Genomic DNA, 44347 nt, shown 5'->3' on the forward strand with positions numbered 1-44347 from the left:
GTGTACGGCCCGATGGTCGTCAAGTTGTCGGCGCTCGCGACGGGGCTGGCGAGAAGCGCGATGAGCCCAGACGCCAGCAGTGCGCCCAAGGCGACACCGGCGGTGTGGCGGCGGTTGCTTCTCATTCGCATACCCTTAACTCTGCTGTGAACGACCTAAGACTAGGCTGAGATTGTTTCAGTGCGGCTGCGGACGCGTCAATCGCACGTTGCGTGATGTCACTCAACGGCCACCTGGTGTTAGTGCCGGAAATCTATTGCGCGGGCGCATCCGACGAGGTTGCATCGGCGTAGTGGGCGAAGAGGTCAAGCGGACTACCTACCAACGCGTCGACCGGCAGGAGTACCGGCGCAAGGTGCAACTGTGCCTGGACGTCTTCGAGACCATGCTTGCCCGATACAGCTTCGAGAGCGACCGCCCGCTGACCGGGATGGAAATCGAATGCAACCTGGTGGACGACGCTTACCAACCGGCGATGATCAACCAGCACGTGCTCGCCGCCATCGCCGACCCGGCATACCAGACCGAATTAGGCGCTTACAACATCGAATTCAATGTGCCGCCCCGGGCGCTGGGCGGCCACACCAGCGTGCAGTTGGAAGACGAAGTGCGGGCAAGTCTTAATGCCGCCGAGACCAAGGCCAATGCCGACGGCGCCCACATCGTGATGATCGGGATCCTGCCGACGCTGATGCCCGAACACCTGGCCAGCGACTGGATGAGCCAGTCGGCCCGATACGCCGCGCTCAACGAATCCATCTCCAATGCGCGCGGCGAGGACATTCACATCGACATCGACGGACCGGAGCCGCTGGCCCTGACTTCGGCAGACATCGCGCCCGAATCCGCCTGCACCAGTATGCAGTTGCACCTGCAGGTTTCGCCGGACAATTTCGCCGCGAACTGGAACGCCGCGCAGGTGCTGGCCGGTCCGCAGTTGGCGCTCGGCGCCAACTCACCGTTCTTCTTCGGCCATCAGCTGTGGGCCGAAACCCGCATCGAGTTGTTCGCGCAGTCCACCGACACCCGGCCCGACAAGTTGATCACCCGGGGCGTGCGGCCCCGGGTGTGGTTCGGCGAGCGGTGGGTCACGTCGATCATCGATCTCTTCGAGGAGAACGTGCGTTACTTCCCGTCGTTGTTGCCGGAGGTGTCCGATGAGGATCCCGCCGCCGAACTCGCTGCAGGCCGCACCCCTCATCTGGCCGAGCTGCGCCTGCACAACGGCACGGTTTACCGGTGGAACCGGCCGGTGTACGACGTCGTCGCCGGCAAGCCGCATCTGCGGGTGGAGAACCGCGTGCTGCCGGCCGGTCCGACGGTGATCGACATGCTGGCCAACGCGGCGTTCTACTACGGCATGCTACGCACGTTGTCGGAACAGGACCGCCCGGTCTGGACGAAGATGGAATTTGCTGCTGCACAACGCAATTTCGTCGAGTCGGCTCGCCACGGCATGCAAGCGCAGTTGGCTTGGCCCGGACTCGGCACGGTCAGCACCGAGGAGCTGGTGGTCGACGAATTGCTGCCGATGGCGTTCGAAGGACTGGACCGATGGGGTGTCGCCGCCGAGGTGCGTGACCGGTTGCTCGGCGTGATCGAAGGCCGCGCCCGCACCGGCCGCAACGGCGCGACGTGGCAGGTGTCCACGGTGCGAGCACTGGAAAACCGCGGTCTGACCCGGCCCGCGGCGCTGGCCGAGATGCTGCGCCGGTACTGCGCCCACATGCACAGCAACGAGCCCGTCCACAGCTGGGCCAATCCATAACTAACAGGGCCCGGAGTAGGTTGGAACACATGGCAAATGAGGTAATGGACTGGGACAGCGCATACCGCCAGGAGACCGGCTTCGACGGCCCACCACCCTGGAACATCGGTGAGCCACAGCCGGAGCTGGCCGCGCTGGCGGCAGCCGGGAAATTCCGCAGCGATGTGCTCGACGCGGGATGCGGCTACGCGGAGCTGTCGCTTGCCCTGGCCGCCGACGGCTACACCGTGCACGGGGTCGACCTCACGCCCACCGCGGTCGCCGCCGCCACCAAGGCCGCCGAGCAGCGCGGGCTGGTCAGCGCCACCTTCGAGCAGGCCGACATCACCACGTTGGGCGGCCACGACGGCCGCTTCCACACCGTCGTCGACAGCACGCTGTTCCATTCGCTGCCGGTCCAGGGCCGCGACGACTACCTGCGGGCCGTTCACCGGGCGGCGGCCGACGGCGCCGGCTACTTCGTGCTGGTGTTCGCCAAGGGCGCGTTCCCCACCGAATGGGAGCAGAAGCCGAACGAGGTCGACGAGGCCGAACTACGCGACGCGGTCGGCAAGCACTGGCAGATCGATGAGATCCGCCCGGCGTACATTCACGCCAATACTCCACCGGCGCCGCAGGATTCCAATGTTCCGATGCCCGAGCACGAGCGCGACGAGAAGGGCCGGATGAAACTGCCGGCGTATCTGCTCAGCGCGCACAAAGTCTGAGCGTCACCGGAGGGCCGCGGTCGCGTCGGCGAGTGCCGCAGCGAACGTCGTCAGATCGTCGGTGGTGGTGTCGACGTGCGGGGAGATCCGCAGCACCGGGGCGGTCAACTCCAGCGGCGCACGGTCAACCGCGACGGCCGTCGTCACGATGCGGCATTCGGTGATCAGCCACTCGCGGATTTCCTGCGGGTCAGCGCCGTCGAGCGGGGCCAGCGTCGTAATCGCACTGGGCTCGTCTACCGTCTCGACCACTCGCCATCCCGGCACCTCGGCCAGCGCAGTCCTGCTGGCTCGGCCGACCTCGGCCAGCCGGGCCCGCACGGCGACTGGATCCGCTGCCATGTGTTCGCCGACCGCAACCGAAAACCCCACTCGGGCAGCCACATTGGCTTCGCCGAGCTCGAGTCGGTCGGCGACCGACAACGACCCCACCCACTCCTTCGGCTGCAGCCGCTGGGCCAGCGTCGGCCGCATCGCCAACGCGCCGACACCGCGCGGGCCGGCCAGCCATTTGCGCGACGACGCGTACACGGCGTCGGCGCCCACCGCGCAGTCGACCTGCCCGAGCGCCTGAGCGGCGTCGACGATCAGCGGCACACTCAACTCGCGGCATAGTTGTGTCACCTCGCGCAGCGGCTGCACCACGCCGCGATGGCTGGCGACGGCGGTCAGGTGGACCAGGTCCGGCGGATCGGCGGCCAGGTTGATCGCCGCCTCGCGCACCGCGACCCGCCCCTCGTCGTCCGTCGGCAACGTCGTGCGGTCGAAGCCGTGCACGGCCATCAACGCCAGGTTCGGCCCGTACTCGCCGGGCAGGCAGGCCAGCGTCCGGCCGCCGGGCGGCCAACTGGACAGCAGCAGACCCAGCGCGTGCTGCGACCCGGTGGTGAACACCACCTGCGCGTCGGGCATGCCGGTCAGCGCGGCGACCGCGGCCCGCCCCGCCTCGAGTACCGGGCGGGCCGCCTCGGCCGCGACGTACCCGCCCACCTCGGCTTCATGCCGGGCGTGCCGGGCGGCCGTGTCCAGTGCCGCGAAACTCTGCCGCGAGCAGGCGGCGCTGTCCAGATGCAGCCCGGCCACCGGTGGCCGGGCGGCCCGCCAGGCCTCGGCCAGGCTGGTGCTCACTTGACCGACAACGACAACCCGAAATCACCGTCGCCGTCGGTCCACCACTGGGTGAGCCGCAGGCCCGCCTGAGCCAGTTCGTCGGGTACGACGTCGGCCCGGAATTTGCACGACACCTCGGTGAGTACCTGTTCGCCGGCCTCGAACTCGACCGTCAGACTCAGCGCGCCGATGCCCACCCGCTGCGCCCGCTCGGACCGCAGCCACATCTCCATCCGCTCCTCGGCCGGATTCCAGCTGGCGACGTGCCGAAACGCGTCCACGTCAAAGTCCGCGTTGAGTTCCCGGTTGATCACCGCCAGCACGTTGCGGTTGAACTGGGCCGTCACTCCGGCGGCATCGTCGTAGGCGGCCACCAGCCTGCTGGGGTCCTTGACCAGGTCGGTTCCCAGCAGCAAGCTGTCACCGGGTTGCAGCGTGTCAGCCAGCCCGGCCAGCAATTCCGCACGCGCGCCGGGCTCCAGGTTGCCGATCGTCGACCCCAGGAACACGAACAGTCGCCGGCCGCCGCCCGGGATCTTGGCCAGGTGCTCCTCGAAATCGCCGCAGACAGCGGCAATTTCGATACCGGGGTACTCGTGCTGGATGGCTTTCGCAGCCAGCGTCAGCATGCTGGCGTCGACGTCGAACGGGATGAAGCGGCGAAGGGCACCGCGTTGGCGCAGCGCGTCGAGCAGCACCCGGGTCTTCTCCGACGTCCCGCTGCCCAACTCGACCAGCGTGTCGGCACCGGTGACCGATGCGATCTGCGCGGCCCGGGCGCGCAGGATCTCCGCCTCGGCGCGGGTGGGATAGTACTCCGGCAGCCGGGTGATCTGGTCGAACAGGTCGCTGCCTACTGAGTCGTAGAACCACTTGGGCGGCAGGGATTTCGGCACACTCTGCAATCCCGCCCGGACATCACGGCACAGCGCCTCGGAGGCCGAGTCGGCGGCCAGGTGGTTGGACAACGTCAGCGTCATCACTATCCCTTCGTTGGGTTCAGCGCGGTCATGGTCACCTGCTCCGCAGTGACCTCGATGAGGTGGCGATCGGGGACGTCCTCCCAGCCTGGCTGGTCGTCATAGGGCTCGCTGGCCAGCACCACGCCGTCGCCTCGACGCAGAATCGACAGAGTGTCCCCCCAGGTGGTGGCAAGCAGTCGAGAACCGTTGGCCGCCATAATGTTCAGTCGTGCACTCGGGTCGGCGGCGCCCACCTCAGCGATCGTCTGGGCCAACGCATCGAGTCCGCGCTTGAATATCGTAGCAGCGAGAACCGCGCTATCACAGGTGGATTCGGCTGCCGCGATGAGCGGCAGCACATCGCGATCGACGACCCCGTTGTGCGACAGCAGCCACTGACCGTCGGTGAACGGCGCCGTCGCACTGGCTTCGATCGGCATCCCGACAGTAGCGCAACGCACCGCGGCAACCACGCAGTGACTGCGCAGCGCCGGTGCGATGGAATCGAACGAGACATCTCCCCACAGCGGGGCGGCGCTGCGCCAGCGCCGCGGCGTCGCGCCGTCGAAAAAGCCCACGCCCCAACCGTCGGCATTCATCAACCCGTGCTTTTGCCGGCGTGGCGCGTACGACTGCACCCGAAGGCCCTGCGCGGGGTCGAGCACCAGCGAGGAGATCGCGGTTTCGCGTCCCAGCCAGCCGAGATGACGGCACATCAGGGGCGGCCCCCCGCAGTGTCGGCGGACCACGCGAGCCGGACGCCGGCGAAGATCTGCCGGCGGTACGGGTGATCCCAGTTGCGAAAGCTGGGCCGCACGATGCCCGACTCTACCGCCCACGACCCGCCGCGCAGCACCCGGTAGTCCCCGCCGAAGAACGGCGTTGAATAGCGTTGGTAGATCATCGGTGTGAAGCCCGGCCAGGGCTCGAGCGCGCAGCTGGTCCACTCCCAGACGTCGCCGAGCATCTGCTCGACTCCGTATGCTGACGCTCCGCCGGGATACGCGCCGACGGGCGCCGGGCGCAGTGCCTCGCCCCCGAGGTTGGCGTGCGTCGACGACGGCTCATCGGCTCCCCACGGGTAGCGCCGGCGCGCGTTCAGCCGGGGGTGCCACGCGCAGGCCTTCTCCCACTCACGCTCGGTGGGCAGCCGGGCGCCGGCCCAGGCCGCGTAGGCCTCGGCTTCGAAATAGCTGACGTGCTGGACGGGTTCGTCGGCGGGGATGTCCTCGACATGGCCGAACCGGGTGCGGGTCTGCCCGTCGGCGCTCCAGAACTGCGGCGCGGTCAGGCCCGCGGTTTCGCGGTGCTGCCAACCGCGCGCCGACCACCACCGCCGTTGCGCGTACCCGCCGTCGTCGATGAACTGCCGCCACTCGCCGTTGGTGACCGGAACCCGGCCGATGCGGAACGTCGGCACGTCGACAACGTGCGCGGGCCGCTCGTTGTCCAGCGAGAACGGCTCGTCGACCCCGTCGACGCCGAGAACGAACGGTCCGCCGGGTATCTCGACCGACGTTCCGGCAAGCCCGGCCCGGCCGGCCGGCAGCGCGCGTGCCGCCTGCAACAGCGCCGGACCGGCCCGCAGGTTCAGCGCCTGCAGCATGGTCTCGTCGTGCTGGTTTTCGTGGCTGACCACCAGGCCGTAGACGAAGTTCTGCTCGGGTTCGTCGGGGAGCCGGTCCAGCGCGTCGAGTGCAGCCGTGCGCACCGTCCGGCAGTAGCTGCGGGCCTGATCCGGGGACAGCAACGGCAGGTCGACGCGGCTGGCGCGGGAGTGCGCGAACGCGTCGTACAGGCTCTGCACGGCACCGGACAGAATCCCCGGCCGGTCCGGGTGGCCGCCGCGCAGCAGCCACAGTTCTTCCTGCTGCCCGATATGCGCCAAATCCCACACCAACGGGCTCATCAACGGGTGGTACTGGCGCCGCAGCTCCGCATCGTCGAAATCGACCAGCCGCAGGGTTCGCCTCCGCGCCCGCTGCATATCGCGGACCAGCGTTTCGCGTGACGTCACTGCTCACCTGACGCGAGCGCGGTGACGGTGGCCGCGATGCCGCTGTCGATCACCCGGTCGGCAAAGTCGTCGGCCGGGCAGCGGCCCTGCGCTACCGCATCGGCAACGCGCCGCATTCCCTCGCCGAGCGCGGCGGGCGCGCGTTCCGCCGCGATGGTCACGCAACGGTTGGCGGCGCTGAAGATTCGCTGGTCGCCCAGACCGATCCGGGCGGCGGTGTCCCAGGCGGCGGCGACGGGCGCGACGGCTTCGGCGGCCAGGTCGGCGGCGACCGGGTCGTCGAGCAGGGTGGCGATCGTGAACACCACCGCCGGCCAGATATCGGCGGGGACGCTGTCCAGGTAGCGGATTTCGAGCCACTGCCGGGGCCGCACCGGCGGAAACAGTGTGGTCAGGTGGTATGCCAGGTCGTGGCGGGTGGGCCGGCGTCCGCCGAGCAGCTCGCGGCCGTCGGCCCAGTCGGCGAACGGCAGGTAACGGGTGACCGGTACCGGCTCGGGGCTGTGCACCAGCATCACCGGCGCCTTGAGCGCGTAGCGCGCCCAGTCGGTACCCGGGTCTTCGCCGCTGGCGGTCAGGATGGGTCCGCAGCGGGCCGAATCGAGCTGACTCCACACCCGCTGCCGGGTCGAGCGCCAGCCGGAGAACTTTCCGCCGAGCAGCGGCGAGTTGGCCGAGATCGCCACCATCACCGGCCCGAGCGCATGGGCCAACCGAACTCGGTCGGCCCAGCCGGCTTGCGGCCCGGCGTCGAGGTTGACCTGAACGGATGCGGTCGACGTCATCATCGCGGCACCCGCTGCACCGGTGTGGCTGGCCGTGAAGAACTGTTCCATCGCGCGATAGCGCGCTCCCGGGTTGACCCGCTTGGCCAGCCGCAGCGGATCGGCGCCCAACGCGACCAGGCCGAGGCCGGCGGCATCGAAAGCCGTGCGCAGCACGGCCTGGTCGCCGGCCATCGCAGCGATCGCGGCCGTCACCTCACGCGCCGGCGGGCCGGAGAGTTCCACGGCACCCCCGGGCTCGACAGTGACCACGCTGTCGCCCGGCATGGACGGCAGCGACTCCAGGACCGCGGTGATTTCATCCCAGGTCGGTCGGCGGTGCGGGTCGACCTGGTCGTAGCAGTGGGCCTCGATCTCCAGACCGACCCGACCCACCGGACCGTCGGCAAGACAGCCATCCGCGATGAGCTGCGCCGCGGCGGCGGCACTGGCAAATTCGCCGTCCGCCAGGCGTGCAGAATCCAGCTGCGACGCGACGGCAAACGCCATGATCGGAATCCCCTTCAGCCCTACACCAACGGTTCCAAGGGAACCCGAGTCCGCTGGCTGCGCGCGGCTACCCAACAATAGTCGCAAGTTTCATCGTCCAGGTGGCACCGACCTATTCCCGGGCGGCTACTGACCCAGCGCGTTCTGCATAGCGCCGGCCAGCACATTCACCGCCGGACCACCGTTGCCGGACTGACAGACTTTGGCTTGCAGCAGGACGTTTTCCCGCAACCGGGTCTGGGTGAAACATCGCCGGTCGGTCCCAACCTCCTGCTTGCTCCACGCCTCGTCGGCGGCGCCCGGCGGACCGCCGTCGAACGACCACACCTGGGTCGTGCCGTTGTCCAGGTGCATGGGCGTGGTCTGCCCGGAACAGCCGACGGTGCGGTCCACCACGCGATGGAACGCCGCACCGGCCGCGGCGCCGGTCGCGAACACCCCGACCGCCTGCTTGACGAAATGCGTCTGGTCGGTCGGCGACGTCTGCGTGCTGGCGCCGTTGAAAGACGCCAGATCCGGGTCGTCGTAGACCTCCGGCAACCCGATATCGGCCCAGTTGTTGCACACCGGGTTGTCGACAAAGTAGCCCTGGAACGGCTGGCTGAACAGCGACTCATCCCGCATCGGCCCGCCGACGATGTTGCCCACCGAACCCTTGCCCAAGACCGCGTAACTCACCACGCCGGGATCCGATGGCCGCGCCGATGCGACCGGCGTGCTCAATGCGACCGCGAGACAACCGAATGCCGATACGGCCGCAGCGACGCACCTGGTCACAGTTGCAGCTACGGCGTGTAGGTCGGCGCTGGTGGCGGGGGCTCTTCGGGCCCGCCGGGCCCTCCGTGACCACCCGGCCCACCCGGTCCACCCGGTCCCATGCCCGGTCCCCACGGACCCCACGGGCCTGGACCGGGGGGGAAAGGCCCGCCCGGGAAGATGACATACGGCGGCGGGCCGTCCAGGCCACCCGGCGCGTTCGGCCCGAACACCCCGTGATGATGCGGGCGATACTGCGGGCCGTGCCCGGTGAGCTCGGCACCGGCGAAAAAGACGACCGCCAGAACGAACACGGTGCCCGCCACAATCACCACCCACGCCGCGGCCTGGTAAAGCCGGGCGTGCCGGGCGGCGGGCGGGAACGCGGCGGGGTATGCGGCCGGCGGCGGGCCCGCAGGCGGCTGAATCGGGGGTTCGGGTGGTTGGGTCATCTGTCGATCATGCCCAGGCATGGTCGGACCATCAACCAGCGGCGCGCGCGAGTCGCCGAGATCAACTCGTGTGCCACCTCGCCGGGCGCTCTAATAACCGAGCATCCAGGCGAATTTCAGGATGACGACGGCAATCAGCGTGACGCCGGCGACGATCGCCACCCACGCCGCTGCCTGGTAGAGCCTTTCGGAGTGCGGCGCCGGCGCGACGGGCGGCGGCGGGGTCGACGGCCCGGAAATCTCACTCATATCCGCATAATGCCTCAGCTCAGTGCTGTGCGCGACCAGTCCGTTACGGAGTCGGATACCCGCAATAGAGAGCCCGGCGCCCCATCGGGGACGCCGGGCTGGTGGAAATCGGCGGCTACGGTTGCGCCGGAGCCAACGACGGAGTGACCGATTCAGGCATGTGCGACGGTCCCGGACCACCGAACCCGGGGTGGAATCCGGCGCCCCGGTGGTGTTCTTGCGGGCCCTCCTGCATCATCGGATTCTGGTGCCATCCGTGGTGGTGGCATTTGTGATGACCCAGGTGGGCGACCTTGAAGCCGGCAAAGAAGACGCTCAAGACGATGAACACAATGCCTGCGACGATTCCGACCCAGGCCGCGAATCGATAGAGCCAATAGGGTTTGACGGCCGCTGGCGCCGGCTCCGTGGCGACTGTGGTCGGTGTTGTCGGGGTGTCCGGTGTTTCGCTCATACCTGAAAGGATGCGGTAGGTACCGATAGGCCACGCTGGGTAGAACTTATGGAACCGCTATGAGACGCGGCCCGGGCGCGTATCAGTGCTCTTCCGACCAGGGTTTGAACGGGTTGACGGCGAACTGAATCACCCGGTATGGCGAGCGGGCCCGGGCGTCGGAGTTGTGCCACTGGCTGACGAACACCCGCACCTCGTCCAACGTCGACCCGGGCGAGATGTAGCCGCCGTACGGCTGCGCCAAGCGGTTGTCGTGCGGCGGCGGAAGGCTTTCGGCGGGCTCGGGCCAATCGTCGTGTTGGACAACGGTGGTGACCGGCGCACTGCCCAGCGACATCGGATCGTCGGCCACTCGCACTTCCATATTCCCGGTGCTGGAGTTGAAATACGACAACACCGACTTACCGTCGATCTGAGTCATGCTGATTTCGCCGGCCATGTCCCCCCACAGCGGGGCCGGCGGTTTGCCCCAGCCGCCGTCCGGACCGGGCGCCCAGCCCTGCCAGCGGGATCGGTCGCCGAAGTTCTCCGGCGCGACGCGGTACAGCACCATCGGCCGGCTACGGTCGAAGTTGTCGGCGACGATGTACACCCAGCCGGTCTGCGACGCGTCCGTCGGTATCGGGTCGTAGTAGCCGCTGATTTGTGACTGCTCACCGTCGGCATAGTCCGCATCGCGGACCGACCCCGGAACGGTCTGCCAAAGCCCTTGCGCCGGTTCGGCTTTCACCAGTCGCGAGCTCTGCGGGACCAAGTCCTCGGTGGTGGTGATCAAGACGTAGTTCTGCCGGTTGATCTGCACGACACCGGCCGGAAGTTGCGCTGCACCGGACGGAGTGGGGTCGGCCAGCAGCGGTTCGGCGATGCCGGTGACCCCGGTGTATTTCACCCCGTCCGGATCGTCCACCGACGACGTGTCGACCCGCAGCGCGACCGGTGAGTAGTAGCCGCCGAATCCCACGCCCTGGCCGGCGAAGCTGTCGCCGCACACCTGCACGACATCGGTCGGAAATTCCAGGAACACGCACAGGTCGGTGGCGCCGATGCCATAGTCGCGGGTCGGCGTACCGGTGCCCGCGGCCGGGCCGATCCGGATCACCTCGCCAGGCGCCAGCGGCGGTAGCACGGGCTGCGGCATCGGGGCCGGCGGGTCGGCGTGTGCGGGCCAAAATCCTTGGCAAGCAAGCACACCTGCGGCTATGAGTGAGCGACGGACCAGGCTCACCCGCGGGTCACAGCTCGGCGGCGAGTAACTCGGCGATCTGAATAGTGTTCAAAGCCGCGCCTTTACGCAGGTTGTCGCCCGAGACGAACAGAGCCAGCCCGCGGCCGTCGGGTACACCTGGGTCCCGACGGATCCGGCCGACCAGCGACTCGTCGACACCGGCGGCAGCCAGCGGCGTAGGCACGTCGACCAGCTTCACCCCCGGCGCGCCGGCAAGGATCTCGCGGGCACGCTCGGGCGAAAGCGGTTGGGCGAACTCGGCATTGATCGCCAGCGAGTGACCGGTGAACACCGGCACCCGCACGCAGGTGCCGCTGACCAGCAGGTCCGGAATGCCCAGGATCTTGCGGCTCTCGTAGCGCAGTTTCTGGTCTTCGTCGGTCTCGCCGGAGCCGTCGTCGACCAGCTTGCCGGCCAGCGGAACCACGTTGAACGCGATCGGCGCGACGTAGGCCTTCGGCTCGGGAAATTGCAGGGCGCTGCCGGGGAAGACACCGTGCACCAACTGCTCGGCATCGTCGATGACGGCGCGGGCCTGCTCGGCCAACTCGGCCACCCCGGCCAGGCCGGTGCCGGACACGGCCTGATAGCTCGACACCACCAAGCGGACCAGCTGAGCCTCGTCATGCAGAACCTTGAGCACCGGCATCGCGGCCATCGTGGTGCAGTTCGGGTTGGCGATGATGCCTTTCGGCCGGTTCTTCGCGTCGGCGAAGTTGACCTCGGAGACCACCAGCGGCACCTGGTCGTCCCTGCGCCAGGCCGACGAGTTGTCGATCACGGTCACCCCGGCCGCCGCGAACCGCGGCGCCTGCACCCGCGACATCGTCGCGCCCGCGGAGAACAACGCGATATCCAGACCGGTCGGGTCGGCGGTCTCGGCGTCCTCGACCTCGATCTCCTGGCCGCGGAATTCCAGCTTGCGGCCCTGCGATCGGGCCGAGGCGAAAAACCGCACGTCGGAGGCCGGGAAATCCCGCTCGTCGAGCAGCCTACGCATCACCTGGCCGACCTGGCCGGTAGCGCCCACGACCCCGATAGCAACCATCTAACGTCCCGTCCCCGCGTACACCGTGGCCTCGTCGGCACCGCCGAGGCCGAATGCTTCGTGCAACGCGACCACGGCCTTGTCGAGTTCGGTGTCCCGGCACAGCACCGAGATCCGGATTTCCGAGGTGGAGATCAGGTCGATGTTGACGCCGACCTGGGCCAGCGCCTCGCAGAACGTGGCGGTGACCCCGGGGTGGCTGCGCATCCCCGCGCCGATCAGCGACACCTTGCCGATGTGGTCGTCGTACAGCACTTGGCTGAACCCGATTTCGGTCTTCATCGCGTCCAGCTTGGCCACCGCGGCCGGGCCGGCGTCGCGGGGGCAGGTGAAGGTGATGTCGGTCTTGCCGTTCTCGACCTTGGAGACGTTCTGCAACACCATGTCGATGTTGACGTCGGCGTCGGCGACGGCGCGGAAGATCTTCGCGGCATAGCCCGGGTGGTCGGGGATGCCGACGACGGTCACCTTGGCCTCGCTGCGGTCGTGGGCGACGCCGGTCAGGATGGGCTCTTCCATGGGTATGTCCTCGATCGATCCGGTGACGACGGTGCCGGGCTTGTCCGAGTACGACGATCGGACGTGCACCGGGATGTTGTAGCGGCGGGCGTATTCCACGCAGCGAAGCATCAGCACTTTCGCTCCGCAGGCGGCCATTTCGAGCATCTCCTCGAAGGTGACCGTGTCCAGCCGCCGGGCATTGGGCACGATCCGCGGGTCGGCGCTGAAGATGCCGTCCACGTCGGTGTAGATCTCGCAGACGTCGGCGCCCAATGCGGCGGCCAGCGCGACCGCGGTGGTGTCGGAGCCGCCGCGGCCCAGCGTGGTGACGTCCCGGGTGTCCTGGCTGACCCCTTGGAACCCGGCCACCAGCACGATCCGGCCCTCGTCCAGGGCGGCCCGCAGCCGGGTCGGGGTGACGTCGATGATCTTGGCCTTGCCGTGCGCGCCGGTGGTGATGACGCCGGCCTGCGATCCGGTGAACGAGCGGGCCTGCGCGCCCAGCGACTCGATGGCCATCGCGACCAGCGCGTTCGAGATGCGCTCACCGGCGGTCAGCAGCATGTCCAGTTCGCGGGCCGGCGGGGCCGGGCACACCTGTTGGGCCAGATCCAGCAGGTGGTCGGTGGTGTCGCCCATCGCGGAGACCACCACGACGACGTCGTTGCCCTGCTTTTTGGCCTCGACGATGCGTTCGGCGACGCGACGGATCCGGTCGGCGTCGGCCACCGACGATCCGCCGTATTTCTGCACGACGAGCGCCACTGTTGCTCTCTCGGGTTCACGGGCTGGCATCTGATAGGTCGACAGACAGAATACGTGTGACGGCGTCGTCTTTTTACCGCCGACCGACTCGGCAACGCCGGCGCCGGCGTCGCGTCGGACACGCAGCGGAACCGGCCTACGCGGAAAGAGGGGTTTTGGACAACCACGCCGGCGCGGTAAAGTAGGCGGCGTGCAGCGGGTGCTCCTTCTCGGACGCCGCGACGGGGCCTGATCCAGACCGGCTTCCTGTCGCGGGACTTTGCGATTCGCCGGTCTAAGAATCTTTGAGGCAAGTCAGCCTCTCCTCATTCCCCGGAGCAATCACCGTGACTGAAAATTCCAGCTTCCCGCAATCCTATTCGGCCGAATCCCCCGACGCATTCACCTCCAGTCGAACCATCGTCAAACCGGCGGGCCCCCCCAATCCCGGTCAGCCCGCCTGGAACACCCAGCGCGGATCCTCGATGCCGGTCAACCGGTACCGACCATTCGCCGACGAGGTCGAGCCGATCCGGCTGGCCGACCGCACCTGGCCCGACCGGGTCATCGACCGAGCCCCGCAGTGGTGCGCGGTCGACCTGCGGGACGGCAACCAGGCACTGATCGATCCGATGAGCCCGGCGCGCAAGCGCCGGATGTTCGACCTGTTGGTCCGCATGGGCTACAAGGAGATCGAGGTCGGCTTCCCGTCAGCCAGCCAGACCGACTTCGACTTCGTTCGCGAGATCATCACCGAGGGCGCGATTCCCGACGACGTGACGATCCAGGTGCTGACCCAGTGTCGGCCCGAACTGATCGAGCGGACCTTCCTGGCCTGCGAGGGCGTGCATCGTGCGATCGTGCACTTCTACAATTCGACATCAATCCTGCAGCGCCGGGTGGTGTTTCGGGCCGACCGTCCCGCGGTGCAGGCGATCGCCACCGACGGCGCCCGCAAGTGCGTCGAGCAGACCGCCAAATACCCCGGCACGCAATGGCGTTTCCAGTACTCGCCGGAGTCCTACACCGGCACCGAACTCGAATACGCCAAGCAGGTGTGCGACGCGGTCGGCGACATCATCGCGCCGACACCGGACAACCCGATGATCGTCAACCTGCCGGCCACCGTCGAGATGGCGACGCCGAACGTCTACGCCGACTCGATCGAGTGGATGAGCCGCAACCTGGCCAACCGGGAGTCCGTCATCCTGAGCCTGCACCCGCACAACGACCGCGGAACGGGCGTCGCCGCAGCCGAATTGGGATATCAGGCCGGGGCCGACCGGATCGAGGGCTGCCTGTTCGGTAACGGCGAGCGGACCGGCAACGTCTGCCTGGTGACGCTGGGGCTGAACCAGTTCTCCCGCGGCGTCGACCCGCAGATCGACTTCTCCAACATCGACGAGATCCGTCGCACGGTCGAGTACTGCAACCAGCTGCCGGTACCCGAACGTCACCCCTACGGCGGCGATCTCGTGTACACGGCGTTCTCCGGCAGCCACCAAGACGCGATCAACAAGGGCCTGGACGCGATGAAGGTTGCCGCGGACGCCGCCGACTCCGACGTCGACGACATGCTGTGGCAGGTGCCGTATCTGCCGATCGACCCGCGCGATGTCGGGCGCACCTACGAGGCGGTCATCCGGGTCAACTCGCAGTCCGGCAAGGGCGGGGTGGCCTACATCATGAAGGCCGACCACGGCCTGGCGCTGCCGCGGCGGCTGCAGATCGAGTTCAGCCAGGCGATCCAAAAGATCACCGACGGTGAGGGCGGGGAGGTCACGCCCAAGGAGATGTGGGACGCCTTCAACGACGAGTACATCGCGCCGATTCGGCCGCTGGAGCGGATGAAGCAGCGCGTCGACGCATCCGAAGAGGACCACGGCGTCACCCGGATTGCCGCGACGGTGAAGGTCGACGGCATCGAGACCGAGATCACCGGGTCGGGCAACGGCCCGCTTGCCGCGTTCGTCGACGCGCTGTCCACCATCGACGTCGACGTCGCCGTGCTGGACTACTCCGAGCACGCGATGAGCGGCGGCGAGGACGCCCAGGCCGCGGCCTACGTGGAAACCTCCATTGCCGGCAAGACGGTGTGGGGTGTCGGTATCGCGCCGTCGATCACCACCGCGTCGCTGCGTGCCGTGGTGTCGGCGGTCAACCGGGCCGCGCGCAACTGACGCAGGCCTTCAGCACGGTCAGAACAGCGCGAACTGCTCTCCGGCACAGGATGTCCCGACAGCGTCCTCGACACCGGTGCCGTCGACGACCGCCCCGACGTAGTCCATGAACGTCGCGTCGGACACCAGCGGCACCCCGAGCTCGTGAGCCAGGTAGCCCTTGCCCTGCACTGGGCGGACCTCGTTGCAGATCACCAGCGAGGTGTCCCGATCGACGTCGGCCGCATACGCCAGCCCGGCGTGCAGGATCCGCTCGACCAACTCCTCATGCGTCCGGGCGACTTCGGCCGCCAGTGCCACCCGCATGCCCTGCACCAGTGGGCCACCGCGGACGTAGGGCCCCGGGTTGCGGTACGGGCAGGCCATCCGGGAGGCCAGCACCTTCAACGGCCGAAGCTCCTCGTGGGTGACCTTCCCGCCGGGCCAGCGCCGCCGGGTGACCGGCCGCACCGGCAGCCAGACGTCGCGTTCCCGGGCCCGCCGCAGCGAGGCGGCCAGCACGTCGGTCAGCACGACCGCGTCGTCGAACGCGTCATGCGCCCGCCGCTGCGTCACACCCCAGTGCGCGGCCAGGGTTTCCAGACGCAGGTTGTCGGTGCCTAATTCCAGCCGACGGGCCAACTCGACCGTGCACATCACGCTGTCGATCGGCAGCTCGACGCCGACCAGTTCGGCTTCCGCGGTCAGGAACCCGTAGTCGAAGGCGGCATTGTGTGCGACCAGTGTCCGCCCGCGGACAAGCTCGACCACGTCAGCGACGATCTCGCTGAACTGAGGCTGGTCCTCCAGCATCTCGGCGGTCAGCCCGTGGATGTGGGTCGGGCCCGGGTCGACTCCCGGGTTGAGCAGGCTGACCACGGACTGCTCGACGGTGCCTTCGGCGTCCAGAGCCAGCACCGCCAGGCTGATGACGCGGGCGCTGCCCGGCTTGAAGCCTGAGGTCTCGACGTCGACCACCGCCCAGCCTGCACCCGCCTCGGTGACCGGCCGACCCCAGGGCGTTGCCGTTACCGCCCCCACACTGTCCCGCATGTACCCGAGGATTTCACGCCGAGCCGGCATCGCCGGGGCGCTGCGCCCCGTGTCGCGCGGCGGATCTGACCCGGATGACCCGCTGCGCTCGGGAAAGCACCGAGCTTGCGATCACCCTCGGCTGACCCGGATGACCCGCTGCGCTCGGGAAAGCACCGAGCTTGCGATCACCCTTAAACTCTCCGGGTGATCACCGCCCGCGGACGACTCGCCCTGGCCGCCGGCTCCGGCGCACGCTGGGCGTCCCGGGTGAGCGGCCGCGGGGCCGGCGCGATGATCGGCGGCCTGGTCGCGATGACCCTGGACCGGTCGATCCTGCGACAGCTCGGGACCGGCCGGCGCACGGTGGTCGTCACCGGCACCAACGGCAAGTCGACGACCACCCGGATGACCGCGGCAGCGCTGAGCACGCTCGGTGCCGTGGCCACCAACGCTGAAGGCGCGAACATGGACGCCGGTCTGGTGGCGGCGCTGGCCGCCGACCGGGAGGCCCCGCTGGCGGTGCTCGAGGTCGACGAGATGCATGTGCCGCACGTCTCCGACGCCGTCGAGCCCGGCGTGCTGATCCTGCTGAACCTGTCCCGCGATCAGCTGGACCGCGTCGGCGAGATCAACGTGATCGAGCGCAAGCTGCGGGCCGGGCTGGCCGCGCATCCGCAGGCGGTCGTGATCGCGAACTGTGACGACGTGCTGATGACCTCGGCCGCCTACGACCACGCTTACGTGGTCTGGGTCGCGGCGGGCGGCAGTTGGTCGGCCGACTCGGTGAGCTGCCCGCGCAGCGGCGAGGTGATCATCCGCGATCCGGGCCATTGGTATTCCACCGGCGCCGACTTCAAGCGGCCCAGCCCGCAGTGGTGGTTCGACGACGAAAAGCTCTACGGCCCAAATGGATTGGTGCTACCGATGCGACTCGCGCTGCCCGGCGCGGTAAATCGGGGCAACGCCGCGCAGGCAGTGGCCGCGGCGGTGGCGCTGGGCGCCGATCCGTCGGCCGCGGTGGCCGCGGTCGCCGGCGTCGACGAGGTCGCCGGGCGATACCGGACCATCCAGGTCGGCGCGCACACCGTGCGAATGTTGTTGGCCAAGAACCCCGCCGGTTGGCAGGAGGCGCTGTCGATGGTGAACAAGGACGCGGCCGGGGTGGTGATCGCGGTCAACGGGCAGGTGCCCGACGGCGAAGACCTGTCCTGGCTGTGGGACGTTCGCTTCGAGCGATTCCAGGAGCACGTCGAAAAGACTCCAGTCGTGGCTGCCGGCGAGCGCGGCACCGACCTGGCCGTGCGGTTGGGCTACGCCGACGTCAAGCACACCCTGGTGCACGACACCCTGGCGGCGATCTCGACGTGCCCGCCCGGCCCCGTCGAGGTGGTGGCCAACTACACGGCGTTCCTGCAGTTGCAGCGCAGACTGGCCCGTCATGGCTAGCGACGCTTCGACTTCAGCGGTCCGAATCGGCTTGGTGCTGCCCGACGTGATGGGCACCTACGGCGACGGCGGAAACGCCGCGGTGTTGCGACAGCGGCTGCGATTGCGGGGCATCGCCGCGCAGATCGTCGAGATCACGCTGGCCGACGCGGTGCCCGACAGCCTCGACCTGTACACCCTCGGCGGCGCCGAGGACTACGCGCAGCGGCTGGCCACCAAGCACCTGATCCGCTACCCGGGTCTGCAGCGCGCCGCGGGCCGCGGCGCGCCGGTGCTGGCGATCTGCGCGGCCATCCAGGTACTCGGGCACTGGTATGAAACGTCGGCGGGCGAGCGGGTCGACGGCGTCGGGCTGCTTGACCTGACCACGTCGCCGCAGCCGGCACGCACGATCGGCGAGCTGGTCACCTCGCCGCTGCTAACCGGCTTGACCGCGCCGCTAACCGGCTTTGAAAACCACCGCGGCGGAACAGTTCTCGGCGATGAAGCGGCTCCGCTGGGTGCGGTGAAGAAGGGTGCGGGCAACCGCTCGGGCGACGGCGTCGACGGCGCGGTGCAGGGCAGCGTGTTCACGACCTACATGCACGGGCCATGTTTGGCCCGCAATCCGGAGTTCGCCGATCTCCTGCTCGGCAAGGTGGTGGGCGAGTTGGCGCCGCTGGATCTGCCCGAGGTGGAGTTGCTGCGACGAGAACGCCTGCGGGCGTAGCTAGTTAGCGCTCGTCCCGCGGGGCTCTCCGCGGGTGCACTCTTTTTTTGTTTTGTCACCACATGCGGTATCACCAAGCCATTCGCCGGGCCGGGTGATATCGCATGTGAACACGTTTTGAAAATCGGAGAGGGGGCCGGACCCAGGTGTCAGAGTTACCGATGTGACTATCCGAACCTTGAACGACGGTACGTTTCGCGGGCTCAGGGCGTAGCGCTCTCAGGCCATCGCGCGGCGGCCGGTCAGCGCGCGGCCCAGGGTGAGCTCGTCGGCGAACTCTAGGTCGCCGCCCATCGGCAGCCCCGATGCGATCCGGCTCACGGTCAGACCGGGGATGTCGCGCAGCATGCGGACCAGGTAGGTGGCGGTCGCCTCGCCCTCGGTGTTCGGGTCGGTCGCGATGATCACCTCGGTGATGTCGACCCCGTCGACCTGCTCGCCGATCCGGTTCAGCAACTCGCGGATCCGCAGCTGGTCCGGCCCGACGCCGGACAGCGGATCCAGCGCCCCGCCCAGCACGTGGTAGCGCCCGCGGAATTCGCGGGTGCGCTCTACGGCCTGGATGTCCTTGGGCTCTTCGACGACGCAGACCTGGGTGCCGTCGCGGCGTGGGTCCGCGCAGATCCGGCAACGCTCGTCGTCGGAGACGTTGCCGCAGACGGCGCAGAACCGCACACCGTTGCGAACCTTGGCCAGCACCGCGGTGAGCCGGTCGATGTCCGGTGGCTCAACCGACAGCAGGTGAAATGCGATGCGCTGGGCGCTCTTCGGCCCGATACCCGGTAGCTTGCCGAGCTCGTCGATCAGATCCTGGACCGGTCCTTCAAACACCCAGTGCGCCGCCCATGCCACCGGCCAGCGGACCCAGCTGCTCCTGCGCCAGGTCGGCGACCTGTTGGGCGGCGTTGGCGAGTGCGCCGACGATCAGATCCTGCAGGGTCTCGACGTCGTCGGGGTCGACGACTTTGGGATCGATGTTCACCGCGACGACCTCGCCACTGCCCTTGACGGTGACCTTCACCAGGCCGCCGCCGGCTTCACCGTGCACCTGGGTGTCGATGAGTCGCTGCTGCGCAGCCATCAGTTGTGCCTGCATCTGCTGAGCCTGGGCTAGCAACGCCGACATGTCGGGCTGGCCTCCGGGTTGCATGACAATCCCCTTGCGTATCGGTATCGACTTGGTTTCGCCTGCGGCGTGCGGGCGGTCAGAGCTCCAAGCGTAGCCGCCGCCGGGCTACCGTAGCGCCGTGCACACATCTCGTCGCCTGCGTGTCGGAGCCGCTGCCGCGTTGGCCGCGGTCGCCGTCGTCGCACCGGCTCCGCCGAGCGCGATCGCCGCACCCGGCAGCATCGCCGGCATGATCGTGTTCCTCGATCCCGGACACAACGGCGCCAACGACGCATCCATCAGCCGCCAGGTGCCCACCGGTCGCGGTGGCACCAAGAACTGTCAGGCCAGCGGTACCACGACCAACGACGGCTACCCGGAGCACACTTTCAGCTGGGACACCACCTTGCGTGTCCGCGCCGCGCTCAACGCGCTGGGCGCACGGACCGCCATGTCACGCGGCGACGACTCCACGGTCGGCCCCTGCGTCGACCAACGCGCTGCGATGGCCAACGCGCTGCACCCGAACGCGATCGTCAGCATCCACGCCGACGGCGGTCCGTCGGGCGGACGAGGGTTCCACGTCAATTACTCCGCGCCGCCACTCAACCAGGCCCAGGCCGGGCCCTCGGTGCAGTTGGCCCGCGTCATGCGCGACCAGATGCAGGCCTCAGGCATCCCGCCGGCCAGCTATATCGGCCAGGACGGCCTGTACGGGCGGTCGGACCTGGCCGGGCTGAACCTGGCGCAGTACCCGTCGGTCCTGGTCGAGTGCGGCAACATGAAGAACCCGGTCGATTCGGCGCTGATGGAGAGCCCCGAGGGACGGCAGAAGTACGCCGACGCGATCGCGAGGGGTGTCGCAGCGTTCCTGGGCGGCCAGGCCGCCGCCCGCTAGCCTTCGATTTCCCGCTTCAGGTTGGCCAGCACCTCGCCCTGGATCTTCTTCAACCCGAGCGGCGCGAACGTCTTCTCGAAGAAGCCCTTCACCCCTGCGGCACCGGTCCACGTGGTGGTGACGGTGACGCTCGAACCGGGGCCCGCAGGAGCCACCGTCCAATTGGTGACCAGCGTCGAGTTGGCGTCCTTTTCGATGACGGCGTGACCGGCGACGTCGACGCTGGCCTTGATGTCACGGACTCGCGACTTGGTGGCCTGCAGCTTCCAGCTGGCGACGGTTCCCTGACCCTGCCCGCCCTCGAGTACCCGGTAGTCGTGGTAGTGCGACGACAGGATTTTGGGTCGGACGTCGCGGTAGTCGGCAACGGCCGACAGCACGGTGGCGGGCTCAGCGTTGATCAGGATCGTGCTGGCTGCACTGACGTGTCCCATTAGACGTAACTCCTCTGTGCGGGCGTGATCCTCGCCGATCAGCGTATAGGTGGTCGCTCGAGCCCCAGGCGCTCAGCCCTTGTCGATGCGGCGCGCTCCCAGTTCGTTCTGCAGCAGCTCGAGAGCGGCTTCTTCGGGGTCGCGGCGGGGTGTCAGCTCGTCGTCCTGGTTGGCCTCGGCGAGCATGCTCTCCTCTTCGGCCCGCTGATGCGATTCGTCCTCGACGGCCGGCTCGGTCGGCGGCGGCGGAACCACCCGACGCGGACGCTCGATCGGGGGCGGCGGCGCGGGCGGGGCTTCTGGTGCCGCCGCCACGGCCGATCCGCCGGCTTCGCAGCGCACCCGCCAGTTCACGCCCAGGGCATCCTTGAGTGCCTCGGCGATGACATCGGCGTTGCGTTGTTCGCTGAGCCGCTTGGCCAGCGGCGCCGACTCGTGGCTCAGCACCAGTGTGTTGTCCTCGACCGCGCGGACCGTGGCACCGGCCAGCATCACCTCGGTGGTCCTGCTGCGCTGACGGACCTTGTCGCGCACCGTCGGCCATAGGGTACGCACCGCGGCGGCGTTCGGTTCGGCCGAACCCACGGCGGCGGGGGCCTCTTCGACAGCGGGCTCACTCGTGGGCGGCGCAGGCTCGGGAGTCGGCTCGGCTGCGACGACCGGCGGGGGTGCGGGTGTCGACGGTTTGGCGGCCGACGGCCGTACGAAGGTGGGCTGCTGCGCCGGCTGCTCCCCGGCCGGGATGGACATGTCCAGCCTGGTCTCGATCCGCTCGACCCGTTGCAGCAGAGCCGATTCGGCGTCGCTGGCCGACGGCAGTAACAGCCGCGCGCAGATCACCTCGAGTAGCAGGCGGGGTGCCGTCGCCCCGCGCATCTCGGTCAGCCCGGCGTGCACCACCTCGGCATAGCGGGTCAGCGTCGCCGGTCCCAGCCGGGCCGCCTGCTCACGCATCCGGTCCAGTACGTCTTCCGGGGCATCGACCACGCCGCGGGAGATGGCATCCGGAACTGCTTGCAGAACAAGCAAATCGCGGCACCGCTCCAACAGATCGGTGGCGAATCGCCGCGGATCGTGGCCGGCGTCGATCACCGACTCCACCGCCCCGAACAGCGCCGCGGCATCCACGGCGGCCAGCGCGTCGACGGCCTCGTCGATCAGCGCCACGTCGGTCGCGCCCAACAGCCCCAGCGCCCGCTGATAGCTGACCCGGTTACCTTCGGCGCCGGCCAGCAACTGGTCGAGCACCGACAGGGTGTCGCGAGGCGAACCGCCGCCGGCCCGGATCACCAACGGATAGACGGCGTCGTCGACGACCACGTCCTCCTGCGCGCAGATCCGCTCGACCAGCCCTCGCATGGTCCGCGGGGCCAGCAGCCGGAACGGATAGTGGTGGGTCCGCGAGCGGATCGTCGGCAATACCTTCTCCGGCTCGGTGGTGGCGAAGACGAAGATCAGGTGGTCGGGCGGCTCCTCGACGATCTTGAGCAGTGCGTTGAATCCGGCCGTGGTCACCATGTGCGCCTCGTCGACGATGAACACCCGATAGCGCGACTGGGCCGGCGCGTAGAACGCCCGGTCGCGCAGTTCGCGGGTGTCGTCGACACCACCGTGGCTGGCCGCGTCGAGTTCGACGACGTCGATGCTGCCGGACCCGTTGGGCGCCAGCCCGATGCACGAGTCGCAGACCCCACAGGGTGTGGCTGTCGGCCCCTGCTCGCAGTTCAGCGAGCGGGCCAGGATGCGCGCCGAGGAGGTCTTGCCGCAACCGCGCGGACCGGAGAACAGGTAGGCGTGATTGATGCGGCCGGCGGTCAGCGCGGTCGACAGTGGCTCGGTGACATGTTCTTGTCCCACCACTTCGGCGAAGGTCGCGGGGCGGTACTTGCGGTAGAGAGCCATTGGTCAGAGGCTACCCAGCCCGTCCGACGATGCGAACCCCGAAGGGTTCGCTGAGAAGGCGGGCCATCGAGTGTGCGCCCACGGCGTCGAGAGTGCGCGCAGGGCGGGATCTGGTCGGATTTTCCGCCCTGGAGTCACTCTCGAAGCCGTCAGTGCACACTCGACGCGGACAGACGCCTACCCATACACCGCTGTCGAGCTATTGCGACGAGGTGAATGTCGTGTGAGCTGACGACCCGCCCGGTTCGAACGTCGTCGCCGAAGGACGCAGGGTCAGCGCGCGCCATTCAGCAGCGCCTCAGACGCCGACAGCAGGGCGCAGGTGGCCAGGCCGTCGATCGCGTCCCGCAGATCCGACTCGGGCGGGAACGTCGGCGCAATCCGGATGTTCTTGTCGTCCGGGTCTTTCCGGTACGGGAACGACGCACCTGCCTCCGTGACCGCGATACCGGCGTCCTTGGCCAGCGCGACGGTGCGCTTGGCTGTGCCGGGCAGCACGTCGAGGCTGATGAAGTAGCCACCCTCGGGCTTGGTCCACGATGCGATCTTCGAGTCGCTCAGTCGCTGGTCCAAAATCTCCAGTGCCAGCGCAAATTTCGGCGCCAACACGTGCTGATGACGCAGCATCTGCAACCGGACACCATCGGCGTCGCTGAAGAAGCGCAGGTGCCGCAACTGGTTGACCTTGTCGGGGCCTATCGACTTCTTCCCCGCATACTGCAGGTACCAGGCGATGTTGCCCAGAGATCCGCCGAAGAAGCTGACGCCTGCACCAGCGAAGGTGATCTTCGACGTCGACGCGAAGACGTAGGGCCGGTTGGGGTTGCCCGCAGCCGCGGCCAGGCCCAGCACGTCGATAGGGCGGGGGAAGTCCGTCGTCAGCGTGTGCACCGCGTAGGCGTTATCCCAGAACAACCGGAAATCATCGGCGGCCGTGCGCATTTGGACGAGCCGCCGGACCGTCTCCCACGAATAGCTCAGGCCAGTCGGGTTGGCGAACACCGGGACCGCCCACAGACCTTTGATGGCCGGGTCGACCGCGACCAGCTCTTCGATCACGTCGACGTCGGGTCCGTCCTCGCGCATCGGGATCGGGATCATCTCGATGCCGAGCGTCTCGGTGATGGCGAAGTGCCGGTCGTAGCCGGGCACCGGGCACAGGAACTTGACCTGGGGCTCGTCTTTCCAAGGGCGCGGGGAATCGGCCCCACCGTAGAGCATCGAGAACACGATCACGTCGTGCATGAGCTCGAGGCTGGCGTTGTTGCCGGCGATCAGATTCTGCACCGGAATGCCGAGCAACTCTCCGAAGATCGCCCGCAGTTCGGGGAGGCCGTGCTGCCCGCCGTAGTTGCGGACGTCGGTGCCGTCGCCGTCGCGGTAGTCAGGGCCGGGCAGGCTCAGCAGGGCGTTGGACAGATCGAGTTGCGCGCTACAGGGCTTTCCCCGGGTCAGATCCAGTGCCAGCTTCTTGGACTGCAGGTCGGCGTAGTCCTGTTGGTGCCGGGCATGCACTGCCTCGAGGTCGTCGCGACCAAGGGAGCTGAACGAGCCGTACGACACGATCCGCCTTCCGACGTTGCACTGCGGGTTTCTTGGGTAGGGGACCCCGCGCACCCGCCAGAGCCCATTGACCCTTGCTGCCTTCCGGCCCTGGGGGAGTTCACAGGATAGACGCCGCGCGGGGTCCAACCAGAGTCTAGTACCCGGGCGGGAAGCCGTAGCCCGCCTCCTCCGGTCCCCTGGCTGGACGACCCCTGACCTCGGTTTGACTGCCCGGCTACCATTGCCGACGGAGGATTCGCCTAGTGGCCTATGGCGCTCGCCTGGAACGCGGGTTGGGTTAATAGCCCTCGCGGGTTCAAATCCCGCATCCTCCGCGCCGAGTCCAGAGGACGACCAGGCCCGATTGATATAGGGTCTGGTCGCTTCTGGATTATCAGCTCGAGGAGGAGCATGGGACGCAGGGCCACCATTTTCTGGCACGCGGCGCTCTCGGTCGCCGCCGGCGTCCTCTACTTCTTCTTCGTGCTACCGCGTTGGCCCGAGTTGATGGGCGACACATCACACGGTCTGGGCACGGTGGCCCGGATTGCCGCCGGCATCTTGATTGCGCTGGCTGCGCTTCCGGTCGTGTTCACGCTGTTGGAGTCGCGCAAGCCCGAGTTCGGCACGCCCGCCCTGGCACTGACGCTGCGGACCTGCTCGATCGTGGCGCATGTGCTGGCCGGAGTGCTGATTGTCGGCACCGCGATCAGCGAGATCTGGTTGAACCTGGACCGCGTGGGTCAGTGGCTGTTCGGCGTCTACGGCGCCGCGGCAGCGGTCGCGCTGCTCGGTATCGCCGGGTTCTACCTGTCGTTTGTCGCCGAGTTGCCGCCGCCACCGCCGAAACCGCTGAAGCCCAAGAAAGAGAAGAGGCCACGCCGGCGTCGCCGCAAGAAGGACGACGAGACCGACGACATCGTGAACGACGACGCTGACGACACCCAGGACGACGACGCCGACGACGACGCTGACTCTGAAATGGACGACGAGGCCGACGAGAGTGCCGAAGCCGAGGCAACGGCAGAACAACCCGAGTCGACGGCCGACGAGGACACCGTCGCAGCCGAGTCCAGCGGACTCCGCAACCGGCGCCCGTCCGGCAAGGTGTCACAACGTCGTCGGCGTTCGCGCCGCGGTGTCGCCGTCGACGAATAAGCCTGTCCGGTCGGCCCCCGGTTCCCTATGCTGAGCGAGTGCCAGACACCTATCGCGTAGTTCAGTGGAACACCGGAAATGTCGGCAAGAGCTCCCTCGCATCGATCGCGGACAACCCGTTGCTCGAACTGGTCGGCTGCTACGCCTGGTCACCGGAGAAGGCGGGCCGTGACGCCGGCGAGCTGGTCGGCATCGCGCCGCTGGGGATCGCCGCCACCAACGACGTCGACGCGGTGCTCGCGTGCAAGCCGGATTGCGTTGTCTACAACCCGATGTGGATCAACGTCGACGAGCTGGTCCGCATCCTGTCCGCCGGCATCAACGTCGTGACCACGGCGTCCTTCATCACCGGGCGCAACCTCGGCGACGGCCGCGACCGGATCGTCGAAGCGTGCGAGAAGGGCGGCTCGACGATCTTCGGCTCCGGCGTGAGCCCGGGCTTCGCCGAGTTGCTGGCCATCGTCTCGGCGATGGTGTGCAACCGGGTCGACAAGGTGACCGTCAACGAAGCCGCCGACACCACCTTCTACGACTCACCGGAGACCGAGAAGCCGGTTGGGTTCGGTCAGCCGATCGACCACCCGGACCTGCAGGCCATGGCGGCCAAGGGCACCGCGATCTTCGGCGAGGCCGTCGCGCTGGTCGGCGACGCGCTCGGCATCGAGCTGGACGACATTCGCTGTGAGGCCGAATTCGCCCAGACCACAGCGGATTTGGAGATGCAATCGTGGACCATCCCGGCGGGACACGTGGCCGGCGTCTACATCAGCTGGCAGGGAATCCTGGACGGCAAGACCGTCATCGACCTGAACGTGCGGTGGCGCAAAGGCCAGACCCTGGAGCCGGATTGGAAGATCGACGGCGACGGCTGGGTGATCCAGGTCGACGGGCAGCCCACGGTGACCACCAAGGTCGGCTTCCTGCCGCCACCGTATTTCGAGGCGACCACGATCGAGGAATTCATGGACCTCGGCCACATCATGACGGCACTGCCGGCGATCAATGCGATTCCCGCCGTGGTTGCCGCAGCGCCGGGGATCGCGACCTACGCGGACCTGCCGCTGACCCTGCCGCGAGGCTTCTTGACGGTCAAAACCTAACGCGCGGGAATGTTCTGCAACTTGCCCTGGAGGTCGGGGCAGTACTGGGCGACGGCGCTACCCAGGAACTCGTACGTCTGGACCTGCGTGGTGCCCCGGGGCAGGTTGTTGGAGAGGAAGTGCGCCGAGGCTGCCGCGTCGGGATCGACGCCCACAGCCAGCCGGTGGCAGGCGATCTTGGCGATGTAGGGGTTGTAGTCGTGTGGCCCGTAGATGCCGTACCGGCCGATTTGGTTGTCGAAATCGGTGTCCGGGTCGGCCCATGCCGGCGCGGACATCGAGATTGCCGCGGCGACCGCGGCGACCGCAACACCCGTGAGCTTCATGGGCTGTATCCTACCTTTCTGGATTCCACCTTTGTTGAGTCTGCGTTCGCTCACCGTCATTGCTCTCTTTCGACCCGCCGAGCCACCAGCCCGGGCTCGCGTTGCGGTCTTCTGATGACCGCCTGCCCAGTTTTCTTTCTGGTCGCCTATTCAGATTAGAGTAGCTAAGGTTACCTACAGGCTAATTAGTTGAGCACCCTTCGCCGCTGGTTAAGGAATTGAAGCGCCCATGACGACAACCGAACCCAGAACCGAGCCGCTGGCGACCCAGCCTTCGGGTGCCGGCGACGGCAAGCAGCCCACCCGCCGCCCGGCCAAACGGCGCGGTCTGTCCGGTCTGCTCACCCGGTTCTGGCTCGTTCTCACCCTCGCGGTTGTGGTAGCGCTCTCCGGATTCGTGGTCTCCCGACTGCACGGCATCTTCGGCGTTCACAGCGGTTCGTTCGGCGGCGGCACGTCGAATGAGGTCCTTGACCAATTCAACGCCAAGACCATCACCCTCGAGGTCTGGGGCTCACCGGGCAGCACGGCAACCATCAACTACCTCGACGAAAACACCCATCCGCAGCAGGCGCTCAACGTGCCTTTGCCCTGGAGCAAAGTTTTGAGTTCTACGAAGCCCGGCATCCCGGCCAACCTGGTGGCGCAAGGAGACGGTAGTTGGATCGCGTGCCGATTCGTCGTGAACAACCACGACGGGCGCGGTGACGTCATCAAGGCTCCGAATCACTCGCCTCCCAACGAAACAGTGAATGCCTTCGTCTACTGCCTGGACAAGACAGCATGAGCCAGACCAGCGAGGCTGCGCCGCGCGTCGAGCAGCCGCTGATCCCGCCGTTCCTGCCACGGATGATCCATCGGCTGGCGGTGCCGATCGTCCTAGTGTGGTTGGGCATTGTCTTCGTCACCAACACCGTGTCGCCTCAGCTGGAGGTGGTCTCCAAAAACCACTCGGTCTCGCAGAGCTCGAAAGACTCGCCGGCCTTCCAGTCGATGATGCACGTCGGAAAGACGTTCAAAGAGTTCGATTCCGACAGCTCCGCCATGATCCTGCTGGAGGGCGACAAGCCGCTGGGGGCGGAAGCGCACCGCTATTACGACGAGATCGTCAAGCGACTCGAGCAAGACAAGAAACACGTTCAGCACGTCCAGGATTTCTGGAGTGATCCGCTGACCGCCGCGGGCTCCCAGAGCCACGACCAAAAGGCCGCGTACGTCCAAGTCTATCTCGCGGGCAACATGGGCAGCGGCCTGGCCACCGAGTCCACCGAGGCCGTTCGCAAGATCGTCGACTCGGTGCCCGCGCCGCCGGGAATCAATGCCTACGTCACCGGCGCGGGTCCGCTGATCGCCGACCAGTCCCACGCGGGTGAGAAAGGCGTCGAGAAGGTCACTCTTGTCACCATCCTGGTGATCCTGGTGATGCTGCTGTTCGTCTACCGGTCGGTAAGCACCGTTTTGATCATGCTGACCATGGTCTTCATCGAGCTGGCAGCGGCTCGCGGTGTCGTCGCGACGCTGGGTAACTACGGCATCATGGGGCTTTCGACCTTCGCCAACAACATGCTGGTGCTGTTGGCGATCGCTGCCGGAACGGATTACGCGATCTTCATAGTCGGCCGCTACCACGAGGCCCGCGGTATGGGCGAGACCCGCGAAGAAGCGTTCTACACCATGTTCCACAGCACCGCACATGTTGTGCTGGGGTCGGGCCTGACCATCGCCGGCGCAATGTACTGCCTGAGCTTCTGCCGGTTGCCGTATTTCGAGTCACTGGGCGTGCCCTGTGCTGTCGGCATGCTGGTCGCGGTCTTCGCGGCGTTGACTCTGGGCCCGGCGGTGCTGGTGGTGGCGTCGTTCTTCAAGCTGATGGACCCGAAGCGACGGCTGCAGACCCAGGGCTGGCGTCGCATCGGCACCGCGATCGTCCGCTGGCCCGCACCGATTCTCGCGGTCACGATCGCGATCGCACTGGTCGGTCTGCTGGCCCTGCCGGGCTACGAAACGGACTACGACACCCGTCACTTCCTGCCGCCGGACACCCCGGCCAATGTCGGTTATACCGCCGCCGACCGGCATTTCGACCAGGCTCGGCTGAATCCCGAGCTGTTGATGATCGAGACGGATCACGACTTGCGTGATCCGGCCGACTTCCTCGTGCTGGACAAGGTCGCCAAAGCGATATTCCACATCCCCGGGATCGGTCGCGTGCAGACGATTACCAGGCCGCTGGGCACCCCACTGGATCACAGCACCCTCGGCTTCCAGATGGGCGCGCAGGCCGCGGGCCGGATCCAGACGCAGCACTACCAGGAAGAGCAGGCGAAAAACCTGCTGAAACAGGCAGGCGAGCTCCGCAAGACGATGGCTACTCTGCATGAGCAGATGCAGGTCACCCAGGACCTCAGCAACACCACGCACGAAACCACCAAGCTCACCAAAGAAACCGTGAAGATCACCGAGGAATTGCGCGACAACATCGCCAACTTCGACGACTTCTTCCGGCCGATCCGCAGCTACTTCTACTGGGAAAAGCACTGCTACGACATTCCGGCCTGCTGGACGCTGCGGTCCATCTTCAACGCGCTGGACGGCATCGACCAGGTGGCCGAGAACATCCAGAATCTCAGTGCGAATCTGGACAAGCTGGACCAGATTCAGCCGAAGCTGGTGGCGCTGATCCCGCCGCAGATCGCCAGCCAGCAAGCGAACCTCGACACCATCATGTCGAACTACGCGACCACCAAGGGTCTCAACGACCAGGCAAAAGCGCAGTCGGACAACGCAACTGCTCAAGGCGACGCGTTCGACAAAGCGAAGAACGACGACACGTTCTACCTGCCGCCGGAGGCGTTCAAGAGCCCCGATTTCGCGCGGGGCCTCAAACAGTTCATCTCCCCCGACGGGCATTCTGTTCGGTTGATCATCTCGCATGAGGGCGACCCGGCGACTCCTGAAGGCGTCAGCCACATCGCGCCGATCAAGCAAGCCGTGCACGAGGCGATCAAGGGCACCCCCTGGGAGGGCGCCAAGGTCTACCTGGGCGGTACCGCAGCGACCTACAAGGACATGCACGACGGCTCGAACATCGACCTGATGATCGCCGGAATTGCCGCGGCCACACTGATTTTCGTTATCATGCTGGTCATCACCCGAAGCGTTGTGGCGGCCGTCGTGATCGTCGGGACCGTGCTGCTGTCGCTGGGCGCATCTTTCGGCCTCTCCGTACTGCTCTGGCAATACATCCTGGGTGTCAAGTTGCACTGGATGGTGCTGGCGATGGCGATCATTCTGCTGCTGGCGGTCGGCTCGGACTACAACCTGCTGCTGATATCCCGGTTCAAGGAAGAAATCCACGCCGGGCTTAAGACCGGCACCATTCGCGCCGTGGCGGGCTCGGGGTCGGTGGTGACGTCGGCCGGTCTGGTGTTCGCCGCGACCATGGCCACGTTCATGTTCAGCCCGTTGCGGGTGATGGCCCAAGTGGGCACCACGATTGCGCTGGGTCTGTTGTTCGACACGCTGATCGTGCGATCGTTCATGACGCCGTCGCTGGCGACGTTGCTCGGACGGTGGTTCTGGTGGCCGCAGCACGTGCGTCCGCGCCCGGCCAGCACAATGCTGCGGCCGTATGGGTCGCGTCCCGCCGTGCGCGAGCTGATCCACCGTGATGTTGAAGACGAGACCGAAGCCGGAGTGGTGGAGAAGGTCTAATTACCCTTGCCGCTCACGCATTTGCGCGGGCTCATGGTCTGGAGGTAGCGCGACCCGTCGCTTCGAGTCGTTCACCCGATATCGCCGAACCGCTTGTCAGGCAGTCGTTTTCGGTAACGGCCCGGTGAGCGCTTGTTCGGGTTCGCCGAAACTGGTACCGAGCAGCGTCCGCACCGCCGGACGAGGCCCGCTGGGCCGCAACATGGTGCTGGCCGGCCGCGGCCGCACCTTGATCGGCCACCAGAACCAACGACCCAGTAACGCGGCGATGGACGGCGTCATGAACGATCGCACCACCAACGTGTCGAACAGCAGGCCGAGGCCGATGGTGGTACCCACCTGGCCGATGATGCGCAAGTCGCTGACGGCCATCGAGGCCATCGTGAACGCGAACACCAGGCCGGCATTGGTGACGACCTTGCCGGTGCTGCCCATCGCGCGGATGATCCCGGTCTTCAGACCCGCCGGGATCTCCTCTTTCAACCGGGAAATCAGCAACAGGTTGTAGTCGGATCCGACGGCGAGCAGCACGATCACCGACATCGCCAGCACCATCCAGTGCAGTTTGACGCCCAAGAGGTATTGCCAGACCAACACGGAGAGCCCGAACGAGGCGCCCAACGAGAGCGCCACCGTGCCCACGATCACCATGGCCGCGATCAGGCTTCGGGTGATGATCAGCATGATAATGAAAATCAGGCAGAGCGAACCGATTCCGGCGATCATCAGATCGTATTTAGAACCGTCCTTCCAGTCCTTGAAGGTGGCGGCGGTGCCGGCGAGATAGATCTTGGCGTCCTCCAGCGGAGTGCCCTTGAGCGCCTCCTCCGCGGCTTCTCTGATCTTGTCGATGCGCGCGATGCCCTCGGGCGACGCCGGATCGCCCCGGTGCGAGACGATCAACCGGGTCGCCTTGCCGTCGGGCGAGAAGAAGTTGTTCAACGCGCGCTTGAAGTCCTTGTTGCCGAACACTTCCGGCGGCAGATAGAACGAGTCGTCGTTTTTCGCCTGATCGAACGCATGACCCATCGCGTTCGCGTTGGCGGTCATGTCGTCCATCTGGTTGAAGATGCCGGACATGGTGCTGTGCATGGTCAACATCATGGTTCGCATGTTTTCCATGCTGTCGACCATCGGCGGGAACTCGGCGATCAGCTGCGGCATCAGCGCGTCCAGTTGACTGAAGTCGTTGGTCAATATCTGGAACTTCTCATCGATCTCGTCGATGCCGTCGACAGCGTCGAAGATCGAGCGCAGCGACGAGCAGATCGGGATGTCGTAGCAGTGCTTCTCCCAGTAGAAGTAACTGCGGATCGGCCGGAAGGTGTCCTCGAAGTTCGCGACGTCGTCACGCAGTTCTTCGGTGACGGCCTGCATTTCCCGTGTCTCGCCGATCATTTTGTGGGTGATGTTGTTGAGTTCGACCATGTGGCCGTACATCCGCCGCATTCGGTTCATGGTGTCTTCGAGTTCGTCGGCCTGCTTGAGCATGTCGTCCATCCGGGCCTTTTGGAACTTCATCGTCTGCACCTGGCCGGCATTTTGCATGCTCATCTGGAACGGGATCGACGTGTGTTCCATCGCGGTGCCCTCGGGACGCGTAATCGCCTGCACGCGTGAGACTCCCGGGACGCGGAAGATGCCCTTGGCCAGTTTGTCCAAGACCAGGAAGTCGGCCGGATCCCGCAGATCGTGGTCGGCCTCGATCATCATGACTTCCGGCATCAACCGGGCCTGGGAGAAGTGCCGTTCGGCCGCGTCGTATCCCTTGTTGGCGGCAATGTTGTGCGGGATGTACAGCCGGTCGTTGTAGCTGGTCTTGTAGCCGGGCAGGGCCAGCAGACCGATCAGCGCGATGCCGAGCGACGCGGCGAGAATCGGCAACGGCCAACGGACGATCGCGGTACCGATCCGCCGCCAGCCACGCGTCGAGATCCGACGTTGCGGATCGAACAACCCGAATCGACCGCCGACCACGATGACGGCCGGCACTAGAGTCAGCGCAACAGCGACCGCCACGACCATGCCCACCGCGCACGGGACACCGATGGTTTGAAAGTATGGCATCCGGCAGAAGCTCAGGCAGAACGTGGCACCGGCGATCGTCAGGCCGGACGCCAGCACCACATGGGCCACGCCGTGGTACGTCGTATAGAACGCCTCTTCACGAGTTTCGCCGTGTTGACGCGCTTCTTGATAGCGGCCGAAGAAAAAGATCGCGTAGTCGGTACCCGCCGCAATTCCCAGCGACACCAGCAGGTTGACGGCGAACGTCGAGAGACCGATGAGCTGGTGGTAACCGAGAAACGCGACAATGCCTCTGGCCGCGGTCAATTCGATGAAGACCGTGATCAGCAGCAGCACCACTGTCCACACCGAGCGGTACACCAGCAGCAGCATGGTGAAAATCACCAGCATCGTCACCATGGTGATTTTCACCAGCGTGTTGTCACCACTGTGGTGCATGTCCGACACCAGCGCCGAGGGGCCGGTCACATACGTCGTCACGCCCTTGGGTGCAGGTGTGTGGTCCACGATGTCGCGGACGGCCTTGACCGACTGTTCCGCCAGGGTGGTGCCCTGGTTGCCGGCCAGGTTGAGTTGGACGTATACCGCTTTGCCGTCCGGACTTTGGGCACCCGGCGCGGTAAGCGGATCGCCCCAGAAGTCCTGCACGTGCTGGATGTGCGACGGGTCGGCCCGCAGCTTTTTGATGATGCTGTCGTAGTAACGGTGGGCATCGTCGCCGAGCTTGCTGTCGCTTTCCAGGACAAGCATCGCGAAGTTGTCGGAGTCGGACTCCTTGAACTTCTTACCCGTGACCTCCATCGCCTGCACCGACGGAGCGTCCTTGGGGCTCAAGGAAACCTGGCGTTCTTCGGCGACCTTCTCCAGCGATGGCACGGCCACCGCCATCAGCACGATGAGGCCGATCCAGACGAAGATGATGGGTACCGCGAACCGGCGGATCAATTGTGGAATTCGTGGCGGTGCGGGGCCGGCGGCGCTGGTCCGATGGCTGGTCATGCGCCCTTGAGAACGCAGTAGGTAAACGCATTCACCTCATGGGAGACCCGCTCGGCCTTGACCACGTCGTCGATGATGATGCGGCAGCCCAGCATGTTGCTGTTGCCTTGCGCCACAATGTTTCCCACGACGGACGCCGCCTTCGTCGTCATGTTGAGGGTCCAGGGCAGCTTGGCGTTGTCCACATGCTGCGGATCGGCGTTGGTGTCGAAGTAGCCGATGTCCGCCGTGGTCCCGGGCGGGCCGTACACCTCGTAGGTGATCCGCTTGGGATTGAAAGGCTTGCTGTCGTCGGTCGCGCTGTCGGAATAGGAGGGGCGCTTCTCGGAGCCGAAGATGCCGTGGATGCGGGCCACGGTGAAACCCCCGAGCCCGACCACGATCACGATCACAAGCGGAATCCACGCCCGCTCCAGCACCCTGAGAATCGAAAACCCCTTCATTCCTGGTCGGCCACGACGAGTAAACTACGCCCACCCGCCGGATTGTCGACTCCTCAACCCTGCGGAACAGCGATTCCGAAATAACGCATGTTACGTGCGTAAACGGACGGTACCGGGTTCTGCAGCGGCCCGCAATGCGTCCGGGTGCGCTATCCTCGCGCGGTGCCGCAGCTCTCGTTCCAGCGCGCCCGCACCGCAGACAACAAGCGCCAGCGGGCAGCAGCGCTTGTCGAAGCCGCCCGCTCACTGGCGCTGGAATCCGGCGTCGCGGCGGTGACCCTGACCGCTGTCGCCAATCGGGCCGGCGTGCACTACTCCGCGGTGCGCCGGTACTTCACCTCCCACAAAGAGGTGCTGCTGAACCTTGCCGCCGAGGGGTGGGCCCGCTTCTCGGACACCGTCTGCGAGAGACTGCAAGAGCCGGGCCCGATGTCACCGGCTCGGGTCGCCGAAGCGCTGGCGTGCGGCCTGGCTGCCGACCCGCTGTTCTGCGACCTGATCGCCAATTTGCATGTGCACCTCGAGCACGAGGTCGAGCTTGAGCGGGTGCTGGAGTTCAAGGATGTCAGCAACGCCGCGGTGATCGCGCTGACGGACGCGATCGAGGACGCGCTGCCGGGGCTGGGCCGCTCGGGCGCATTCGACATCCTGCTCGCCGCGTATGCACTGGCTGCACCGATGTGGCAGATGGCGAACCCGCCGAAACGTCTCGCCGAGGAGTACGCGAAGCGCTCGGACGTCCCGCCCGACTGGAAGATCGACTTCAGCACCGCGTTGACGCGGCTGATCACCGCGACGTGCGTCGGCCTACTGGCCGAATCCGATCAGCGTTGACGGTTACGACCAGTTCCACACCGACATGTCGCCGCGCGGGTAGTTCTGGCAGTTCTCGGTTTCCTTGGCGACGACGCCCTTGTTGTTGAAGAAGATCTTCATGTGGTTGGGCCAGGCCAAATTCAGCGGATCGATCTGGGGAGCATAGAAGTTGGCGGAATACGCCCTGCGGTCCGCTGGCGACAACGAGTAAAACCAGTGCACCTTGTCCTGGGCGGCCTGGTTGACGTTCGGGTGATTGTTGTAGTCGATCATGTAGCGCTGGTAGTAGACCGGCGAATAATCGCGTGCGGCGGCGAGAAGTTGCTCGGCGTCGCAGGTCGTCGAGATCATCCGCCGAGGGATCGGGAAATCGTCGGTGGAGTCGTTAGACGAACAGCCATTGCACGGCGTGAACCCCGGATCGGCGGAGGCAACCCGCGGGAACGCGGTCGGCAGAGCGAGCACGGCGGCACTGAGAGCAAGCGCTACAAGTCCGGCGCGAACGGCCAGGCTCAGTCGGTGAAGACGCATTCGGCTACTATAACGCTCCGATCACGGCTGCGCCCAGGACCGCTTGCCGGCTGTCCGCTGAATGCGTGACGTCCGGGCAGGCGCGGCTTACTGTATGGGCATAGCTACCGAGGACGAGTCCGACACAACCCTGGAAGACCTGCGCGGTGATCTAGCGCTGCGCTACAAATGGGCGCCCAGCGGCGGCTCTGCGGTGGACCCGGCAGTCGTCGCAGCCGACGCGGCGGCGCTGGACCGCGACGGCTACGTCATCTGGGAAAACCTGCTCACCCCCGAGCAGTGCAGCCGGATCCGCGACGAGGTGACGCCCTGGCTCGGGCACACCGGACGCAACTCGTTCGAGGGACGGCGCACCCAGCGCATCTACAGCGTGCTGAGCCGGACCCGGGTGTGCGACCGGATCGCCGCCTTCCCGCGGGTGCTGGCCGCGCTGGATCGACTGCTGATGCCCAACTATCTGCTGTCGGCGCTGCAGGCGATCAACATTCAGCCCGGCGAGGCCGCCCAGTTGGCCCACCACGACGACGGCTTCTACCCGATCCCCCGTCCGCGGGAGCCGTTGGCCGCCGCGACGATCTGGGCGATCGACGACTTCACCGCCGACAACGGCGCGACGGTGCTCTACCCGGGCAGCCACCGCTGGGGCAAGCGGCGGCCCGGCCCGGCCGACGCGGCGATGCCCGTCGTGATGCCCGCCGGCTCGTGCGTGTTCTTCGTCGGCACGCTCTGGCACGGCGGCGGCGCCAACACCACCGCCGAGGACCGGCTGGCCGTCACCGCGCAGTACTGCCAGCCGTGGCTGCGGCCGATGGAAGCCTTCACCTTGTCGATATCCCGCGACATCGCCCGCGCGGTGTCCGACGACATCCGGCGCATGATCGGCTACAGCATCCACCCGCCGTTCGTCGGCGCGGTCGACGGTCTGCACCCGCTGCGGCTGCTGGAAGACCGGTAGCGCGCACGCCGCCGGTAGCGGGATGGCAACATTCCCTGCATGACTAGTCGCAGCGCGGCCCGCATCGTTGCCGGTGCGCCACTGATGGTTTTCGCCTTCTTCGCCGCTCCGGCGGTCACTCCGGTGGCCGCCGCGGACGGATGCCCGGACGCCGAAGTGGTGTTCGCCCGCGGCACCGGCGAGCCGGTCGGCCCGGGCGGACCCGGCCAGGCTTTCTACGACTCGTTGACGTCGCAGCTTCCCGGCAAGACCATAACGCTGTACCCGGTCAATTACCCGTCGACCACCGATTACGCCAACAGCGCCAAGGCCGGAGCCGCCGACGAGGTCGCCCACGTCGAGGGCACCGTCGCCAACTGCCCGAAGACCAAGATCGTGATCGGCGGGTATTCGCAGGGCGCGGGAGTGGCCGACCTGACCAGCCACCAGCTGCCGGCGCAGGACGCCAGTCACATCGCAGCCCTCGCCCTGTTCGGCAATCCGCAGAGCACCTACGCAAAAGGCCTGGCGGACGAACAGATTCCGGCGCTGGACCCGAGCTATGTGCCTAAGACGATCGACATCTGCCTGCCAGGAGACAACATCTGCGCCGAGGGCGGCAGCATCATCGCGCATTTGGGCTACGTCCCTGATGCGACCAACCAGGCCGCGACTTTCGTTGCGCAGAAGCTGCAGTAGCTACTTCGTGCGGTCGGTATCTTTGCTCGGCTGAACGCGTTTCGGCACTTCGGTCATCTTCGATGAGTCGTCGGCGCCGTGCTACTTCGGCCGTCGTTCGACGAACACGAGTTTGCGAGCGATCTCGTAGATGGGCGTGTTCGATTGCTGCGAGAGCTTTGTCAGCAGAGTGAAAGCCTGATTCGACGTGATCCCATGGCTCTCCATGACGATGCCCTTGGCCTGGCCGATAATGTCACGCGAAGCCAGTGCACTCCGGAATTCGTCGCTGCTGCGGGCAACGGCGAGTCCGACCGCCGCCTGAGCGGCCAGCGCCACGGCATGTTCCTCGACGTCAGGCGTGAAGGTGTCGACTTCGTCGGAGTACAAGTTGACGGTGCCGAGCTCGTTTTCGTTGGTGTAGAGCTGAATCGACAAACTCGAGCGCACGGGTGTCTGTTCGAGCAAAGCCGCGACGAAGTCGGGCCAACGCGTCTCCTTTTCATAGTCATCGACTTGGACGGTGCACTGGTTCCACAGCGATTCCAGGCACGGCCCTTGCTGATGCTTGTCCTGCAAGCTGTCGAGCGTTCTGGGGACCGCCCCGGTGGCAGCGACCGACTCGATTGTTCGGCGGCGGCGATTGACCACGAGCGTCACGCCGGCATGTGCCACCCCTGGCAGGATTTGGGTGGCGGTTTCGGTCACTCCGAGCAACAGTTGGTCAGAATCAAGATCACTGACCTGTTGACTCTGCAGGGTGCGGGCCAGCTGCGACAAAGCGGCATAGATGTCGTCACTCAATGCCCACTCCAGGATCGTCGGCGGACTAAGACTTATGTTTCAACGGCGCCCGACCCGCAGTATATCGATCGGCGATAGGGGGTATACCGCCGCGAGCGACGGAGATACCACAGTTGCCTCTGTTCTCCGCGCGAGGTGGTCAGCGGTGCGCAACTTCGGTGTTGAGAAGCCAGCATGGGGCCGCTGATCCCCGTCGACCTTTCGGGCGTGGGCCGATGTCAGCCAACGCACGGCGTCACTTTGAGTTGTGTTTCCTGCTCTGGTCGGTATCTTTGCTCGGCTGAACGCGTTTCGGCTCGCCGGGCATCTTCGGATAGTTGGGCGGATACGGCAGATCGCCGAGCCCGTTCTCCTCGTCGGCGGCTGCCAACTCCAGGAGCGGTTGGATCGACTGGCTGTTCGCGTCGATGTCGGCCCACGGGTCGTCGCGGTTGGCCACCAGGTCGGCCGCGGTGGCGATCGTGTAGTCATCCGGGTCCGCGGTCGCCAACTCGTCCCAGGTGAGCGGCATCGACACCGTTGCGATCTGGGTGCACCGCACCGAATACGCCGACGCGAACGTGCGGTCGCGGGCGTTCTGGTTGAAGTCCAGAAAAACACGCGCACCTCTTTTTTCTTTCCACCACGACGTCGTCACCGCATCCGGCGCGCGACGTTCGACCTCGCGGGCAAGCGCGATGCCGGCACGACGCACCGCGATGAAATCCCACTCGGGCTTGATCCGCAGGAACACGTGGATGCCGCGACCGCCGGACGTCTTGGGATAGCCCACCAGCCCGAGTTCGTCGAGCAACGGCCGCAACACATCGACGGCGACCAATCGTGCGTCGGCGAAACCGGTGCCCGGCTGCGGGTCCAGGTCGACCCGCAGTTCGTCGGGATGCTCGGTATCGGGGCAGCGGACCTGCCACGGGTGCAGCGTGATGGTGCCCATCTGCGCCGCCCACACGATCGCGGCCGGGTGGGTCACCCGTAGCGCGTCGGCGGTCCGCCCCGACGGAAAGGTGATCCGACAGGTCTCCAGGTAGTCGGGATGGTGACGCGGGATGCGCTTCTGGTAGATCTCCTTGCCGTCGATGCCGTCGGGGAAGCGCTGCAGGTGCGTCGGCCGGTCTTTCAGCAACGCCAGCATCGGGCCGGCGGCGACGGCCCGGTAATAGTCGACGAGGCTCCGCTTGGTGCCGCCCGACCCCAGCTTGGGGAAGTACACCTTGTCGGGGTTGGTCAGCCGGACGGCGATCCCGTCGACGTCGATTTCCTCCGCTGGCGATGCCATCTTCCGATTGCAGCACACGGTTCCAGCAAAATATGGCGATGTACCCCCGAGTTGGTGGCCGCGGCAGAGTTACCGCGGCGCTGCCACAGCAAACTCGGCCTGACCTCACGAGTGTGACGCGCTCAAGAAGCAGCGCGTCACATTGCCCGAAAGAAATAGGCGCCAATAAGTGGCTACATGCTAGGCTACTATTTGTGTCTACTTCAACGACTACCATCAGAGTTCCGGTCCAAACGCGTGACCGGCTTGCCGCCCAAGCCCGCGAGCGAGGTGTTTCTATTGCTGCCCTGCTCACCGAGCTCGCCACCCGCACGGAACACGAGGCGATCTTCCGCGCCGAACGCGACGCCACCCGCGCCGAGGCGGCGCTGCAAGCGGTACGCGAGGAGAACCGCGACTGGGACACCACGGGCGACGACGGCCTTGGCTGAACCGCGGCGCGGCGAACTGTGGCTCGTCGCCCTCGGCGCCGCGCGCACCGGCGAACCCGGCAAACATCGCCCCGCCGTCGTCGTCTCTATCGAGGAGATACTCGCCGGCATCAACGACGAACTCATCGTCGTAGTACCGGTGTCGAGCTCACTGACCCACAGCCCATTGCGGCCACCCATTTCACCCGCCGAAGGCGTAGACGCCGAAAGCGTCGCGGTCTGTCGCGGCATTCGCGCCGTCGCTCGCAGCCGTCTACTGGAGCGACTGGGCACACTGGCGCCCGACACAATGCACCAAATTGAACGCGGCCTCGCATTGGTTCTGGGCATCCACATCGTCTAAGCCGATGGCGCCGGGGATCGCGCGTCAGAAAATGACACGGAGTTTGGGGCGACGTCAAGTTCCTCCGCTGGATCTGCCAGATGCCGATTCAGCACAATATCGGGATGGACTTGCCTGTCATGCCGCCGGTTTCGCCGATGCTGGCCAAGTCGGTTGCCTCGATCCCACCCGATTTGTCCTACGAGCCGAAATGGGACGGGTTTAGATCCATCTGCTTCCGCGACACCGATCAGGTCGAGTTGGGCAGCCGCAACCAGAAACCGATGACCCGCTACTTCCCCGAACTGGTCGCCGCGGCTACCGCCGAGTTGCCGCAGCGCTGCGTGATCGACGGCGAGATCGTGATCGCCACCGATCAAGGCCTGGACTTCGAAGCGCTGCAGCAGCGCATCCACCCGGCCGACTCGCGGGTGCGGATGCTGGCCGAGAAGACACCGGCGTCGTTCATCGCCTTCGACCTGCTGGCCCTCGGCGACGACGACTACACCGGCCGGCCGTTCTCCGCGCGTCGCGAGGCCTTGGTCGAGGCGCTCGGCGGCTCGGGCCCGTCGTTTCACGTCACGCCTGCGACGACGGATCTGGGCACCGCACAGCGCTGGTTCGACGAGTTCGAGGGGGCCGGCCTCGACGGTGTGATCGCCAAGCCGCTGTCGATCACCTACCAGCCGGACAAGCGGATCATGTTCAAGATCAAGCACCAGCGCACCGCCGACTGCGTGGTCGCCGGTTACCGGGTGCACAAGTCCGGTGCCGATGCGATCGGCTCGCTGTTGCTCGGGCTGTACTCCGGAGACGGCACGCTGGCGTCGGTCGGCGTGATCGGCGCTTTCCCGATGGCCGAGCGGCGGCGGCTGTTCACCGAATTACAGCCGCTGGTAACCGGTTTCGACGAACACCCGTGGAGCTGGGCGGCTCACCAAGCCGGTGAACGCACACCCCGTAAGAACGAGTTCTCCCGCTGGAACGCCGGCAAGGACCTGTCGTTCGTGCCGCTGCGGCCCGAGCGGGTGGTGGAAGTCCGCTACGACCACATGGAGGGCGCGCGGTTCCGGCACACCGCGCAGTTCAACCGCTGGCGACCGGACCGCGAGCCGGCGTCGTGCACCTACGCGCAACTGGAGACCCCGGTGACAGTAAGCCTCGACGATATCGTTCCGGGCCTCGGCGCAACCGGGGAGACTGTCTGACATGAGCGCCTTCAACGAGCGCAATATCGCCGAGTTCCGCGCCAACCACGGACGGGTGGCGTCATCCGTTCAAGAAGGTCACCACGTAGCCCGCAAGTTCCTCGCCCGCGTCTTCCTGGAGGAAATGCCCGGCATTGCCCACCACCGGGTGATCGGTCCCCTGGGCGCCCGTCATCTCACGCTGCAGGATCGGCGCCATCCCACCGGTGATCGGGTCGCCGTCGCTGAACGCCACCAGCATCGGGGTGGGACTCGCAGTCAGCGTGGCCCAGGCGGCCCGGTTGGCCGCGGCGGCGGGATCGTCGGGCGACGTCGGCACCAGGCCCGGCATGGCCCGCGGCCCGGCGCAGTAGCTGTCGTCGGGAAACGGCGCGTTGTAGGCCGCGCGGACCTCGTCGCGCATCGGCCGGCGGCAGCCGCCCTCGACGAACCGGCCGACGTCGATCGACGGCGCGGTCTGGATCGCCTTGCGAAACTGCCACCAGATCTCCGGCATCGGAATGTCGCCGGTGGGCAACCCGGTGTTGGCGACCACCAGTCGGCTGAAGTGTTCGGGATGCTCGGCGGCCAGCCGCAGTCCGATCAGGCCGCCCCAGTCCTGCCCGACCAGCGTCACCCGCTGCAGACCCAGGTGATCGAACACCAGCTCGCGCATCCACTCGACGTGCCGGGCGTAGCTGTGGTCCTCGATACGAGTCGGTTTGTCCGAGCGCCCGAATCCCACCAGGTCGGGGCAGATGACGCGATGACCGGCAGCGGCCAGCACCGGGATCATCTTGCGGTACAGGAACGACCACGTCGGCTCGCCATGCAGCATCAGCACCGGGTCGGCGTCGGCGGGGCCGTCTTCCACCCAGGCCATCCGCAGCGTGCCGCCTTCGCCGTCGGACACATCGGAGTAGTGCGCGGCATAGCGGAATTCGGGTAAATCCGTGAATCGTTCGTCGGGTGTGCGCAGCGTCTGCATGCGTCTGAACATACGCCCCGTCGATCAGCCCTCCTGCTGCAGATCGGCCACACCCGGATCTGCCATCAGTTGGTCGAGGAGCGCGACCTGACCCGTCAGCAGCTTGACCCTGGCCCGCGCGACGGTAAACCACTCGACCCGGTCGACTTCCGGAAAGGACCTCATTTGCCCTGAGCCTCTTGGCCATTCGAGCTCGAAGGAGTTGCTGTGGGCGTCGGTAACATCGAGGTCGCCCAGTACCGCGAAGACGGTGACGACCTTGCCGCCGGATTGCCTGACCGGGGTCAGATCGATGCGCGGGCCGGCCGGTGGCGCCGACCCGACCTCTTCTTCGAACTCACGTTGCGCGGCCGCCCAGGGATCATCGCCGTCACCGTACTCACCCTTGGGGACCGACCAGGCGCCGTCGTCCTTGCGCGCCCAGAACGGCCCGCCCGGATGCACGATCAGGACTTCCACGACTCCGTCGCTCAGCCGATAGAGCAGCAGGCCCGCGCTGAGCTTGGGCACCAGAGTCAGACTCCGACCGTGCGTTCCAGATCCTTGAGCGAGGTTTCCAGGTGGCCGAGTAAGCGCTGCAGGTGTGGCACGCTTCGGCGGCAGCCGACCAGGCCGAAGTCGATGTTGTCGGCGTTGTTGACCATCGTGATGTTCAGCGCCTGGCCGTCCAGCGCGATCGACAGCGGGTAGTTGCCGTCGAGTCGGGCGCCGCCCCAGTACATCGGCTTGGTCGGACCGGGAACATTGGAGATGACGATGTTGAACGCTGGCGGTGCCGCCGAGGCGAAGCCCGGGAGCGCGGACAGTCCCAGCGGTCCGATCAGCGCCGCGGACAACGCATACGCCTGCAGCCTGGGCAGCTCGGAGAACACTTTTTTGTTGCCCCGCATCGACGCGCTGATCGCCTCCAACCGCTGCGCCGGATCGTCCACGTCGGTGGCCAAATTGCACAACAGCGCACCGACCTGGTTGCCGCCGCTGTCGGCGTCCGCGTTGGAACGCATGCTCACCGGAACCATCGCGATCAGCGGGTTGTCGGGCAACGCATGCTCGTCCTGCAGGTAATACCGCAGCGCGCCGGAGCACATCGCGAGGATGACGTCGTTGAACGTCACACCCGCGGCCGTCTTGACGGTCTTGAGCCGGTCCATCCCCCACGACTGGGCGGCGACTCGCCGCGCGCCGCCGATCGGCACGTTGAACATCGTGCGCGGCGCGGCGAACGGCAGGGTCAGCTGCTGTTCGAACAACGCGGCCCGCGCCAGCGTCCACGTCGAAGGGCCATATGCCGCAATGGCTCCGGCGATTTGTGACAGGCCCGGCCGGTTGGACTTCTGCACCTCCCGCTGACGCCTGGGCAAATCCCAAATCGCCGGCATGTCGGTGTCCTCGGGGTCTGCCCGCAACGTCCGCTGCATCAGCCGCAGCGCCGAGACACCGTCGATCAGCGAGTGATGGAACTTGCTGTAGAGGGCGAACCGGCCGTCGTTCAAGCCCTCGACGAAGTGGGCTTCCCACAGGGGGGCGTGCCGGTCGAGCAGGCTGCTGTGCCATCGCGATGTCAGCTCCAGCAGCTCCCGGACCCGTCCCGGTGACGGCAGCGCCGAGCGCCGCACATGGTACTCGACATCGACGTCCTCCGGGTCGTCATAGGTCCACGCCACGTTGGGAATTCCGCCGAACGTCCAGGCGGGGTGCTTGCGGAAGGTCGGCTGGAAGTTGCGGTTGGCGACAAGCTGATCGTGTGCCTCGCGGACGAACTCCGGCCCGGCGCCCTCTGGTGGCTGGAACAGCTGCAAACCGCCGACGTGCATCGGGTGCTCGCGTGATTCGATGGTTAAAAATACCGAGTCGAGGGGACTCATCAGTTCCATCAGTTCATCTAAGGCGCTGCCGACAGTCGCGGCCAGCGAATCAGCGAATCAGTTCGACTGGTGAACCATCCGCGCGGCGATCCTGGTGGATGCCGGTGAGATCCAACAGATTCTGAGTGCGCCGCTCCCCCACCGGCACCGCCCGGACGGCCGCTCTGCAGTGCGCGCGGCGCGTTGTTCATCGTTGAACCGATGTGCCAGGAGATCGGTTGGTAACGGCAACCCGAGACATCGC

At 66.6% G+C, this 44347-nt stretch carries 43 protein-coding genes, 1 tRNA gene and 1 other RNA gene; 17 read left to right on the forward strand and 28 right to left on the reverse strand.

Annotated features, from left to right (window positions below; all coding sequences use genetic code 11):
- Positions 1 to 292: 292 nt before the first annotated feature.
- Positions 293 to 1768, forward strand: a complete 1476-nt coding sequence (locus tag ABDV69_RS11455) for a glutamate--cysteine ligase (protein WP_343574315.1) — start codon at positions 293 to 295, stop codon at positions 1766 to 1768.
- A gap of 29 nt (positions 1769 to 1797) precedes the next feature.
- Positions 1798 to 2475, forward strand: coding sequence for a class I SAM-dependent methyltransferase (locus ABDV69_RS11460; protein WP_343574317.1), 678 nt, complete (start codon positions 1798 to 1800; stop codon positions 2473 to 2475).
- A 3-nt stretch (positions 2476 to 2478) separates the two neighbouring features.
- Here the strand turns inward: ABDV69_RS11460 and egtE are convergent, their stop codons facing one another.
- The 12 genes from egtE to ABDV69_RS11520 form a co-directional block, all read right to left on the reverse strand.
- Complete coding sequence (gene egtE, locus ABDV69_RS11465; RefSeq protein WP_343574320.1) at positions 2479 to 3603, reverse strand: ergothioneine biosynthesis PLP-dependent enzyme EgtE; 1125 nt, start codon at positions 3601 to 3603, stop codon at positions 2479 to 2481.
- The gene (gene egtD / locus ABDV69_RS11470; RefSeq protein ID WP_343574323.1) at positions 3600 to 4565 is read right to left on the reverse strand and encodes an L-histidine N(alpha)-methyltransferase; all 966 of its coding nucleotides are present in this window, start codon (positions 4563 to 4565) and stop codon (positions 3600 to 3602) included. Before egtD ends, egtE begins: the two co-directional genes overlap by 4 nt.
- 2 nt (positions 4566 to 4567) lie before the next feature.
- Positions 4568 to 5263, reverse strand: coding sequence for an ergothioneine biosynthesis protein EgtC (egtC, locus tag ABDV69_RS11475; RefSeq protein ID WP_343574325.1), 696 nt, complete (start codon positions 5261 to 5263; stop codon positions 4568 to 4570).
- A complete protein-coding gene (gene egtB, locus ABDV69_RS11480; RefSeq protein ID WP_343574327.1) occupies positions 5263 to 6564 on the reverse strand; it encodes an ergothioneine biosynthesis protein EgtB in 1302 nt (433 codons plus the stop codon). Before egtB ends, egtC begins: the two co-directional genes overlap by 1 nt.
- Positions 6561 to 7838 carry an ergothioneine biosynthesis glutamate--cysteine ligase EgtA gene (gene egtA / locus ABDV69_RS11485; RefSeq protein ID WP_343574329.1) on the reverse strand — a complete coding sequence of 426 codons (1278 nt, stop codon included), beginning with the start codon at positions 7836 to 7838 and terminating at the stop codon, positions 6561 to 6563. The genes egtB and egtA overlap by 4 nt, the downstream gene beginning before the upstream one ends.
- A gap of 126 nt (positions 7839 to 7964) precedes the next feature.
- Positions 7965 to 8615, reverse strand: a complete 651-nt coding sequence (locus ABDV69_RS11490; protein ID WP_343574331.1) for a sensor domain-containing protein — start codon at positions 8613 to 8615, stop codon at positions 7965 to 7967.
- An 8-nt stretch (positions 8616 to 8623) separates the two neighbouring features.
- Positions 8624 to 9046, reverse strand: coding sequence for a hypothetical protein (locus ABDV69_RS11495; RefSeq protein WP_343574333.1), 423 nt, complete (start codon positions 9044 to 9046; stop codon positions 8624 to 8626).
- Positions 9047 to 9136: 90 nt separating this feature from the next.
- Entirely contained in the window at positions 9137 to 9295 is a 159-nt protein-coding gene (locus tag ABDV69_RS11500) for a hypothetical protein (RefSeq protein ID WP_343574336.1), read from the reverse strand.
- Positions 9296 to 9410: 115 nt separating this feature from the next.
- Positions 9411 to 9749, reverse strand: a complete 339-nt coding sequence (locus tag ABDV69_RS11505; protein ID WP_343574337.1) for a hypothetical protein — start codon at positions 9747 to 9749, stop codon at positions 9411 to 9413.
- 82 nt (positions 9750 to 9831) lie between these two features.
- Positions 9832 to 10887 carry a DUF4185 domain-containing protein gene (locus tag ABDV69_RS11510; RefSeq protein ID WP_343574340.1) on the reverse strand — a complete coding sequence of 352 codons (1056 nt, stop codon included), beginning with the start codon at positions 10885 to 10887 and terminating at the stop codon, positions 9832 to 9834.
- A 94-nt stretch (positions 10888 to 10981) separates the two neighbouring features.
- Positions 10982 to 12022, reverse strand: coding sequence for an aspartate-semialdehyde dehydrogenase (locus ABDV69_RS11515; protein WP_343574343.1), 1041 nt, complete (start codon positions 12020 to 12022; stop codon positions 10982 to 10984).
- Positions 12023 to 13288 (reverse strand): aspartate kinase, encoded by a 1266-nt coding sequence (locus tag ABDV69_RS11520; protein ID WP_343574345.1) that lies wholly within the window; start codon positions 13286 to 13288, stop codon positions 12023 to 12025.
- 326 nt (positions 13289 to 13614) lie between these two features.
- On the opposite strand from ABDV69_RS11520, the gene leuA reads away from it, so the two are divergent.
- Positions 13615 to 15447 carry a 2-isopropylmalate synthase gene (leuA, locus tag ABDV69_RS11525; RefSeq protein WP_343574347.1) on the forward strand — a complete coding sequence of 611 codons (1833 nt, stop codon included), beginning with the start codon at positions 13615 to 13617 and terminating at the stop codon, positions 15445 to 15447.
- Positions 15448 to 15465: 18 nt separating this feature from the next.
- Here leuA and ABDV69_RS11530 read toward each other — a convergent pair whose 3' ends face one another.
- On the reverse strand, positions 15466 to 16479 hold the full coding sequence (locus tag ABDV69_RS11530; protein ID WP_343574350.1) for a DEDDh family exonuclease: 1014 nt from the start codon (positions 16477 to 16479) through the stop codon (positions 15466 to 15468).
- 186 nt (positions 16480 to 16665) lie between these two features.
- Here ABDV69_RS11530 and ABDV69_RS11535 point away from each other — a divergent pair, with 186 nt between their 5' ends.
- Complete coding sequence (locus ABDV69_RS11535) at positions 16666 to 17907, forward strand: Mur ligase family protein (RefSeq protein WP_343574352.1); 1242 nt, start codon at positions 16666 to 16668, stop codon at positions 17905 to 17907.
- A complete protein-coding gene (locus tag ABDV69_RS11540) occupies positions 17900 to 18616 on the forward strand; it encodes a type 1 glutamine amidotransferase (RefSeq protein ID WP_343574353.1) in 717 nt (238 codons plus the stop codon). The genes ABDV69_RS11535 and ABDV69_RS11540 overlap by 8 nt, the downstream gene beginning before the upstream one ends.
- A 219-nt stretch (positions 18617 to 18835) precedes the next feature.
- Here ABDV69_RS11540 and recR read toward each other — a convergent pair whose 3' ends face one another.
- On the reverse strand, positions 18836 to 19447 hold the full coding sequence (gene recR / locus ABDV69_RS11545; RefSeq protein ID WP_343574355.1) for a recombination mediator RecR: 612 nt from the start codon (positions 19445 to 19447) through the stop codon (positions 18836 to 18838).
- Entirely contained in the window at positions 19440 to 19766 is a 327-nt protein-coding gene (locus ABDV69_RS11550; protein WP_343574359.1) for a YbaB/EbfC family nucleoid-associated protein, read from the reverse strand. The genes recR and ABDV69_RS11550 overlap by 8 nt, the downstream gene beginning before the upstream one ends.
- A 115-nt stretch (positions 19767 to 19881) precedes the next feature.
- Between ABDV69_RS11550 and ABDV69_RS11555 the strand changes: the two genes are divergently transcribed.
- Positions 19882 to 20622 (forward strand): Rv3717 family N-acetylmuramoyl-L-alanine amidase, encoded by a 741-nt coding sequence (locus tag ABDV69_RS11555; protein ID WP_343574415.1) that lies wholly within the window; start codon positions 19882 to 19884, stop codon positions 20620 to 20622.
- On the opposite strand, the gene ABDV69_RS11560 is transcribed toward ABDV69_RS11555, so the two are convergent.
- From ABDV69_RS11560 to ffs, 4 genes are all read right to left on the reverse strand, one after another.
- Positions 20619 to 21056 (reverse strand): SRPBCC family protein, encoded by a 438-nt coding sequence (locus ABDV69_RS11560; RefSeq protein ID WP_343574362.1) that lies wholly within the window; start codon positions 21054 to 21056, stop codon positions 20619 to 20621. The genes ABDV69_RS11555 and ABDV69_RS11560 overlap by 4 nt on opposite strands.
- A gap of 72 nt (positions 21057 to 21128) precedes the next feature.
- The gene (locus tag ABDV69_RS11565; protein ID WP_343574365.1) at positions 21129 to 22958 is read right to left on the reverse strand and encodes a DNA polymerase III subunits gamma/tau; all 1830 of its coding nucleotides are present in this window, start codon (positions 22956 to 22958) and stop codon (positions 21129 to 21131) included.
- Between the two features lie 273 nt (positions 22959 to 23231).
- The gene (locus tag ABDV69_RS11570) at positions 23232 to 24521 is read right to left on the reverse strand and encodes an aminotransferase class I/II-fold pyridoxal phosphate-dependent enzyme (RefSeq protein WP_343574367.1); all 1290 of its coding nucleotides are present in this window, start codon (positions 24519 to 24521) and stop codon (positions 23232 to 23234) included.
- A gap of 34 nt (positions 24522 to 24555) precedes the next feature.
- Positions 24556 to 24652: signal recognition particle sRNA small type (gene ffs / locus ABDV69_RS11575), an RNA gene on the reverse strand.
- 100 nt (positions 24653 to 24752) lie between these two features.
- Between ffs and ABDV69_RS11580 the strand changes: the two genes are divergently transcribed.
- From ABDV69_RS11580 to ABDV69_RS11590, 3 genes are all read left to right on the forward strand, one after another.
- A tRNA-Ser gene (locus tag ABDV69_RS11580) sits at positions 24753 to 24838 on the forward strand.
- Positions 24839 to 24914: 76 nt separating this feature from the next.
- Positions 24915 to 25661, forward strand: coding sequence for a hypothetical protein (locus ABDV69_RS11585; protein WP_343574370.1), 747 nt, complete (start codon positions 24915 to 24917; stop codon positions 25659 to 25661).
- A gap of 38 nt (positions 25662 to 25699) precedes the next feature.
- Entirely contained in the window at positions 25700 to 26761 is a 1062-nt protein-coding gene (locus tag ABDV69_RS11590; protein WP_343574373.1) for a dihydrodipicolinate reductase, read from the forward strand.
- Here the strand turns inward: ABDV69_RS11590 and ABDV69_RS11595 are convergent.
- A complete protein-coding gene (locus ABDV69_RS11595; RefSeq protein WP_343574376.1) occupies positions 26758 to 27087 on the reverse strand; it encodes a DUF732 domain-containing protein in 330 nt (109 codons plus the stop codon). The two genes, ABDV69_RS11590 and ABDV69_RS11595, sit on opposite strands and share 4 nt — an antisense overlap.
- A 229-nt stretch (positions 27088 to 27316) precedes the next feature.
- On the opposite strand from ABDV69_RS11595, the gene ABDV69_RS11600 reads away from it, so the two are divergent.
- Both ABDV69_RS11600 and ABDV69_RS11605 read left to right on the forward strand, forming a co-directional pair.
- Positions 27317 to 27874, forward strand: a complete 558-nt coding sequence (locus ABDV69_RS11600; RefSeq protein ID WP_343574379.1) for an MmpS family transport accessory protein — start codon at positions 27317 to 27319, stop codon at positions 27872 to 27874.
- Positions 27871 to 30801 carry an MMPL family transporter gene (locus ABDV69_RS11605; protein WP_343574382.1) on the forward strand — a complete coding sequence of 977 codons (2931 nt, stop codon included), beginning with the start codon at positions 27871 to 27873 and terminating at the stop codon, positions 30799 to 30801. Before ABDV69_RS11600 ends, ABDV69_RS11605 begins: the two co-directional genes overlap by 4 nt.
- A gap of 96 nt (positions 30802 to 30897) precedes the next feature.
- Here ABDV69_RS11605 and ABDV69_RS11610 read toward each other — a convergent pair whose 3' ends face one another.
- Positions 30898 to 33828 carry an RND family transporter gene (locus ABDV69_RS11610; protein ID WP_343574385.1) on the reverse strand — a complete coding sequence of 977 codons (2931 nt, stop codon included), beginning with the start codon at positions 33826 to 33828 and terminating at the stop codon, positions 30898 to 30900.
- The gene (locus ABDV69_RS11615) at positions 33825 to 34271 is read right to left on the reverse strand and encodes an MmpS family protein (protein ID WP_343574387.1); all 447 of its coding nucleotides are present in this window, start codon (positions 34269 to 34271) and stop codon (positions 33825 to 33827) included. The genes ABDV69_RS11610 and ABDV69_RS11615 overlap by 4 nt, the downstream gene beginning before the upstream one ends.
- 144 nt (positions 34272 to 34415) lie before the next feature.
- Here ABDV69_RS11615 and ABDV69_RS11620 point away from each other — a divergent pair, with 144 nt between their 5' ends.
- On the forward strand, positions 34416 to 35105 hold the full coding sequence (locus ABDV69_RS11620) for a TetR family transcriptional regulator (protein ID WP_343574388.1): 690 nt from the start codon (positions 34416 to 34418) through the stop codon (positions 35103 to 35105).
- A 3-nt stretch (positions 35106 to 35108) separates the two neighbouring features.
- On the opposite strand, the gene ABDV69_RS11625 is transcribed toward ABDV69_RS11620, so the two are convergent.
- A complete protein-coding gene (locus tag ABDV69_RS11625) occupies positions 35109 to 35618 on the reverse strand; it encodes a DUF5078 domain-containing protein (RefSeq protein ID WP_343574390.1) in 510 nt (169 codons plus the stop codon).
- Between the two features lie 100 nt (positions 35619 to 35718).
- On the opposite strand from ABDV69_RS11625, the gene ABDV69_RS11630 reads away from it, so the two are divergent.
- Together ABDV69_RS11630 and ABDV69_RS11635 are read left to right on the forward strand one after the other, a co-directional pair.
- Positions 35719 to 36573 carry a phytanoyl-CoA dioxygenase family protein gene (locus ABDV69_RS11630; RefSeq protein ID WP_343574417.1) on the forward strand — a complete coding sequence of 285 codons (855 nt, stop codon included), beginning with the start codon at positions 35719 to 35721 and terminating at the stop codon, positions 36571 to 36573.
- 39 nt (positions 36574 to 36612) lie between these two features.
- Positions 36613 to 37251, forward strand: a complete 639-nt coding sequence (locus ABDV69_RS11635) for a cutinase family protein (RefSeq protein ID WP_343574393.1) — start codon at positions 36613 to 36615, stop codon at positions 37249 to 37251.
- Between the two features lie 81 nt (positions 37252 to 37332).
- Here the strand turns inward: ABDV69_RS11635 and ABDV69_RS11640 are convergent, their stop codons facing one another.
- Together ABDV69_RS11640 and ligD are read right to left on the reverse strand one after the other, a co-directional pair.
- A complete protein-coding gene (locus ABDV69_RS11640; protein ID WP_343574396.1) occupies positions 37333 to 38034 on the reverse strand; it encodes a GAF and ANTAR domain-containing protein in 702 nt (233 codons plus the stop codon).
- A 235-nt stretch (positions 38035 to 38269) separates the two neighbouring features.
- A complete protein-coding gene (ligD, locus tag ABDV69_RS11645; protein WP_343574398.1) occupies positions 38270 to 39310 on the reverse strand; it encodes a non-homologous end-joining DNA ligase in 1041 nt (346 codons plus the stop codon).
- A gap of 194 nt (positions 39311 to 39504) precedes the next feature.
- Here ligD and ABDV69_RS11650 point away from each other — a divergent pair, with 194 nt between their 5' ends.
- The 3 genes from ABDV69_RS11650 to ABDV69_RS11660 all read left to right on the forward strand — a co-directional run bounded on the left by ABDV69_RS11650 (position 39505) and on the right by ABDV69_RS11660 (position 41271).
- Positions 39505 to 39741, forward strand: coding sequence for an antitoxin (locus ABDV69_RS11650; RefSeq protein ID WP_343574399.1), 237 nt, complete (start codon positions 39505 to 39507; stop codon positions 39739 to 39741).
- Positions 39734 to 40084 (forward strand): type II toxin-antitoxin system PemK/MazF family toxin, encoded by a 351-nt coding sequence (locus ABDV69_RS11655; protein ID WP_343574402.1) that lies wholly within the window; start codon positions 39734 to 39736, stop codon positions 40082 to 40084. Before ABDV69_RS11650 ends, ABDV69_RS11655 begins: the two co-directional genes overlap by 8 nt.
- Positions 40085 to 40188: 104 nt before the next feature.
- Positions 40189 to 41271, forward strand: a complete 1083-nt coding sequence (locus ABDV69_RS11660; protein WP_343574404.1) for an ATP-dependent DNA ligase — start codon at positions 40189 to 40191, stop codon at positions 41269 to 41271.
- A gap of 61 nt (positions 41272 to 41332) precedes the next feature.
- Here ABDV69_RS11660 and ABDV69_RS11665 read toward each other — a convergent pair whose 3' ends face one another.
- From ABDV69_RS11665 to ABDV69_RS11675, 3 genes are read right to left on the reverse strand one after another with little or no spacing between them, the layout of a single operon-like run.
- Positions 41333 to 42238 carry a haloalkane dehalogenase gene (locus tag ABDV69_RS11665; protein ID WP_343574407.1) on the reverse strand — a complete coding sequence of 302 codons (906 nt, stop codon included), beginning with the start codon at positions 42236 to 42238 and terminating at the stop codon, positions 41333 to 41335.
- Positions 42239 to 42262: 24 nt separating this feature from the next.
- Entirely contained in the window at positions 42263 to 42748 is a 486-nt protein-coding gene (locus ABDV69_RS11670) for an NUDIX domain-containing protein (RefSeq protein ID WP_343574410.1), read from the reverse strand.
- Positions 42749 to 42753: 5 nt separating this feature from the next.
- Positions 42754 to 44112 (reverse strand): wax ester/triacylglycerol synthase family O-acyltransferase, encoded by a 1359-nt coding sequence (locus tag ABDV69_RS11675; protein WP_343574412.1) that lies wholly within the window; start codon positions 44110 to 44112, stop codon positions 42754 to 42756.
- Positions 44113 to 44347: the final 235 nt, after the last annotated feature.

The organism is Mycobacterium sp. (assembly GCF_039583785.1).
GTDB lineage: Bacteria > Actinomycetota > Actinomycetes > Mycobacteriales > Mycobacteriaceae > Mycobacterium.

Coding starts and splice junctions, on each gene's coding strand:
- ABDV69_RS11460 (WP_343574317.1), top strand. CDS start 1,798: ATGGCAAATGAGGTAATGGACTGGGACAGCGCATACCGCCAGGAGACC.
- egtD (WP_343574323.1), bottom strand. CDS start 4,565: ATGACGCTGACGTTGTCCAACCACCTGGCCGCCGACTCGGCCTCCGAG.
- egtC (WP_343574325.1), bottom strand. CDS start 5,263: ATGTGCCGTCATCTCGGCTGGCTGGGACGCGAAACCGCGATCTCCTCG.
- egtA (WP_343574329.1), bottom strand. CDS start 7,838: ATGGCGTTTGCCGTCGCGTCGCAGCTGGATTCTGCACGCCTGGCGGAC.
- ABDV69_RS11495 (WP_343574333.1), bottom strand. CDS start 9,046: ATGACCCAACCACCCGAACCCCCGATTCAGCCGCCTGCGGGCCCGCCG.
- ABDV69_RS11500 (WP_343574336.1), bottom strand. CDS start 9,295: ATGAGTGAGATTTCCGGGCCGTCGACCCCGCCGCCGCCCGTCGCGCCG.
- ABDV69_RS11505 (WP_343574337.1), bottom strand. CDS start 9,749: ATGAGCGAAACACCGGACACCCCGACAACACCGACCACAGTCGCCACG.
- ABDV69_RS11510 (WP_343574340.1), bottom strand. CDS start 10,887: ATGCCGCAGCCCGTGCTACCGCCGCTGGCGCCTGGCGAGGTGATCCGG.
- ABDV69_RS11515 (WP_343574343.1), bottom strand. CDS start 12,022: ATGGTTGCTATCGGGGTCGTGGGCGCTACCGGCCAGGTCGGCCAGGTG.
- ABDV69_RS11530 (WP_343574350.1), bottom strand. CDS start 16,479: ATGCGGGACAGTGTGGGGGCGGTAACGGCAACGCCCTGGGGTCGGCCG.
- ABDV69_RS11540 (WP_343574353.1), top strand. CDS start 17,900: ATGGCTAGCGACGCTTCGACTTCAGCGGTCCGAATCGGCTTGGTGCTG.
- ABDV69_RS11550 (WP_343574359.1), bottom strand. CDS start 19,766: ATGCAACCCGGAGGCCAGCCCGACATGTCGGCGTTGCTAGCCCAGGCT.
- ABDV69_RS11560 (WP_343574362.1), bottom strand. CDS start 21,056: ATGGGACACGTCAGTGCAGCCAGCACGATCCTGATCAACGCTGAGCCC.
- ABDV69_RS11565 (WP_343574365.1), bottom strand. CDS start 22,958: ATGGCTCTCTACCGCAAGTACCGCCCCGCGACCTTCGCCGAAGTGGTG.
- ABDV69_RS11585 (WP_343574370.1), top strand. CDS start 24,915: ATGGGACGCAGGGCCACCATTTTCTGGCACGCGGCGCTCTCGGTCGCC.
- ABDV69_RS11595 (WP_343574376.1), bottom strand. CDS start 27,087: ATGAAGCTCACGGGTGTTGCGGTCGCCGCGGTCGCCGCGGCAATCTCG.
- ABDV69_RS11600 (WP_343574379.1), top strand. CDS start 27,317: ATGACGACAACCGAACCCAGAACCGAGCCGCTGGCGACCCAGCCTTCG.
- ABDV69_RS11605 (WP_343574382.1), top strand. CDS start 27,871: ATGAGCCAGACCAGCGAGGCTGCGCCGCGCGTCGAGCAGCCGCTGATC.
- ABDV69_RS11610 (WP_343574385.1), bottom strand. CDS start 33,828: ATGACCAGCCATCGGACCAGCGCCGCCGGCCCCGCACCGCCACGAATT.
- ABDV69_RS11615 (WP_343574387.1), bottom strand. CDS start 34,271: ATGAAGGGGTTTTCGATTCTCAGGGTGCTGGAGCGGGCGTGGATTCCG.
- ABDV69_RS11625 (WP_343574390.1), bottom strand. CDS start 35,618: ATGCGTCTTCACCGACTGAGCCTGGCCGTTCGCGCCGGACTTGTAGCG.
- ABDV69_RS11635 (WP_343574393.1), top strand. CDS start 36,613: ATGACTAGTCGCAGCGCGGCCCGCATCGTTGCCGGTGCGCCACTGATG.
- ligD (WP_343574398.1), bottom strand. CDS start 39,310: ATGGCATCGCCAGCGGAGGAAATCGACGTCGACGGGATCGCCGTCCGG.
- ABDV69_RS11660 (WP_343574404.1), top strand. CDS start 40,189: ATGGACTTGCCTGTCATGCCGCCGGTTTCGCCGATGCTGGCCAAGTCG.
- ABDV69_RS11665 (WP_343574407.1), bottom strand. CDS start 42,238: ATGCAGACGCTGCGCACACCCGACGAACGATTCACGGATTTACCCGAA.
- ABDV69_RS11675 (WP_343574412.1), bottom strand. CDS start 44,112: ATGGAACTGATGAGTCCCCTCGACTCGGTATTTTTAACCATCGAATCA.